Below are 56,456 nucleotides of genomic sequence, written 5' to 3' on the forward strand. Positions count from 1 at the left end.
GCGGATGGAGAAGCTTGTTGCCGAGGGCCGAGCCATGCGGTCATTGCAGGTATCGTTCGTGGGGCCGGTGGAGCCGGAAGTGCCTGCAGGTTTCGAAGCCGAGATTCTGCGTGAGGGCAAGGCGGTCAGTCAGGTGCAGGGGCGCATTGTCCAGAAAGGAGAAACCCGGCTGGTCTGCCTGGCCAGCTTTGGCGGAGATCGGGAGTCGGAGGTACAGGTGGACGCCCTTCCGGCGCCCGAGGCACCACCGGTCGATCAATGCCCCGGGCTGGATTATATCGAAGGTGTGACCCCGGAATTCATCCAGCAGATTGAGATGCGCTGGGCTTTTGGAAACCTGCCATTCAGTGGCAAGGGCGGTCGGGAACTGGGTGGCTGGATGCAGTTGCGGAAAACCCCGGAGTCGTTCTCTGATGCCCATATTGTTGCCCTGGTAGATGCCTGGCCTCCCGCCGTCCTGCCCTATGTAAAACAACGTGTGCGAACCAGTTCCCTGAGCTGGGCGCTGGATATCGTGCATCCGAGACCGGTCATGGAGCCGGGTGACTGGCTCCTGTACAAGGTTGCCATTGATCAGGCGGGCGCCGGTTACGGCCACACCCAGGCCGGGATATGGACCGCCAAAGGCGAGCTGGTGGCTTTGAGTCGCCAAACGGTGACGGTCTTCGGTTAACGATAATGGCGGCTCAGGCCGCCATTTCCGATTTCAGGGCATCGATGATGATGCGGGCAAAATCTTCCGGTGAATCTTCCTGCAGGAAATGTCCGCCCCGAAGCGTGATGTGGGGTTGGCCGTGGGCACCGGGAATCCGGCGCTGCATGTGCCTGTCGCCGCCTCGGGTAATCGGGTCGCCACTGCTGAAACAGGTAATAAACGGTTTTTTCCACTTTTCCAGAACCTGCCAGGCCGCTTTGTTGGCGTCGCTGTCCGGCGTGCCCGGTTCCGTGGGTACCAGCTTTGGAAACGCCCTGGCTCCCGCCTTGAACTCTGCCGAAGGAAACGGAGCCTCATAGGCGGCAAGCTCAGCTTTGCTCAGCGTGCGATCAGTGCCCAGTTGCACGATGCGCCCAACCGGGAACCAGGGGCTGTGCGTGGCAAAGGCCTTCCAGATGGAAAACACCGCAGGAACCGGTGCCTCGCCAGTTGGCAGCATGCCATTGCCCACGATGATGCGACTGAAGCGCTGCCGGTTTTCCGCTGCCAGGCGCAGACCCAGCAGTGACCCCCAATTCTGGCACACCAGGGTGATGTTGGTGAGGTCCAGCTGTTCCAGCCAGCTGGCCAGCCATGCCAAGTGGCGGCCATAACTGTAGTCGGCAACCGAGGCCGGCTTGTCGGACTTGCCGAAGCCGATCAGATCCGGAGCCAACACCCGATGCCCGGCATTTGCCACCAGGGGAATCATGTGCCGGTAAAGGTAGGACCAGGATGGTTCGCCATGGAGCATGAGTACCGGCGAAGCGCCTCGCGGGCCCTCGTCAACGTAGTGCATCCGGAGCCCGGGCTCTACGTCGAGATGGTTTGGAGCAAAGGGGTAATCCGGAAGACCTGCGAAGCGGGCTTCATCGGTTCTCAGAATACGCATGCCATCGACTGTCCTGACTGATTGGGTGCGTGATTGCCGGGCGGCATCCGGTGAACAGAATGCCCTAATACAATCGTCGAAGATCAGGATAAAGCAGATGGAAAATTTGTGTGTTTGAGTTGCGTAACAGAGCGTTGCCGCTTTGAATCAGGACGCAATGCCGAACAGGCGTTCGGGGTTGTCAACGCGGGCCAGAGCCTCGTCACAGCAATTGACTGCGCCGCAATCGTCGGCTGAGCAAAGGCCAATGGTCCGGCATTCCATATCCTGGTGCTGGTCACCCTGGTTCCGGAAAATGCGGGCCCTGGAGAGAATCGAGTGGCAGTGGCCGCACAGCAGGGTGGGAACCGCGCTGCCCTCAGCCAGAAGTGCCGTGTAATGCTGTGGTTGTGTCATAAATATCCTCCTGATACTGCCCAACATATGGGCCGAGTATGACATTTCAAAGTCGGGATGCCGTATTTATACGGCTTAACTGTCTGGATCGACCAGTGGCCGACGGTTGGAGCGCTTGTCATCCCAGTCAAGCTCTTTCGGGTCATACCAGCCAATTGCCTCCAGTACTCTCTCCCGTGTCTGTGGCGACAGCGTAGGCCAGAGCTCCTGGAAATCCTCAAGGCCAAGGTCCCGCTGCCTCTGTTGCTTGCTCTGAAGTCGGTTGATGATTCGTGGCAACTGCAGGGCTTCGCCGAGTTGGCCGGGCACCAGCACTTCCTGGCCCATCACCTTGCGCCGGTGAGTTCTGGCGGCCAGTACCTTGCGCAGCTGCGTGGCTGCGTCCAGGGCTGTTTCGACGGTGAAGGTTTCCAGTTCCAACAACATGACCTGTCTGTTAGTTGAACAACAACCGTCCACTATAACCTGAAGAGAGCTACAGTGGCCACGCCAGCGTGGTAGGGTAGAATGGCTCGTTAAAACGCAGAACCAAAATCGGGGAACCGCAAAAACTATGTACGCAAAACTTGAAACACGGACTTTTCTGGCGTTGCTGATCGGCGTTTCCCTGGCCTTTGTATTCCTCATGAAACCCTTCTTCGGGCCCATCTTCTGGGCAGTCGCCATCGCTCTGATTTTCCACCCGGTGCAGCAACTGCTGGTACGGAAACTGGGGGAGCGGCCCAATGTGAATGCCCTGATAACCCTGTGCATCTGCATGTTTATCGTGGTTATCCCGGTTCTGGTTCTGGTGACTTCACTCGTAGCTGAAGGCGTTGCGCTTTACCAACAGATTCAGAGTGGCGACATAAGGCCCGGAGAGTACATCGACCGCGTCAATCAGTCCTTTCCGGCTATTCAGGCGTTCCTGGCCCAGTTCGATATCAACTTTGCTGACCTGAGAGATCGGGCAGTGAGCCTTTTCGTGGGGGGGAGTCAGTTCCTAGGCAAGCAGGCCCTGGGCGTTGGCCAGAATACCTTTCAGTTTTTCCTGGGGCTTGCGTTGATGGTGTATCTGGCGTTCTTCCTGCTGAGGGACGGCAGTGCGCTGGTAGAATTAATGGTCAAGGCGCTGCCGCTCGGTGATGAACGGGAGCGGTTGCTGTTTGCCAAGTTCGCGGAAGTTACCCGAGCCACCGTCAAGGGCAACCTGCTGATTGCCATTATCCAGGGGGCGATGGGGGGGCTGATTTTCTGGATTCTCGGGATCAGTGGCGCGCTGCTCTGGGGTGTGGTGATGGCAATCGTATCGCTTTTGCCGGCGGTGGGGGCGGCCCTGGTCTGGGTGCCTGCCGCTATCTACCTCGCGGCCGTGGGCGATGTGATTGAGGCCGTGATACTGACGGCATTCGGCGTGGTGGTCATCGGGCTGGCGGACAACCTGCTGCGCCCGGTACTGGTTGGTCGCGACACCAAATTGCCGGATTACATTGTCCTGCTGTCGACGCTCGGCGGTATCGTCATGTTCGGCATCAACGGTTTTGTGATGGGGCCATTGGTGGCGGCTCTGTTCATGGCCTTCTGGGGGATTTTCATCCGCGAATTCAGTGAAGAGGCCCACCGCCCGCCGGCCAGTGTGGATGATGGGGAGCAGGAACCAGGCGGGGAAGCGGGGAATGATGTCCGGTAAGGCGACATACGACAAAAGTATGGTAGGCTTTTAGCCGTTTGCCCCAGCCTGTGGAGATAGGCACCACATAACAAGAAAGAAACGGATATCGGCGAGATATCAGGAGTTAAGCAGGTGAGTACCATGAGAAAAGCAACTACCCGACTGGGACGCCTGGCCGCTGCGGCCGGATTGGCGGTCACACTGGGCTTTGCCCCTGCGGCCTTCGCGGATGAGATCGTTGCACTCAAGAATGCGCTCTACGGAGCAGGGTACGACATTTCCAATGTCAGCCCGCAAATGGATGACTCAACCCGGTCCGCGCTGACCCGGTTCCAACAGGATAACGGTCTTCAGGCTACCGGTATTCTGGACGATCCGACCAAGGAAGCCCTGGGCATGATTTCGATTCAGGTGGCCGCGTCGGCACCGTCACAGTCCACCGGATCCAGCAGCGCTCCGACTCAGGAGTCAGCTTCTTCCACGGCAGAAACGTCGGCCCCGGAGCCAGAGCAGGACGACGCCATTGAAGAAGAGGAAGACGGAGGCTGGTCGCTCTGGTAATCGGAGTCTCCTGAACAGAAAAAGCCCGCCGGGACTTTCCCGCCGGGCTTTTTTGCTGGCTGGCGCTCAGGATTTTCAGCCGAGCTTTTCGAGATCCCGAACGGCGCCCTTATCAGCGCTTGTGGCGAGCAGCGCGTAGGCTTTCAGGGCAGCAGATACCTTGCGGTCCCGCGGCAGTTCCGGTTTCCAGCCCTTGGCATCCCGTGCTTCCCGGCGACGATCCAGCTCGCGCTGGTCCAGTTCAACATTGATACTCCGGTTCGGAATGTCGATGCGGATTGTATCGCCATTCTCGATCAGGCCAATGGCTCCACCGGCGGCAGCTTCCGGCGACGCGTGACCGATGGACAGGCCCGAGGTGCCGCCGGAGAAACGTCCGTCGGTCAGCAGTGCGCAGTCCTTTCCGAGGCCCTTGGATTTCAGGTAGCTGGTCGGGTACAGCATTTCCTGCATACCCGGGCCGCCGCGGGGGCCCTCATAACGGATGATCACAACCTCGCCCGGCTTGACTTCGTCGGCGAGAATGCCGGCAACGGCGGAATCCTGACTTTCGAACACCCGGGCCTTGCCCTCAAATACATAGATGCTCTCGTCGACCCCCGCGGTCTTGACCACGCAGCCGTCCAGGGCAATATTGCCGTACAGCACGGCCAAGCCACCCTCGGAGCTATAGGCATTTTCAACAGAGCGAATGCAGCCGGTTTCCCGGTCACCGTCCAGGGTTGGCCAGCGGGTGCTCTGGGAGAAGGCGGTCTGGGTGGGGATGCCGGCGGGCCCTGCTTTGTAGAATTCGACCACTTCGGTGGTCGGCGACCTCATGATATCCCAGGTCTCGAGCGCTTCTCTCATGGTTTTGCTGTGCACGGTGGGTAGATCGGTGTTGATCAGTCCGCCCCGTTCCAGCTCGCCGAGAATGCCCATGATACCGCCGGCCCGGTGCACGTCTTCCATGTGATACTTGGGCGAGTTGGGCGCCACCTTGCACAGCTGCGGGACCCGTCGTGAAAGCTGGTCGATTTCGTTCAGGGTAAACGGAACACCGCCTTCCTGGGCGGCCGCCAGCAAGTGAAGGATGGTGTTCGTTGAGCCGCCCATGGCGATGTCCATGACCATGGCGTTTTCAAAGGCTGCCATTGAGGCGATGCTCAAGGGCAGCACGCTGGCGTCGTCCTGCTCGTAATAGCGCCGCGCATTCTCCACAATCTGTCGACCGGCCTTCAGGAAAAGCTGTTCCCGGTCGGCGTGGGTGGCCAGCAGAGAACCATTGCCCGGCAGCGCAAGGCCAATGGCTTCGGTCAGACAGTTCATGGAGTTGGCGGTGAACATGCCGGAACAGGAGCCGCAGGTGGGACAGGCGCTGCGTTCGTATTCTTCCACCTGTTCATCGGAGGCGTTGGGGTCTGCGGCAATGACCATGGCATCCACCAGGTCCAGCTTGTGCTCGGACAGCTTGGTTTTGCCTGCTTCCATGGGCCCGCCGGAGACGAAAATGGTGGGGATGTTCAGGCGCATGGCGGCCATCAGCATGCCCGGGGTGATCTTGTCGCAGTTGGAAATACACACAAGGGCGTCGGCGCAATGGGCGTTCACCATGTACTCTACAGAGTCTGCGATGATTTCCCGGGAGGGCAGGGAGTACAGCATGCCGTCATGGCCCATGGCGATGCCATCGTCGACTGCGATGGTGTTGAATTCCTTGGCCACACCGCCGGAGGCCTCGATTTCGCGGCACACCAGCTGGCCCAGGTCTTTGAGGTGCACGTGGCCCGGCACAAACTGGGTGAAGGAGTTGGCAACCGCGATAATGGGCTTGCCGAAATCCCCGTCTTTCATACCGGTTGCGCGCCAGAGGGCGCGGGCGCCGGCCATGTTGCGACCTGCGGTGGATGTCCGCGAACGATACTGAGGCATGGTGTTCGGTTCTCTCTGTTGTTACCTGATGATGTCGATCAAAAAAACAGAGGATACCAGATTAGACTCGAGGCGCATGGTTGTTTTCAGAGCCGCTGTTTACAATAGTTAACATAGTTGCCAACTTAGTTTCCGGTTTGAACCGACAAGGAGTATGCCTATGGCCGGCCAGGAAAGCCTGCCGCTTCGTCGCCTTAAAGAGTTTCAGCCGTTGAACCGGCTGACGGATGATCAACTGGTCCTGCTTGCCAGTCGCGCCGAACGACGAACCCACGGGCCCGGCCAGCGGGTTCTTGAGCGCGGTGTCCGGGACGGTCTCGACTTCTTTCTGATTGCCGGCAAGGTGGAGCTGGAATCCCTGGACGGCCGTAAATCGATCATCGAAGCCGAGACGGAGAAAGCGCACAATCCCATTGCCCGGCTCCAGCCCCGAATGTACGACGTAACCGCCGTAAAACCCTGCGAGTTCCTGGTTGTGGAGCAGGAGATCCTTAACCAGCTGCTGCGCTCGGCGCCGGTGGAACAGGTTGAGATGGATTCCGGTGAGGGCGCGGGCGGTATCGAGAGCGAGGAACATCACCTGTTGATGGAATTCCTGTCGGAGTTGAGGTCGAATCAGGTAAAGCTCCCCAGTGTGCCGGATGTGGCCTGGAAGGTCCGGCGTGCGGTCGATCGTGAGGAATCGACGGCAGACCAGGTGGCATTGGCGGTGTCTGCGGATCCGGCCATGGCCGCGAAACTTGTCCGTGCCTGCAACAGCCCTCTGTATCGAGGGTTCAGTGACGTCCGGAATGTCCGGGAAGCGGTTGTCCGTCTCGGTATGCGTACCACTAGGCAATTGGTGACGGTGTTTTCGATGCGGGAGGTTTTCAAGACCCGTCAGGCGTCGTTGCAAAAAGAAATGGAAAAGCTCTGGCGGCACTCCCGGGAAGTGGCAGCCCTTTGCTGGGTGCTGGCGGATCATGCTACCCGGCTAAACCCGGAAGAGGCACTGCTGGCGGGGCTGCTCCATGATATCGGTGTGGTGCCGATTCTGGTTCAGGCCGAACACCATGTGAATCTCTTTGCCGATGAGGCCAATCTGAGTCATGCGATCCGGGAACTCAGGGCTGACGTGGGCACGGCGGTTCTCGAAAACTGGTCCTTCCCGCCGGCGTTCGTGGAGGCGGTCCGTCATGCCGAGGACTGGGGCTATGAATGCCGCGAGGCGTCGCCCCAACTGGTGGATGTGGTTATCGTGGCTCAATTGCATTCGATGATCGGTTCCAGCCAGAATGCCGAGCTACCTCCGTTCGACCAGGTGCCCGCATATCGGCGTCTGGGCGAACTTGAACTCAATGCCTCCCGCAGTTTGCAGCTTCTGACGGAGGCCAGGGCCCGGGTCGACGAAGTTCAGCAACTGTTGGCCATCCGGTAATTGTCCGGGCTGTGTAAACTGTGGAGTCTGCTTTCCGGTGACTGTTGCTCTTATGAATGTACCTTTGTTCCCCCTGAATTCCATCGTCCTGCCCAGGGGGAGGATTCCCTTGCAGTTGTTCGAGCCGCGCTACATCGACATGCTCACCCGCTGTCTCAAGGAGGATCGCGGGTTCGTTGTGGTGCTGTTGAAGGAAGGCGGAGAGGCCGGGCGCACCGCAGCTTTTTACGACATTGGCACCTACGTGCGGATTATTGATTTCCAGCAGCTTGATAACGGCCTTCTGGGAATTACCGTTGAGGGCGAATCGAAGGTGTCGGTGGTGCGAAGCTGGCAGCAGGAAGACGGGTTGAATGTTGGCGACGTGGAATGTCTGATTGAAGAGGCAGAGAGGGAAGTGCCTGAACGTTTCAGCGAATTGCCTTCGGTCCTCAAGGCCCTGTTCCGGCACCCGGTCATAAGGGACCTGAACATGGACATCGACTATGGCGATGCCCGGGATGTTGGCTGGCGGCTCACGGAGCTGTTGCCTTTGGACAAACAGGAAAAGCAGAAGCTGGTGGAGTTGCAGGATCCACTGGAACGCCTCAGTCGACTTCAGGGACTTCTGGAAGCGCTGGAGGAGGGCTAGCCTTTAAGTCACGGGCCGGAAATTCATAACTGCCTCACCCCATGACAGCACAATATATCCGCCTGCAAAGACCGCCCAGACAACCGCTGCCGCCACAATGGTTATATCAGGGGGCAGAGGTACCTTGTCGTAGCGGCTGTAGCTGGCCCGCACCGCCCCGGTTACAGCCAGGGCAAGCAGCAATCCCCCAATCACGTCCGTAAACCAGTGAACTCCGAGGTAAAGCCGACTCAGAGCCACGGGAACCAGTGGAAGAGAAAGCAGTACATAGTATTGCCAGCGCTTGCGGTGCCGGCTTTCGCCGGCAACAAAGCTGGCCAGCAGGGTGACCAGCAAGGTAACGCCTGCCGTGTGACCGCTGGGGAAGGCGCCGGAATCGGGCGGCCCCATGACCTCGTCGGGGCGTGGGACGCCGAGCAGGAACTTGAGGCCCCAGACCAGAAATATGGTCACAAAGACGGCCACCAGAATATGAATGGCAGCGGCATAATAGCCCCGGAATAGCAATGCTGCGAATGCCAGAGCACCGGCGGCGATCAGAACCGGGGCGTCACCAAGCAACGTAATGGCAATGAAGGGGCCATCCAGCAGAGGTTGTCGGAGTTGCTCAAACCATTGCAGGGCGGCCTGGTCGAAGCCATCAAGCAGGCTCGTTGCTGTAGCCAGTTGCTTCCAGATCAGCAGCAGTGCGGAAGCGCCAAGCGCGAGCATGAACGAAGCCAGCGGAAATTCACCCTCCCGGGCAGGGCGTTGATTGGTGTACAGGCGCCAGAATCGGTGAGTCGCTTCGTATTGAGCCATCCACTGCTTAAGCCATTGGTAAAAGCGGCTGCTTTCACCAAGCCCCAGCTGAAATCGCAACAGCACGAAGTAGACCACGGTCAGGGCGGCGAGGCTGATGCCGATCACCGCATAGAAGTGCGCAGGAGGCCTGATTTCGCTCGCCAGGGCGCTGCCCACCAGAAACCCCGGGAAAATATAGACTGGTGCCCAGGCGATGGCCGAGCCGATGTTGAAGGCCAGAAAGCGACGCCAGGACATCATCAGGGCTCCGGCCACCAGGGGAATAACCGGTCGCACGGGCCCGACAAAGCGACCGATGATCACGCTTTTGCCGCCGTGACGGGTAAAAAATCGCTCTCCGGTGCTGATGACTTTCGGATAACGGCTCAGCGGCCAGGCCGTTGTCAGGCGGCCCTGCAGCCGCCGCCCAAGGCCAAAGCTGGCGGTGTCCCCCGCAATGGCACCCAGACCGGCCCAGAGCAGTGCTTCTGGTAACGGCATACCTGTCTCGCCGGCCAGTACAGCGACGGCAAACAGGATGGCGACACCCGGGACAATAATGCCGGCTATGGCGAGGGATTCGATGAAGGCGGTCGTAAACAGAGCCGTTGCCAGCCAGCCGGGATGCAGGCTCAACCATGCCGACAGGTCATTCAGCCAGGCACTGCTCATGTTTCGATGGTTTCTCCCGGGCTGAACCAGACCGAATCAGTCCCGCGCCTTCGAGCTTCCTCCATGGCCTGGTGGGCCCGCTTCCGGAGAGTGTCGGTACGGGTGTCGCCGCTGCCACGGGTGGTGCAGCCCAGACTGACGGTGGCCTTGCCAACCACGGGCCAGTGGTGTTCGGCGATGGTCCGGCGGATCCGCTCGGCGATGACTCTCACGCCTTCTTCCGGCGTAAACGGCAGGATCAGGAAAAACTCGGAGTCTTTCAGGGTATACAGGGTGTCGCCGGCACGAATGACGCCAAAGAGGTGTTCCGTCATATCCCGGAACAGGCCCTGAACCTGATCCCTGCCGTGGAGGTCGGCCACTTCATCCGCGTAATCAATACTCAGGTCGATCACGGACAGGCAGTGTCCGGTGGCGATGGCCCGGCTGATCTCTTTCTGCAGGGTTTCATCCAGGAAACGGGCATTATGAGCACCGGTTACCGGGTCGGTAATAGCAAGATCCTCGGCTGACTGGGCCATGTGGTCATAATGCCAGATATACAGTGCCGCAACCGCCAGAAGAATGAACAGGCCTGCCGTGATGGCAATGGCCTCGGCCGGTGCCTGTTCAAGGAAAAGGATGATCGACATGGGCATTAGCAGCAAAAGGGAGAGCCCGACGCCCTGGCGCAATGGCAGGATAAGCAGGTTCAGGACAAGCAGGGGCATTGCCCAGTGGCTGATACCGGGTGCATCCATGGTCAGCAGTGCTGCCAGCATGCCGCTGTTCAGGCCGGAGAGAATGACCAGATGCCCCGGCGCTGACAGCTGATGCCGACGACAGATAATGGTGTAAATGGCGCCGGCCAGGGTCAGAACCGCCATCCCTGAGGCCAGGTAGAACAATTCGTAGAAGCCATAGCGCAGGTTCTGCATGGCCAGGGTGAAGATGAACAGGCAGGCAATGCCGTAGCCAAAGGCATGGGTCCAGGTTCTCAGACGGGTCTCTGTCATGATACCGGCCCCTGGGCTTGCGGTTGGCTTGGTTGCGCCGGCTGTGACCAGGAACTGTAGGCCTGGCTTCGGTTGCCTCCCTGCTGCTGCGCCCGGCGCAAGGCATTCGCCGCGCTCTGCTGAAGACTGTTGGCGTCGTCACCGATATTCAGGCCGGCAATTCCGGTACTGACAGTGAGGTTCATGCCGTGTGATTCCAGAAGTGTTGCCAGGCCTTTGCGGATAGTCTCGGCACGGGCGATGGCGTCGCTGGTGGAGATACCTGGCAGAATCACCAGAAACTGCAGATCGGCGACCCGGTAATAGGTGTCGAAATCACGGATCTGGGAATGCAGGTAACGACCAATGCGCGGGAGTATTGAACGTATGTCCTCATCCGGATCATTGTCGCTCAGGTGGGTGTCCAGTCCGATCATGATAATGGACATGTCTGTGCCTTCCCGTTCGCTGCGCTGGATTTCCTTGTGCAGGTCGGCAGAAAGATACTCCCGGCTGGCGGCCTGGGTCAGTTCATCGGTCCGGCGCAATGGGGCCAGTTGCCGGGCCTTGTAGTCACGCAGGAATACCAGCAGAGCCGAGAGCAGCATGGTGAGCAGAAAAGCGCTGATCATCTGGTGGCGGTCAGCAAGGCCGACAGCCCACTGTGTTGCGATCATCGCCAGAACTGTAATGAGCAGGGTGATCAGTGCTGCTGCCGCAGGCGGGACCAGTGCGAAAGCGACGAGGGGAAGGGCGTAGAGCCAGTGGCTCAGGACCCAGGGGCCAGTCCAGAAGCTGGCCAACAGAATCAGCAGAAGAATCACGAAAAAAGCCTGCTGGACCCGAGGCCAGGGCTGATTCACCCGGCTGGGATGAAAGGTCTTGCCGGCAATCACAATGCCTGAGGCTGCAGCCGCAGCCGCCGCAACCATTGGTTCTCCCATTACGGCACAGAGGGTGGCAATGGCGATCAGTGCCACGAAGCCTGCCCGCGACAACTTGCCTAACAGGAATTTTTCGGCCATCTGGGCCATTGTGTCCTTCCTTTTCCCGAACTCCCTGAATAAAACCGTCCCCGGGGAGTTGTTCAAAAGCTCCTTCAGTTTCCGAGTATGGCATATAGCAGCGGTATAATATCTGTTTGGGATGCGTACTTGAAACGGGAAAGGTAAAGTTAGGCACTTATTCCTGATTCCGCTTGAAAACAGAAAGGTATTTGAATGGATATTGCAGCGTACATGGCTGAGGTTGGACAGCAGGCCCGAGCAGCGGCAACGGGAGTGGCGCGTTCGACCACCGCCGTGCGTAATCAGGCGCTACTCGCTACGGCAGATGCTCTTGATGCAGCCCGGGAAGAGCTGGCTCTGGCCAATGGCAAGGATTTGCAGCGGGGCCGTGAAAATGGCCTCGATGCGGCGATGCTGGACCGGCTGGAGCTTACTCCCCAGCGAATCGATACCATGATTGAAGGCCTTCGCCAGGTGGCGTCGTTGCCGGACCCTATCGGTGCCATTACCGACATGGCCTACCGCCCCTCTGGCATTCAGGTGGGCAAGATGCGTGTGCCGCTGGGAGTCATCGGTATCATCTACGAGTCCCGTCCTAACGTGACCGTAGAGGCCGCCAGTCTGTGCCTCAAATCGGGCAATGCGACTATTCTCCGGGGCGGCTCGGAGTCGATCCATTCCAATCAGGCCATTGCTCGCTGTCTTTCCGAGGGACTTGCAAAAGCAGGGCTGCCCGAGAATGCGGTGCAGGTGATCAAAACAACCGATCGTGCGGCCGTGGGTGAGCTGATCACCATGCCAGAGTATGTTGATGTCATTGTGCCCAGAGGTGGCAAAGGCTTGATCGAACGCATCAGCCGCGATGCCCGGGTGCCGGTCATCAAACATCTTGATGGTGTCTGCCATGTCTACATCGACAGCCATGCCGACCCGGAAAAGGCACTCAACGTGGCGATCAATGCCAAAACCCACCGGTATGGCACCTGTAACACCATGGAAACCCTGCTGGTCGACGCCGAGATCGCCGAGGATATTCTTCCGATGTTGGCTCAGGCTTTTGTTGAGAAAGGCGTGGAATTGCGTGGCTGCGAGCAGACCCGGGCTATTGTCGAGGGTGTGAGCGAAGCCACCGAGGCGGACTGGGAGGCTGAATACCTGGCTCCAGTGCTGGCAGTGCGTGTGGTTAACGGACTGGATGGCGCCATTGATCATATCAACCGCTACAGTTCCCAGCATACCGACAGCATCATCACCGAGAACTATACCCGGGCACGTCGGTTCATTACCGAAGTGGACTCCAGTTCCGTCATGGTCAACGCTTCAACGCGCTTTGCCGACGGGTTCGAGTATGGTCTGGGGGCCGAAATCGGGATCTCCACCGACAAGATTCACGCCCGTGGGCCTGTGGGGCTTGAGGGTCTCACGTCCCAGAAATACGTGGTCTTCGGTGACGGGCACATCCGGACCTGATGCCCATGCATGTGATCTATGGCGGAACCTTTGATCCGGTGCATCATGGCCACCTCAGGCTGGCCCTTGAAATCAGTGACCGTCTCGGGGTGGAGTACGTCAGTCTGGTGCCCTGTCATATTCCGCCGCATCGGGGGCGGACCGGGGCTTCCTCAGGTCAGCGCCTGGAGCTGCTGAGGCTGGCGGTGGCCAACGAGCCCCAGTTACGGATTGACGACCGGGAACTGGCACGGGAAGGCGCCTCCTACACGGCCGACACCCTGCGTCAACTTCGCGCGGAGCTTGGGCCGGATGAGCCCCTGGCGATGGTGGTTGGCACCGACGCCTTTGCCGGGTTCGACCGCTGGCGGGAGTGGCAGCAGATTCCGGAGCTGGCCCATGTGGTGGTGGTCCGTCGACCAGGCCCGGCTCTGGACCCTACAGGCGAACCGGCCCGGCTGCTGGCGGAGCGAGGTGTGGGAGGCCCCGAGGCCTTGCACGGCCGTTCCTGCGGCCATTTTCTGGAGCTCGATCCGCCGCTTCTGGACATTTCCGCCACCGGAATCAGGAAGCGTATTGGTGATGGCCGCTCACCCCGCTACCTGATGCCCGACCAGGTCTGGGCAGAAATTCGTCGTCAGGGGCTCTATGGTGCATGCCCCGACGGGAACTTTTAGTGCTACAATCGCGTCTGAATATGACATTTCGGGCGGCCATATCGGCAAACGCCCGTCCAACAGGGTGATTATGCAGGCAGAGCAACTGAAAGATCTGGTAATTAATGCGCTTGAAGATGTGAAAGCACAGGACATCAGCGTGATTGATGTCCGTGACCGCACCAGTGTCACCGACTTCATGGTTCTGGCATCCGGAACGTCCAATCGACATGTGAAATCCCTCGCCGACTCCGTTGTAATCGAAGCCAAGGAGCAGGGCGTGCGCGCGAGCAACGTTGAGGGTGCTGGCGTCAGCGACTGGATCCTTGTGGACCTGGGCGATGTGGTTGTTCACGTGATGATGCCTGCCACACGGGAGTTTTACGATCTGGAGCGCTTCTGGCGCGATGCTCCGGATCTTGGTGTTGCGGGCAGCGAATAATCATGCGGTTACGCCTGATCTGTGTGGGGCAGAAAATGCCCGACTGGGTCAGTACCGGATTCGGAGATTACGCCCGCCGCATGCCGCCGGAGCTACCCGTGGAACTGGTTGAAATTCCTGTCGCCCACCGGGGCAAGAATCCCGACATTCCCAGACTGATGCAGCGAGAAAGTGACGCTATCCTTGCGGCCACCGGTCCGAAAGACCGCGTGATTGCGCTGGAGGTTGGCGGTCGCCCGTGGTCGACCGAAAAGCTCGCGGCTCAACTGGAGAACTGGCAACAGGATGGCCGCGATGTGAGCTTTCTGGTGGGCGGCCCCGATGGCCTGGCCGACGATTGCCGGAAGCGGGCCGACCAGCAATGGTCGCTGTCGCCGCTCACTTTGCCGCACCCCCTGGTGCGTATCGTTCTCGCTGAACAGCTGTACCGGGCCTGGTCGATCACCCGCAATCACCCGTACCACCGGGCCTAGGGGGTCATCATGCCATGGGGTGAGTTCAAGGATACGGCAGCGGAACGCCGGCTCTTCCAGCGCCGTACCCTGGTGATGCTGGTGTTTGTGATGCTGGCGATTGGTGGCCTGATTGCGCGGATGTACCAGCTTCAGGTCGTGGAACATGAGGTTTATACCACCCTCTCGGACAAGAACCGCGTTCAGGTCCAGTCGGTACCGCCCCCCCGAGGGCTGGTTTACGACCGCAATGACACTCTGCTGGCGGAGAACCGGCCCGTTTTCAGTGTGACGCTTGTGCCCGAGCGGGTGCAGGGCATGGACGATACCCTGGCTCAGCTTGGCAATATCCTGGAGATTTCTGACGAAGACCGTGAACGTTTCCAGCGTCGTCTTCAGGAACCCCGCCGTCCATTCCAGGAAATTCCCCTCCGCTACGACCTCAATGAACAGGAGATGGCCCGGCTTGCTGTGCATCGCCATGAGCTGCCGGGTGTGGAGGTCAAGGCCGAGCTGGTTCGTTTCTACCCGCACAGTGAACTGACGGCCCATGCTCTGGGCTTTGTTGGTCGTATCAATCGTGACGAGTTGCAGCGGATCGATCCGGTCAACTATGCCGGGACCAACTACATCGGAAAATCGGGCATCGAACGCTTCTACGAGGAGATCCTCCACGGTGAGGTCGGCTACCAGCACGTTGAAACCAACGCCCGGGGCCGGACGCTGCGCGTCCTGGAACGAGAAAACCCGGTGCCCGGAGAAGATCTGCAGCTGCATCTGGATCTCAGGCTGCAGCAGCGGGCCCACGAGCTTCTGGATGGTCGCCGCGGCGCCATCATTGCTATCGAACCGGATACCGGTGGCATTCTTGCGCTGGCAAGCGTTCCGGGTTTTGACGCCAACAAATTCGTTACCGGTATCAGCGTCAATGACTACCGGGAACTGAGTGAAAGCAAGGACAAGCCACTGTTCAATCGGGCCTTGCGGGGGCAGTACCCTCCGGGTTCGACTGTGAAACCGATGCTTGCAGTAGCGGCGCTTGATAGCGGGGCCACCACCCGGGATTACACCATCTGGGATCCAGGACACTTTCGCCTTAACGAAGGCGGCCGGTTGTGGCGCGACTGGAAGCGAACCGGACATGGCTGGGTTGATCTGAAGGACGCTGTGGCGGAATCCTGCGATGTCTATTTCTACGAGGTGGCGGTGGAGATGGGCGTGGACACCATGCACAGCTATCTGGCTCATTTCGGCTTCGGGGAAGACGCCACCCTTGATGTCTCAGGTGCTCTAAGCGGTTTGCTACCTTCCAGGGACTGGAAGCGTGCCGTTCGGAATGAGCCGTGGTACCCGGGGGATTCCGTCAATATGGGCATCGGGCAGGGGTTCATGCTTGCTACGCCGTTGCAGCTGGCCACTGCAACCGCCTTGATTGCCAACCGTGGCCGTTGGGTAGAGCCGAGGCTTCTGAAGGACATTAAGGGGGATCGGCCGGTCGAGGAATTCCTGCCTGCGGAGACCCACGAGCCGCTTAATCTCAAGAACCCTGACGACTGGGAATACGTCGTCGATACAATGGTAGAGGTCATGCACGGGCCAAAAGGAACGGCGCGCTCTGTAGGCCGCGGTGCGCCCTACAAGATGGCGGGCAAGACCGGTACCGCGCAGGTATTCAGCCTTGCCGAGGATGAAGAATACGATGAAGAGGAAATCCGCGAGAGGCTCCGGGACCACGCGCTTTTTGTTGGTTTTGCGCCGGCGGATAATCCGGAGATCGCGGTTGCCGTGATCGTCGAAAACGGTGGTAGCGGCAGCGGTACGGCCGCGCCGGTGGCCCGAGCCCTGTTTGACTCCTGGTTGCTCGACTATGGACAGGCCGATGGCACACTGGTCAGCGACGTAGACGAGGTGGCCGACTGATGGCGTTCAAGGCGTTACTGGATTCAACGGCGAGCAACCCGCTTGGCAGGCAGCGGAGCATCTGGACCGCGCTGCATCTGGACCCGATCCTTTTACTGCTGCTGCTCCTGCTGGTTTCCGGCGGGTTGTTTGTGCTTTACAGCGGTGCCGACCGGAACTTCGAGGTCGTCAAGGCCCAGGGCATACGTCTGGGAGTGGCTTTTGTGGTGATGCTGGTATTCGCCCAGCTGGACCCCTCGGTGTTTCGCCGGTGGGCACCGTGGCTTTACGCGGCCGGCATTGTTGCATTGATTGCAGTCATGCTGGTGGGCGTCGGTGCCAAGGGCGCCCAGCGTTGGCTGGCGATACCGGGTCTGCCCCGGTTTCAGCCCTCGGAGCTGATGAAGCTGGTAGTGCCCATGATGGCGGCCTGGTACCTGTCCAGGCACTTCCTGCCGCCCAGGTTCCGCCATGTGGCCGTCGGGTTGGCCATTGTTCTGGTGCCGATGATCATGATCATGCAGCAGCCAGACCTTGGAACCTCCTTGCTGGTGGGCATGGCCGGCATCTTCGTGGTGTTTTTCGCCGGCATCAGCTGGAAATTGATCACCGCCTTCGTGGCCATGGTGTCCGTGTCGGCTCCGCTGATGTGGTTTTTCGTCATGAGGGAGTACCAGAAACAGCGGGTACTGACACTCCTGGACCCACAAAGTGATCCTCTGGGGGCCGGCTGGAACATCATCCAGTCCAAGACAGCCATTGGTTCTGGTGGAGTGGATGGCAAAGGCTGGCTGCAGGGGACCCAGTCACACCTTGAGTTTCTTCCGGAGAGCCATACCGATTTCATCGTTGCGGTGCTGGCGGAGGAATTCGGTTTTGTCGGTATGCTGATTCTGATGACGGTGTATTTCCTTATTATCCTGCGATGTCTTTACATTGCCGCCACGGCCCAGGATTCGTTCAGTCGGCTGCTGGCCGGCGCACTCACCATGACGTTCTTTATCTACATCTTCGTGAATGTCGGGATGGTAAGTGGACTTTTGCCCGTGGTTGGTGTGCCATTGCCTCTGATCAGCTATGGTGGAACCTCGGGGGTGACCCTGATGGCTGCGTTCGGCGTTCTGATGTCGATCCACACGCACCGACGGATGATTGGCGCCTGACCGGGTCAATCGAACCATGGCGGTCGGGTAATGGTGATTCCGGGGCAGAACCCGTTACAATGAACGGCAGGCCGCCGGATACCTGATGGCGGTGGCCAATGTAGTCAAGAGGAACTCCGGACAGTGAACTGCAAGCCCTCATTCTCTCTCCTGCTGACGGTAGTGGCGTCGATGATACTCGGCGGCTGTGCATCAGCCCCGGAAACGGACCATTCGTCACGCTACACTCTGGCTACCGACAGGGCACCCTCGGGCAACTTTGATGTCTCCGGGCTTGACGATGCGGTGCCGGTTTACGAGGCTCCTCGCAGGGCAGGCAATAAATCGCCCTACAAGGTCTGGGGCAAGCAGTACCATGTGCTCGACAGCAACGACGGCTATGTTGCCCGGGGTACGGCGAGCTGGTACGGCGAAAAGTTCCATGGTCACAAGACCTCCAACGGCGAAACCTTTGACATGTATGCCATGTCCGCCGCGCACAAATCCCTGCGGATCCCTGGCTATGCCCGGGTAACGAATCTTGATAATGGCCGCTCGGTGATCGTCCGGGTCAACGACCGTGGTCCTTTCCACAGCGACAGAATCATCGACCTGTCCTACGCCGCGGCCAAAAAGCTGGGTTACCAGGCCCGGGGCACGGCACGGGTGGAAGTCGCCGCCATTACGGTCAGACCGGACGGAGCCATGTTCGTTGCCGGTGAGCCCTTTTCTCACGGAGACTCACCTGGATACGCCGAAGGTCGGGTGAAGGCTAGCGGTGACATGGCGGCGACCAACCGGTCATTGTTTGTACAGCTGGGCTCCTTCAGCAGCCGGGATCCGGCCGAAAAGTTGCTCAGCCAGGTAAGAGCGGTGCTGGAAAATCCAATGCGGGTGCGGGCTGTTGATACGTCTTCAGGGCGATTTCATCGGGTTCAGGTGGGCCCGTTCAGCGATGAAGACAGCGCAAGGCGCACCCAGAGCCTGTTGGAAGCCCGTGGTTTCGATCAGTCCATCCTGCTGACCGATACGCACTGAGCGCGGCTAACAAAACAGCTATATAAGAAACACACTTAACGACGAATGAATGGACCCATGGCCTTAAACTCTGCTTTTCGAACCCTATCTATTGTCTTTGTGCTGATGCTTGCTCTGACAGGCAAGGCGATGTCCCAGTCGGTACTGATTCCGTCGCCGCCGCAGATTGCTGGCAGCTCTTATGTTTTGATGGATCCCAAGAGCGGACGGATCATCATGGAGGAGAACAGCCACGAGCGTTTGCCTCCAGCCAGTCTGACCAAAATGATGACCGCGTATATCGTCGAGCGGGAGCTTGATGAGGGCCGGATTGCCATGTCCGACATGGTGCCGATCAGCGTGAATGCCTGGAAAACCGAGGGGTCCCGAACCTTCGTCCGGGAAGGCACTCAGGTGTCGGTTGAGGATCTGCTCAGGGGGGTGATCATTCAGTCGGGCAACGATGCCTCAGTCGCCCTTGCGGAATTTGTTGCCGGTAGCGAAGACGCCTTCGTTGATATCATGAACCAGCAGGCCCAGTTGCTGGGCATGAAAGACACCAACTTCGAAAACGCTACCGGTCTGCCTTCGCCGGATCATTTTTCAACGGCCTATGACCTGGCCATGCTGGCGCAGGCAATCATCAATGATTATCCGGAAAACTATCCGCTGTACGCTGAAAAGCACTTCACCTATAACAATATCCGCCAACCGAACCGGAACAGCCTGCTCTGGCGTGATGACAGCGTCGATGGTCTGAAGACCGGTCACACAGAGGAAGCCGGCTACTGTCTGGTTGCTTCGGCCAAGCGCAACGACACCCGCTTTATAGCCGTCGTCATGGGTACCAGCAGCTCAGAAGCGCGGGCTCAGGAAATCCAGAAGATGCTGAATTACGGCTTCCGCTACTACGAGAGCGAACGCCTGTTCCAGTCCGGCCAGGAGTTGATTGAAGCCCGTGTCTGGGGTGGCCAGGCTGACCAGCTGTCAGTCGGCATGACCGAAGACGTTTATGTCACCATTCCCCGGGGTTCCCGAAACGATCTGGAGTCCACGGTAGACCTTGATTCTGTCATCAAAGCACCCATCAAGGTCGGGGATGAGCTGGGACGGGTCAAGGTGTCCTACAACGGTGAGGTACTGGTTGATCAGCCGGTGCTGGCCCTGACCGAGGTCCCCGAGGGCGGATTTTTCAAACGAATCTGGGATGCCATCAAGCTCTTTTTCGTTCAGTTATTTCAGTAGGGTGATGTTGATCCCGGGGAGTAAAACGGCATGAGTCAGCCGAAAGCACCAAAAATTGAGTTTCCTTGCGATTACGTGATCAAGGTGATCGGCAATGCCGCGCCGGATTTCACCGAGTTCGTGGTTGAGGTTGTGGAACAGCACGCACCCGGGATCTGCGAAACTGACATCACGGTTAACGACAGCAGCAAAGGCAGGTTCTCCTCCGTCCAGCTCAAGATTGTGGCTACCGGGGAAGCGCAGCTCAAAGCTCTGTTCGAAGACCTCAAGGCCAGTGGCCGTGTGCATATGGTGCTCTGAGTCCGATGCCTGACCTGATTGTTCGATCCCTGGGGGAGCAGCCCTACCTGGAAACCTGGGAGGCCATGAAATCGTTCACCGCCGACCGCGATGACAGTGTGGCGGACGAACTCTGGTGCCTTGAGCATCCCCGGGTTTACACCCAGGGCCAGGCGGGTAAAGCAGAACACATCCTTGCCCCGGGCGATATTCCGGTGATTCCGGTTGATCGGGGCGGGCAGGTGACGTATCACGGCCCCGGTCAGTTGGTGGTTTACCTGATGATCAACCTGGCCCGCAAAAAAATGGGTGTCCGCTCCCTGGTGGATGAGATTGAACAGTCGATCGTTCGGACCCTCGCTGGTCTGGGCGTTGAGGCTGCACCCAGGCCGGATGCGCCCGGCGTGTACGTGGGTGATGCCAAGATAGCCTCCCTCGGCCTCCGGGTTCGCCGGGGCTGTTCCTTTCACGGGCTGGCACTGAATGTCGATATGGACATGGAGCCCTTCCAGCGGATCAACCCCTGCGGCTATGCCGGCATGGCCATGTGTCAGGTGCGGGACTTTGTTCCGGGTGTAACCCTGGCCGACGTGCAGCAACGATTGTCAGAGCAACTTGTCAGCGGCCTGGCGCACCAGAATGTCGAGTTTCGCGAGGGGTGGTAGTTCAGGCGGCGGCTTCGTTCTCGTAACCGCATACCCGGTTTCGCCCCTCGGATTTGGCCCGATACAGGGCTTCATCTGCCCGCTGCAGCAGGCGGTCGATGGATTCGGATCCCCGGATTGATGCCACGCCAACACTGATTGTGGCCTGAACCTGGCCCTGTTCCGTGTTGACGGATTTGGCGGCAAAGGCTTCCCGGATCCGGTTTGCAGAAGACATGGCCTCTTCGGTAGTGGTTTCCGGCAGCAGCACCAGATATTCCTCACCGCCCCATCGGGCCAGGGTGTCAACCTTTCGGCATTGTTCCCTCAGGGTTTTGGCAACCAGCATGATGAGCTCGTCCCCAACATGATGTCCGTAGTTATCGTTGACGCTCTTGAACAGGTCGATATCCATCAGCAGCACAGAGAAGGGGCGGGCGTTGCGAAGGTAGCGCTGGTACTCGATGTCGAGCTGCTCGAGGGCTTCCCGGCGGTTGGCAAGGCCAGTCAGGGCGTCATGCTTGGCCGCATACTCGAATTCCGCAGCCAGCTTCAGCAGGCCCAGCTTGCTGCGTCGTCGGCTCTGGTCAAGGATATAGCAGGTGACCATTTCAAAGCCCAGCACTGCCACCATGGTGATTCGGAAACTGGTGCTGTGAGGTGGTTCAAACAGCAGGTCGCCCAACGGGCTAAACAGGAAAATGACCGCAGCGAATCCGCCACTGCAGGCGAGCACGCCAATCCGGGATTCACTGATATAGAAAATGATGGGGGGATAGGCAAACAGCCAAATAATGGCGGAGCCGTCTTCAACGGCGTGGATCGCCAGATAGGTGAACAGCACCGTGATCAGGGTAATGAACCCCCGGCGTTGCAATGTTTTGTTGCCGAAAAGCAAATAGGTTACAGAGTTGACCGTCAGCAGCACGGCAAAGCCGATCAGCAGTGGCGGCGTAATCGGATCGTTCTGCAGGCTTGAGCGCCAGGCAAAGAAGAACAGCAGGGGAACGGCAACGGCCGTCAGCCAGTTGATCAGGATCGGGACAGGAATTTCGCCTTTGACCCGGAACTGGGACAGCTCCGTATCCGGCGTTTTTCTTGCGGACTGCGGCATGTTCGGATCTTGTTCTTGTGATAGTCGTTGTTGGACCTTACGTATGTAGAAATACTAGACCGGTTTCCTGCCAGAAACTGTGTCGAAACGTAAACGATCCGGTTGGTCAGGTGTAAACCGGCGACGCCGCCGACACATTGGCCCCGTGGCCGCGGAAAGCTGGTCGACTCGGTTAGGTCAGCTACCCTGACTATCCGTATAATGGTACTAACCGCCAAACGTGGTGAAATTCTCTGATCCGAACAGGTCACTATGTCTTCCAGACGTTCAGGAAATTCGGTTTCCCGCATCAAGACTGGCAGTTTTGAGCGCAGGTTGAGCTTGACCCGAGCCGGCTTGTTTGCTGGTACCCGTATGGCTTCACATATGGCAACCAACTGGTTCAGCAGTCGGGAAAACCGGGAGAAGCGGCACCGGGCCATGCTGTCGAGCCAGGCTCGGTTCCTGGTGGATGAGCTGGGTCAGCTGAAGGGCAGCGTGGTCAAGATCGGCCAGGTTATGGCCCTGTATGGCGAGCATTTCCTGCCCGAAGAAGTCACCGAAGCGTTGCATACCCTGGAAGACCAGACCACCTCACTGGAATGGCCGGCCATTGAGCGTGTACTGAAAGATGAGCTGGGGGCAGACCGCCTGGCTCAACTGGATGTGGAGCCCGAACCCATTGGCGCGGCATCGCTTGGGCAGGTGCACCGGGCCTGGCGCAAAAGCGACGGCCTGGAACTGGTGCTGAAGGTACAATACCCCGGCGTTGCCGATGCGGTAGACAGCGATCTGAATGCAGTTGCCCAGCTGTTACGGGTAGCGAGGCTGGTCAGTTTCGGCCCGGAGTTCAATGACTGGCTGGAAGAAGTCCGGCAGATGATGCATCGGGAAGTGGATTATCGCCTGGAGGCGAAAACCACCGAGAAATTCCGCAATATGCTGGCGTCGGATCCGAGGTTCATTGTGCCCAGGGTCCTGCCCGAGTTTTCAACCGCACACGTTATTTGCTCGACCTACGAACACGGCCATTCCGTCAGCTCCCAGGCGGTCAGGGACCTTCCATTGAAGCGTCGAAGCGCACTTGGCAAGGCCGCTCTCGAGCTGTTTTTCCGGGAGCTGTTTGTCTGGGGGGAAATACAGACGGATCCGAACTTCGGCAACTATCGAATCCGTATCGCCGGCGAAGAGGGCGACGATCCGGGGTACGACCGCATTGTTCTGCTTGATTTCGGAGCGGTGCAGGCTTACTCGGATGAATTTCTCCAGCCGGTTATCCAGATGATCAGGGCGTCCTACGAGGACGATCTCCAGGCTGTGATCGACGGCGGCGTAAAGCTGCGGTTCATGAGTACCGACTGGCCGGATGAGGTTCTGCAGAAGTTCGGCCAGGTATGCATGTCGGTGCTCGAGCCCCTGTCCAGCAACAAGGAATCCTGGCCGGATTATGCGGTCAACAGTCACGGAGAGTACCGCTGGAAGCAGAGTGAATTGCCGTCGCGGGTAGCGCGCCAGGCGGCCCGGTCTGCCATTAGCCGCTATTTCCGGGTTCCTCCGAAGGAGTTTGTTTTCCTGAACCGCAAACTGATCGGGGTCTACACCTTTGTCGCGGTACTCAATTCCGAGTTCAACGGCGAACCGCTGCTCAGGAAGTACCTCTACGGTGAAGGTGACGATGCGCCGGATGCTTCGGCCACAAGCCAGAGCACGAAGGCGTAGCGGGCGCCCTTGCCGATACCCACCAGGATGACAAAGTTGAGCCATGGCACGCGCATGATCCCGCCAACCAGGGTCAACGCGTCGCCTCCGAGGGGCAGCCAGCCCATCAACAGTGACCACTGGCCGTAACGGTTAAAACGGTTCCGCGCCTTGTGCAGCTGCATTTCGCTGACCGGAAACCAGCGTTTATGCTTAAAGCGATCCACCTGCCGGCCGATAACCCCATTAACGACCGAGCCCAACGTGTTGCCTAGTGTTGCCCAGAACCAGAGCCACCACCAGGAGTAGCCCTGTGTTATCAGGGTGCCGAGCAGGACTTCCGAGTAGGCAGGCAGCAGCGTGGCAGCAGCGAACGCGGTCAGAAATAGCGTCAGGTAGGCCACCGGGCCCTCCGTGCTTTAATATGAAATGAACCTCCAACACTCCGCAGGTCCGGCCTTACCATGAAACAGTTATCGCTCCGCTTCAAGCTCTATGCCCTCGTTGTGTCCCTGCTCCTGATTATGGGTATCAGCATCGTGGTTACGGCCCAGTTGTCACTCGGAGACATGGAAGAGAGATTGACGGCCGAAACCCGGGATACGGTGCAGGGTATTGTGATGGATCAGCTCGGCGCAACCGCCGGCAAATATGGCGAACTGGTCAGTGGCCAGTTCGCGACCGCCTTTCGAACCCCGGAAGTCGTTCGCAATGTCATTATCCGAAACATTCAGGCTGACAGCTCCGGGCGTATCAGCCGGACAGCCCTGCAGGAGACCGTTGGCGCAGTTCTGGAGGAGCAGAAAAGCCTGAGTTCAATCTACGCCCAGTTCGAGCCTGATGGCTACGATGGCCAGGATCGCTACTTCACCGGTGGTGTTGAAGAACACAGCAGCGATGAGGGCACCCTGGAGATCTATTACTACCGGGATCCGGACGGCCAGGTCCAGTTCAGCCGCACGGAAGACCCGGCTACCAAATATCTGGACAGCCTGAACGAATTCGGGATCCGGGAAGCAGAGTGGTACCTGTGTTCGCGGGACACCAAGTCACCCTGCATCATGGAACCCTACGAATACGAAATCAGCGAAGGCTACTCGGAGTTGATGACCAGCCTGGTGGTTCCGATTCTGGATGACGGAACATTCGCCGGCGTGGTGGGTGTCGACATCAATCTCTCGACACTGCAACGAACCATTGCCGGTGTCAGTCAGGAACTGTTCGGCGGCCAGTCCCGTGTCACGCTGATCAGTGAGCAGGGGCTTATCGCGGCCTCCAGTCATTATGAGGAACAGCTTGGCCGGCCTCTTCAGGAAGCCGTGCCCGAGCATGGCGACACTTTCGCAGGGCTGCACCGGGGTGAGGGCACCTTTGATGACGGGCAGACCCTGGCCGTGGCGTATCCTGTTAAAATCCGGTTGCCGGATGTCGAGTGGTCGCTGCTGATCGAGTTGCCGCGGGATGCCGCGCTCGCCAGCGTTTCGGAAATTACCGGTCTGTTGTCAGACGAAGTCGCCGCGACAGCCACACGCCAGACCCTGGTGGGGATCGCGGTGGTGGTTTTCGCCATCGTCGCTCTGGTGCTCCTGGTGCGCTCGGTTACCCGGCCACTGGATGAAATCCGGGATCGTATGAAGAACCTGGCCAGCGCCGAAGGGGACCTGACCCGTGAGCTGGAAATCGACACTCATGCCGAACTGATCGAGCTGGCCGGCGGGTTCAATGCCTTCCTGGCCCGGTTGAGGGAAATGATCAATGACCTGAAGGGCGTAAACGCCAAGGTTCGGGAGCAGGCCAGGGATGTGGGCAGTATTGCGGTTGAGACCGATGAGCAGACCGGCCGGCAGCATCAGGACATCGATAGCGTGGTGACCGCCATGAACGAAATGTCTGCCGCTGCAGGGGAAGTGGCAGGATTTGCCGGCGAAGCAGCGGATAATGCGCGTATGGCCCAGGATGGCATCCGGTTTACCCAGGATACCCTTTCATCGGCGGTGAAGGGCGTGAGCGCGGTTGCCAACGATATGGGCGAGGCCAGTACGGCAATCGGGCAGGTGGCCAATCGTAGTGAGGACATCAATCGGATTCTGGATGTCATCCGTGGCATCGCCGAACAGACCAACCTTCTCGCCCTCAACGCTGCCATCGAGGCCGCCAGGGCCGGCGAACAGGGGCGCGGATTTGCCGTGGTTGCCGATGAGGTCCGTACGCTGGCCTCGCGGACGCGGGAATCCACCGATGAAATCAGCACCATGATCGACGGCCTCAAGCAGGATGTGAATGGCGCCGTTTCGGTGATCCAGAGTGGCGTTGATCGCGCCACCTCGGCAGTCGATGGTACCCAGGAAGCGGCCCATTCACTGGCCACCGTCGTCGACCGGATCGGAACCATTGTGGAGCATGTAACCCAGGTGGCTACCGCCGCGGAAGAACAGAGCTCGGTGAGCGAGGAAATCAATCGCAACCTCACTCACATCGGCGATGCCGCCAACGATCTCCGGGAGCTTGCCGGCCGGGTCAAGGGCAGCGGCCAGGCCCTGGACAACGAGGTGCAGGTTCTGGAGCGTGAGCTGAGCCGCCTCAGAACATGATGGCCCGCTACTATGGCGGCGATTCAAAGCATCAATTTTCAATTACCGGGTGCCGTGTCATGATTCTTTCATGCGATTTTAATCCCGGAATTCACCGGCAGAGATTTTAGGGAGGTGTTTATGGAGCAGGTCACGATTTACGGCCGCTCAAGTTGTGGATTCTGTGTACAGGCCAGGCACCTGTGTGAGGCCAGAAACATTCCCTATGTCTGGGTCGATATGATCGAGAAGGGTATGAGCAAGCAGGACATCGCCGACAGGATTGGCCGGCCCGTCTATACCGTGCCCCAGATTCTTGTCGGTAGCCAGTACGTGGGCGGTTTTGATCAGTTCTATGCCTACGTGCGCGACCACCAGGCGGAACTGGCCCGCTAACCAGGGCCGATGGTTCCCCGAACAAAGAAAAAAGCCTGACAGAGTCAATCTGTCAGGCTTTTTTGATTCCCGATGGGGCCGAAAAGGACTACAGCTGGAAATCGGTTTTAAGCTTCTTCTCGGTCAAGGTGTTCTGGAGCTTGGCGACCCGTGGCAGGCCATTATCGAACGGTGGGAAGCTCTCACCGGCAATCAGCGGCTCCAGGTAGTCCCGGCAATCCTGGGTGATACCAAAGCCGTCGTCGGTGATGAAGTGAATCGGCATCTTTTTTTCCTGGTTTGCCACTTCACTGAGGGGCGCTTCGCCAATCTTCCAGCGGTAAGGCTTTCCTTGCTCCCGGACGATAGTGGGCATCAGTGCCTGCTTGCCTTCCAGGGCCATTTCCACCGCGGCCTTACCAACGGCATAGGCCTGTTCCACGTCAGTGGCGGAGGCGATGTGGCGGGCGCTGCGCTGAAGGTAATCCGCTACGGCCCAGTGGTACTTGTGGCCCAGTGCCTGCTTGACCATATTGGCGAGGGCCGGGGCAACACCACCAAGCTGGGTGTGGCCGAATGCGTCCTTGGCACCGGCATCCGCCAGGAAGCGACCGTCTTCGTACTGGGCGCCTTCGGAGGCCACCACAACACAGTAGCCGTATTCCTTCACGCAATGATCCACGCGCGCCAGGAAGCTTTCACGGTCAAAAGGAATTTCCGGGAACAGGATAATGTGGGGTGGTTCGCCCTCGCCCTGTCCGGCCAGGCCGCCGGATGCGGCAATCCAGCCGGCGTGGCGGCCCATGACTTCCAGGATGAACACCTTGGTGGAGGTTTCGCACATGGACTTGATGTCCAGGCTGGCTTCCAGGGTGGATGTGGCAATGTACTTGGCAACGGAACCGAAGCCGGGGCAGCAGTCAGTGAACGGCAGGTCGTTATCCACGGTCTTGGGCACGCCAATGCAGGTAATGGGGTAGCCCATCTTGTCAGCGATCTGGGAGACCTTGTAGGCAGTATCCTGGGAATCTCCGCCGCCGTTATAGAAGAAGTAGCCAATGTCGTGGGCCCGGAACACCTCAATCAGCCGCTCGTATTCGCGACGGTTCTCGGAAATGTTCTTGAGCTTGTGGCGACAGGAGCCAAAAGCGCCGCCGGGGGTATGAATCAGCGCCTGGATGGCGTCATCGCTCTCGAGGCTGGTATCAATCAGTTCCTCCTTCAGCGCCCCGATAATGCCGTTGCGTCCGGCAAACACCTTGCCGATTTTGTCCGGATGCTTGCGGGCGGTCTGGATGACGCCACAGGCACTGGCATTGATGACGGCGGTGACACCGCCGGACTGAGCGTAGAATGCGTTCTTGATGGCCATCTCGGGCTGGAGCCTCCTGCTGGTTCGACAATGGCGCAGATGATACGCCAATCGCCGGCAATTTTCATGAGCAGGATTGCGGATAGCGTGGCTCTTGACGGGGTGGGGCGGATACGGGAGGCTTGTCGGGTTTCAACACAGGGGGCAGTCGCCGAATGCACATTCACATCCTCGGAATCTGTGGCACCTTCATGGGCAGCCTGGCCGTTCTGGCCCGTGAGCTGGGCCATACCGTGACCGGGTCCGATCAGGGCGTTTATCCGCCCATGAGCACTCAGTTGGAGGCCCAGGGCATCGGCCTGATGGAAGGCTACAGTCCGGATCACCTGGAGCCGAAGCCGGATCTTGTGCTGATCGGTAACGCCATGTCCCGTGGCAATCCGGAAGTCGAGGCCGTGCTCAACCGCAATATCGATTACATGTCCGGACCCGAGTGGCTGAGTCGGGAAGTGCTCCGGCACCGCTGGGTGATGGCGGTGGCCGGCACCCACGGCAAGACCACTACAACGTCCATGCTGCTCTGGATACTCGATCAGGCCGGGTTGGAGCCCGGGTATCTTGTCGGTGGTGTTCCTCTGGACTTTCCGGTATCGGCGCGTCTGGGCAACAGCGACTTTTTTGTGATCGAGGCGGATGAATACGACAGCGCCTTTTTTGACAAACGCTCCAAGTTTGTCCATTACCGTCCCCACACCCTGATCATGAACAACCTGGAGTTCGACCACGCGGATATCTTCGAGAATGTCGAAGCCATAGAGCGGCAGTTTCACCATCTGGTTCGAACCGTGCCCTCCCAGGGCCTGATCATCCGCCCCGCGGTGGACGGCCATCTGGATAAAGCTCTGGAATTGGGCTGCTGGAGCCCGGTGCAGGACACTGCGATTGGCAGCGAGACCCCGCGCATGTCGGACTGGCGTGCCGAGCTGCTCTCGGAGGACGGCAGCCGGTTTCTGGTGATTCACCACGAACAGCCGGTGGCAACGCTGAAGTGGGATCAGACCGGTCTTCATAATGTCCGCAATGCCCTGTCTGCGATTGCTGCTGCCCGCCATGTGGGCGTTACCCCGGATCATGCGGTGGCGGCCCTGTGCCGGTTCTCCGGCGTCAAACGGCGGATGGAGTTGCTGGCGGACATAGACGGCGTGCGTGTATACGACGACTTTGCCCACCATCCGACCGCCATTGCCACCACCCTTGAGGGCTTGCGTAACCAGGTGGGTGACGAGCCCATCCTGGCGCTGATTGAACCGCGCTCAAACACCATGAAGCAGGGCGTCCACCAGCAGACGCTGCTGCCCAGCGCGGAAACCGCGGACCGGGTTCTGTGGGCCAACCTGAATGATATGGACTGGCTGCCGGAACTGATTGCCGGTTGGCAGGCGCTGAATACCGGTTCCGATCGGCACCGGGTGGAGGCTACGGTGGAGGATTTGCTGGCACGCACCCTGGAAGATCTTCCCAGCCTCTGCCACATTGTGATCATGAGCAACGGGGGCTTTGGCGGTATTCACGGTAAACTTATTGCCGAGCTTGAGCGTATCCGTGGCTGATCCGGCGCAACCGGCGACTTCCTCTGACTGACAAGTGGCGACATCCATGAGCAATGACCAGAACCGGCCCTCAACCGTTAACCTGGCCTTCACCGGCGCGTCTGGTGCCCAGTATGGCCTGCGCCTGCTGCAGTGCCTGGTGTCGGCCGGCTGCCGTGTGAATGTGATGGTCAGCCGGGCCGCACAGGTGGTGATCGCCACCGAGACCGACCTCAAACTGCCGGGAACCCCGCCGGCGATGCAGGAGACCCTCTCGGCCCATGCCGGCGCGGAGCCGGGCCAAGTTCTGGTGTTTGGGCGGGAAGACTGGTTTGCACCGCCGGCTTCCGGCTCCGGGGAGAAAGCGCCGCTGGTGGTTTGCCCCTGCAGCACCGGAACGCTCTCGGCCCTGGCGACCGGGGCCAGCAACAACCTGATTGAGCGGGCCGGTGATGTGGCCCTGAAGGAGCGGCGCCCGCTGATTCTGGTGCCCCGGGAGGCGCCTTTCTCCGAGGTGCATCTGGAGAACATGCTGAAACTGACCCGCATGGGTGCCGTCATCATGCCGGCGAGCCCCGGCTTCTACCACAAACCGCAGTCCCTTGAGGATCTGGTCGATTTTATTGTCGCCCGAATCCTCGACCATCTGAACCTGCCCCAGGACCTGATGCCCCGTTGGGGCGAGGCCCGCGCCGAGGACAAGCGCAAGGGCTGAGGCTGCTCGCAGCGATGGTTTTGGTCAGCCCGATTGATGCTTTTCATCATTGAGCAAATGGGCCTCCGGGCAGAGACTTGGTGAACGACAATCACAACACAGGTTATTCACCGAGGTTCACCATGATTCCACGCACTCTCTTCGACGCCGACCTTGAAGGCTTCCGCGACTCTGTCCGCAAGTTCCTGGAGCAGGAAGCGGCGCCTTACCATGATCAGTGGGAGAAAGACGGCCAGGTTAGCCGCGAACTCTGGCAGAAGGCCGGTGAGCTGGGTTTTCTTTGCCCTTGTCTGCCAGAAGAGTTTGGCGGCGTAGGCGCGGATTTCCGGTACAGCGCGGTGTTGATTGAAGAGGTCGCCAGAGCGGGCTTGACCGGGATAGGCTGGGGCCTCCACTCTGACATTGTTGCGCCTTACGTGCTCAATTACGGTTCCGAAGAGCTCAAAAACCATTATTTACCGAAGCTGGCCAGCGGTGAGATGATCGGGGCCATCGCCATGACCGAGCCGGGCGCCGGCTCGGACCTGCAGGGCGTGAAAACCACGGCGGTCAAGAACGGCGACCATTACGTTCTGAACGGTTCGAAAACCTTTATTACCAACGGCCAGCTTGCCGATGTGGTCATTGTGGTTGCCAAAACTGATCCCAAGGAAGGCGCCAAGGGCATCAGTCTGTTCATGGTGGAAACCGCGTGGGAAGGGTTCGAGAAAGGTCAGAACCTGAACAAGGTGGGGATGAAGGCCCAGGATACCTCCGAGCTGTTCTTCCAGGACGTGAAAGTGCCTGCAGGAAACCTGATCGGCCCGGGTGAGGGCCAGGGCTTTTTCCAGCTGATGCAGGAACTGGCGGCCGAGCGTCTGCAAGTCGCTCTGGGGGCGGTAGCCGCTGCCGAGGCGGCCTGGGACTGGACTCTCGATTACGTCAAGGAGCGCAACGCCTTCGGCAAGCCGGTGATCGCGTTCCAGAATACCCGCTTCAAGATGGCGGAGATGAAAGCGGAAATCACCGCCGCCCGGGTGTTCACCGATCGGTGCCTGGAGCTGCATCTGGACAAGAAGCTCGACATCCCCACGGCTGCGATGCTCAAGCAGCTCACCACAGACCTGCAATGCACGGTGATGGATGAGTGCGTGCAGCTTCACGGTGGCTATGGTTACATGTGGGAGTACCCGATTGCCCGGGCATGGGCAGACTCACGGGTGCAGCGCATCTATGCTGGCACCAATGAAATCATGAAGGAAATCGTTGCCCGTTCATTCTGAACCCCCGCCCCGGGGGCTGATCATAAGGGCAACTGAGGGCAGTGCCGGCACTGCCCGTTTCCTTTGATCAGGAGAGGCACAGATGACACAGCCGTTGTCGCGAGAACCCCGTTTCGAAGTGACCAACCTCGAAGAGCTAGCCCCGATGGCAGACTATTCGCTGATGAATAGTCTGGCCTGCGATCCTGATGCCACTGCCGATGGCGTTGACTACAAGCCGAGGCAGGTCTTTTCAGGGCACTACGTTCCGGTCAGGCCAACCCCCATCGAGACCCCCGAGTACGTCGCCCACAGTGAAGGTTTGTTCCGCGAACTGGGCTTTGCAGACAGCCTGGCCCGGTCTGATGACTTTATCCGGATGTTCTCCGGAGATCTCTCACGCGTGCCGGAGCCCATGAGCAAAGTCGGTTGGGCGTGTGGCTATGCGCTCTCCATCTACGGCACCGAGTACATCCAGCAGTGTCCGTTTCAGACCGGCAACGGCTATGGTGACGGCCGTGCCATTTCGGTACTGGAAGCGGTTATCAACGGTCGACGCTGGGAAATGCAGCTCAAGGGCGGGGGACGGACGCCCTACTGTCGCGGCGCCGACGGCCGGGCCGTTCTGCGTTCCAGCGTTCGTGAATTCCTCGCCCAGGAGCACATGCACGCGCTGGGGGTGCCGACCTCCCGGTCGCTGAGTCTGTATGTATCGAAAACGGAAAGGGTGCGGCGACCCTGGTATTCCCAGGGCTCCCATTCCCTGGATCCGGACCAGCTCATTTCGGAGCCGGTTGCCATCTCCACGCGTGTGGCCCCGTCCTTTATTCGAGTGGGCCAGCTAGAACTTTTCGGGCGCAGGGCCCGAAAGCAGGAGCACCCCCGTGCGCATGAAGAACTCGAGCAGCTGGTACTGCACCTGATTGATCGGGAGTATAACGGCGTTATTGATCAGTCACTCGATACTCCCACAAAACTCGTGATGCTCGCTCGGGAGTTCCGCAGCCGCCTCGCCTCCCTGGTTGCGAACTGGATCCGCGTTGGTTATTGCCAGGGCAATTTCAACAGTGACAATTGCGCCGCCGGCGGCTTTACACTGGATTACGGTCCCTTCGGCTTCTGTGAAGTATTTGAACCCTTCTACCAGCCATGGACCGGTGGCGGACAGCACTTCGCCTTCCTGAACCAACCCGCGGCAGCAGAACGGAACTTCAAGAGTTTCTGTTCGGCCCTGAGGCCTCTGTTGACCGCTCATGAGGACGAACTGGCTCAACTCGAGGAGATTCATAGCGGTTTCCCGGAGGTGATGCAGGCGGAAATGGAAAAGATGTGGTCGGCCAAGCTGGGCCTTGAGGCGTTTGACGTCGAACTCTTCAGAGAGTTGATGATGCTGATGACGCAGACACCTGTGGATTACAGCGTGTTTTTTCGCGAGCTCTCCTCAATACCCGACGATATCGCGCCAATCAAAAAGAGCTTTTACAGGTCACTGAATCAAGCCGGAGGTGCTGATTCGGACGCGCTACTCAAGCGCTGGTCCGACTGGCTGGCCCAGTGGAAATCAAAAACTGGACTCGATGGGGCTGGCGATGGCTCCCGGCTCCGCGAGGAACGCTCCCGGAGCATGAAGCGGGTGAATCCAAAATACACCATGCGCGAGTGGTTCGTGGTTCCCGCCTATCAGCGAGCAGCCGATGGAGATTACCAGCCACTGAGAGCGCTGCAGGATGTATTGACTCACCCCTATGCCGAGCAATCGAATGCCGTTGAGGCGCAATACTACCGGCTGAAGCCGTCAGATTTGTTCGATCTTGGTGGGATTTCCCACTACAGCTGCTCGTCGTGACTCGTGTCCCGTCTGGTTAATTCGCTGACCAGATGGGGCGCCAGTTACCAAACTTTACAAATTGCCAAACCTATCAAGGTCTGCGGGCACCACATCCCCTAAAGTAGCGGCACAACCTCTAACAAGGATAAACGGTTGCCGCGATGAAATGCCTCATTGGTCTCTCTGTGCCTGTTCTCTCCCTTTTCCTCGCCGGTTGCGGCGAGGAATCCGACGAGCTGCCCGTGGACGGGCGGGATTTCGATGGCGTGGAGTACAGTGAGCCTGCGCCTTATACGGGGAAGGTCATCGACGGCTACCTGAAGAACGCCCGGGTCTGGCTGGATATGGATGGTGACAGTCAGTACACCCCGGGGCCCCTTGTTATCGAACTGGATAACGGCAGCGCAGTCACCCTTGCCTCGGGCGAGCCCACGGCCATCAGTTCTGCCGGCGGTCGGTTCGCAATGGATATCTCGGAGCTGGTTCTGGACCCTTCAGTGGGCCCGGACCTTGATCCAAGGGGCTATTCGCTGCATGCCGTGGCTCTGCCGGGTAAAACCCTTGAGGAAACTCGCAACGGAGACGTCCCGGTGGCCAGCGCCTATCTGATGTCGGCGCCTCCCGGTGTTCGCAATATCACGCCTTTGACAACACTGGCCCGCTATCGGGGCATCGTCGGGCTGGGTTCGTTTCTGGAAACGCCCTCCGGCGCCGCTGCCAGCCTGGCCGATTTGAATCTGGTACGCGATTATATCCTCGCCCGGGACGAGCGCTCACACGCCTATGCCAGGGCATTGGCACATTTCATGGCCAGCCAGATTCCAGCTGCCTATAACGACCTGCTAGCAGCGGGAGACAGTGACGGCACGGAACGATTCCTGAGCAGGGAAGGGGCGTTTCTGCTGGGCGTGTCTCTGGTACAGAATGCCAGCGATGTTATCGCAGTGGTTGATGCCGCCGCCCAGGGTGATTTTGCCAATGTCGACGTTGATGCCCTGACCCTGCCCGAAGTTGATGTGGAATTGAGCGACCCGGTGCTGCTGACCAGCCAGAAGGTATACGCAGAGCCCTCCAATCAGGACACTCTGCCTGCCAGTCGCTCCGGCCTGCAGATCTCCGCCGAGCTGGCCTTCGATTACAGTGAGAGCGGGCGTTTGCTATCCGTCTCGGCAAACGGCTGTCTGGCACCCTCCATGCCGGAGCTGGCAAGACTGATCGGTGTGAATGGCTATATTGCGGCCCTGCAAACCCAGTGGCTGCCGTCCGCCGCGCTTTCGGATCAGAGCCGCTTGAATTTCGAAGACGAGAGCATGGATGAACGACTGATTTTCGATTGGAACCACCGGCGAATTTACTTCGAGACCAGTACCACCTGCCATGAGCACAGGGGGATTGCTGCAGATTCAACGGAGTTGGGCGGCCCTCCAGAGGTCACCTACAGCTGGACGAGGGACAGTGGTGATCTGGTGGAGTTGGTTGCAGAGACGACCGGTGGCGCAACGCGAACGCTGGTTCCGGAAACAGCAAATTCATCGTCCGTATTTCCGGGTTATCGGATTTCAGAGCAGGGCAGTGAGGTTGAAGCTGTAACCTTTGCCGCGGGTATCAACAGCTGTGCCCCTCAGGAGGATGCCGCCGACGCAAACCAGGTTGTAACAGGCTTTCAGGCGTACCAGTTTTCAGGCTATGAACCGCAGCCAGACGTTTTCACCGATCCGGTTCTTGAGTTTGATCGACGGGAGTTTTCAGGACCGGAGCAACCGAATCTTCGACTGCTGCGCTACGGATTCCTCGATCCGGATCGCCTCCAATTGGCCCGGGTAACCGGCGATGGCGGTTTCGAGTGGGCGATGAATTACCCAGCGGCAGACGGGCCAGGCTTTGTCGCAGAACAACCGAACCTTATCCGCGATGCCTATCTGAAAAGCTACAACCCGGCTGGTGACTGTGGCCGCGAGTTTGAGGGTGTGCCCAATTCCGCTTATGCGCGGGTGGAATACAGTTATCAGAGGTTGTCTGAATACCTGGTGGGGTTGTTGAAATAGCCGGCATATGGCGTAATTCTGTTGCTGATAAAAGGCAAAGAAACTGACGTAACTGGCTGTTTTTCAAAGGGAGATAAGACTTCGCCGGTTGGCTGTCTGGCCACTTCCTGAGGAAGGAAGTGGTGCCGAGGAGAGGACTTGAACCTCCACGGGGTTGCCCCCACTAGCACCTGAAGCTAGCGTGTCTACCAATTTCACCACCTCGGCAGGTGATTTGCAGTTCTGCGTTTAGTTCGTTGAAAACTTGGCAGTTCTGCCGCAGTTGAGGTGTTGCCCCTCAACCGATGGCGCGTACTTTAATAATTCCGGAAAACGGTGTCAAACGTTTTTTATCAAAAACCTTGAGTGGTATTTGTGCCTATATTCTTTGTGTGGTTAGGCACTTCCTTTATACCGGCGTTATACTCGGGATCAAATTCAATTCAGGCACACCGCATTACGGTACCAGGACAAGGACACGAATGGCTTCGAGAAAAAAGACAGACAAAGATCCGCACGCAGGTCGTGAAGCAGAAAAATACGACAATCCGATCCAGAGCAGGGAGTTCATCCTCGAGCACCTCAAGGAGCGTGGCGCCCCGGCGACACACGAGACGCTTTGTGAAGAGCTCGGACAGAATTCCCCGGAGGGTATCGAGGCTCTGCGTCGGCGTCTCATTGCCATGTGTCGCGACGGACAGCTGATCTGCAATCGCCGGGGGGCCTACCTTCCGATTGAAGAGGCAGAACTGGTTGTCGGCAGGGTGGTTGGCCACAAGGATGGTTTCGGTTTTCTGATCCCTGACGACGGTGGTAGTGACCTGTTCCTCACCGCTCGGCAGATGCGCCAGGTGTTTCATGGTGATCGGGTAGCTGCGCGGGTTGACCGTGTCGATGATCGCGGCCGGCGCGAAGGCGTGATCGTAGAAGTTCTGGAATACCGGACCAGCCAGACAGTGGGACGATTTTTCCAGGAAAGCGGCATCAGCTTCGTTGTTCCGGAAAACGCGCGGATCAACCACGAAGTGCTGATTCCCCAGGAAAATTGCGGCAATGCCCGCCACGGCCAGTATGTTGTGGTGGATATCGTTCGCCAGCCCACTGTGCGCACGCAGCCATTGGGCAAGGTTGTTGAGGTCCTTGGCGAACACATGGCGCCCGGGATGGAAATTGACGTTGCCATCCGTTCCTACGACATTCCCCATAGCTGGCCGCCCGCTGTCGGTGAGCAGACGGCGGAAATTCCGGAAGAGGTCACTGAGAAAGACAAGGCCAACCGGAAGGATATCCGCAATCTCAGGCTGGTAACCATCGACGACGAAACGGCCCGTGATTTCGATGATGCGGTGTACTGCGAGCCAAGGCCCCGTGGCGGCTATCGCCTGCTGGTTGCGATTGCCGACGTTTCCCACTATGTCCGGCCGGGTACACCACTGGATGACGAGGCGGTAAACCGCAGTACGTCGGTTTATTTCCCGGATCACGTCGTGCCAATGCTGCCGGAAAAGCTGTCTAATGGCCTTTGCTCGCTGAACCCCGGGGTGGATCGCCTCTGCATGGTGGCTGATATGACCATCAGCGCCGCGGGTAACATCAGCAGCTACAGCTTCTATCAGGCGGTCATGTTCAGTCATGCGCGGCTTACCTACAACAAGGTAAGCACCATGTTGGAGCACCCGGACACCGAGCAGGGCTACAAGCTGTGTGAGCAATACGCCAATGTGCTCCCGCAGTTACACAATCTCTACGGCCTTTACCAGTTGCTGCGCAAGGCCCGTACCGAGCGTGGCGCAATCGATTTCGAAACCACCGAAACCAAGATCGTGTTTGACGCCGACCGGAAAATCGAAGAGATCGTTCCGGTGCAGCGCAACGATGCCCACAAGATCATCGAGGAATGCATGCTGTGCGCGAACGTTGCGACAGCGCGATTCCTGAAAAAACACAAACTCCCGGCACTTTACCGGGTGCACGATGGCCCTTCAGAAGAGCGGCTCAATGCGGTTCGGCTGTTCCTGGGTGAGCTGGGTCTGCAATTGGGTGGTGGTGATAACCCCACGTCTGCGGACTACCAGGAGCTGCTGAACAGTATCAAGGATCGCTCGGATGCCAATGTGATCCAGACGGTTATGCTGCGTTCACTCAGCCAGGCCGTCTACAGCCCGGAAGAGGGCGGCCATTTTGGCCTTGGTTATGCGGGTTATGCCCACTTCACGTCGCCGATCCGCCGTTACCCGGATCTGATTAATCACCGGGCCATCAAATCGGTTATTCACGGGGGGCAACCTTCCAAGGATGTGGTTCCGCCTCCGAAACCGGATCCGGAGCTTGCCGAATATCCCTACGACATGGCCCGCATGGAGCAGCTGGGTGAGCATACATCCATGGCGGAGCGGCGTGCCGACGATGCCACCCGGGATGTTATGGCCTGGCTGAAGTGCGAGTACCTGAGTGATCATGTCGGTGAGGATTATGATGGCGTGATCGCTTCCGTGGTGCCCTTCGGCTTCTTTGTTGAGCTCTCGGGCGTCTACATCGAGGGATTGGTGCACGTGTCGACGCTGAGCGGCGACTTCTTCCACCATGATTCCGCCAAGCATCGTCTTATTGGCGAGCGCACGGCAATGAGTTTCCGGCTTGGTGATGAGGTCCGGGTGAAGGTCGTTCGGGTCGGCATGGAAGACCGGAAGATAGACCTGGAGCTGATCAGTGAGCCGGTTCACCGGCAGGCAGATCGCGACGCCCTCAAGGTCCCTGATAAGGGGGAGCGAGGAAAAGGGGAGCGAGGAAAGGGAAAGCGTGGTCCCGGCAAAGGTGGTAAGCCCTCCGGCAGAGCCAAGCCTGGCCAGAAAGGTGCATCAGACGGCGAGTCTGGCCCGAAGCGCCCGAGGAAACGCCCGGCTTCGCAGAAGAAAACGGCGGCCCCCGAGGCTTTTGATGACGATGAAACGCCTTCTGCCAGGGACGAACTGGTGGCCCGGGCTGCGAAGCTTGCGCTGAAGAAAGGCAAGAAGGGCAGTGGCACCGGCAAAGACGATAAAAAAGCCAAGCCGCGGAAATCCGGCAAATAACGGGAAGTGTAAACAGTGTCCGGAGAATTTGTGTTTGGCTGGCACGCGGTTGAGGCTGTCCTCAAGCGCGAGCCTGAAAGGTTACAACAGGTCTGGATCCAGACCGGCAGGCAGGATAAACGGGTCAAGGGTATTACCGATGCCCTCGATAGCCTGGGTGTGCGTTGGAAAGTTGTGCACCGCAAGGAGCTCGACGAGCGGGTTGCGGGGGTGCATCAGGGGATTGTCGCGGCCGTCAGTGAGAGCCGGGAGTGGACGGAAGACGATCTGCTGGCGCAGCTGGCGGGCAGTGACAAGCCGCCGTTTCTGCTTGTACTGGATGGCGTGACCGATCCCCATAATCTTGGCGCCTGCATGCGCACCGCCGATGCCGTGGGAATTCAGGCGGTCATTGTCCCCAAGGACAAGTCCGCTTCGCTGACCCCGGTTGCCCGCAAGGTTGCCTGTGGTGCTGCCGAGACAGTGCCCTTTGTGCGGGTTACCAATCTCGCCCGCTTTCTGCGTAGTTTGCAGGATCAGGGGGTCTGGCTGATCGGCACCGCCGGTGAGGCGGATGCAACGCTCTACCAGGCCGATTTCAAGGGCCCGGTGGCCCTGGTGATGGGTGCTGAGGGCAAGGGCATGCGTCGACTGACCCGGGAGCACTGTGACCAGCTGATCAATATCCCCATGCTCGGCCACGTGGATAGCCTCAACGTATCCGTGGCTACGGGTGTTTGCCTATACGAAGCCCTGCGTCAACGGCTTGGTTAACGCTTGCACACAGGGCATTCCCCGCCTAGAATACGTGACCCCTTTTCCAAGGGGTGGTTTTGTATTGCCTGAATGCAGGCAATACGGGGCCAAGCTTTTGATCAAGCCTTTCTTGTAAAGCCTTATTGATAAAGCAAAAAGAAACCGGCAGCAGAATGCTGTCAACTCCTTGCTTTCATGTTTGTCGGTCGCGGGTTCAAAGCCGTGCCGGTAAAAAGGAAGCTGTTTAAACCGTAGGGAGAACTCATGCGTCACTACGAAATCGTTTTTATGGTACATCCGGATCAGAGCGAGCAGGTGCCCGCGATGATCGAGCGTTATACCGGCGTCATCACTGAAGATGGCGGCAAGGTACATCGCCTGGAAGATTGGGGCCGTCGTCACCTGGCATACCCGATCAACAAGATTCACAAGGCTCACTACGTACTGATGAACGTTGAATGTTCACAGGCCGCGATGGACGAGCTGACTCACAACTTCCGTTTCAACGATGCAATCATCCGCGACATGATCCTGCGCCGTGATGGTGCGGATACAGACCTGTCCCCGATGAAAGCTTCCGAGTCCCGTGAAGACCGTCGTGGCGGCGATGATCGCCCGCGTCGTTCAGCCGAATCTGACGAGCCACGTCAGCGTGCTGAAACCCAGGACGAAGAAGAGTAATTAACCGGAGTTGAGGAGTTAAGTTATGGCTCGTTTTTTCAGACGTCGTAAGTTCTGCCGCTTCACGGCAGAGGGTGTTAAGGAGATCGATTACAAAGATCTGGACACCCTGAAAGGCTACATCACTGAAACCGGCAAAATCGTGCCCAGCCGCATCACCGGCACCAAAGCACGTTATCAGCGTCAGCTGGCTACCGCTATCAAGCGTGCCCGCTACCTGGCACTGCTGCCGTACTCGGACAGCCACGATAACTAAGTAACAGAAACACAGGACTTGGGACCATGCGTGCACTTGCACAGTATGTAATGCGCGGTCCCCTCCAGGCCGGCGGGGTAGCAGCAGTCACAACTGCCGTACCCTTGTTGTTCTGGATTGGCGCAGCCGTTGTCGGCCTGGTAATCCTAAGGCTCGGCATCAGTCAGGGGCTCAATATCGGGCTCTGGGCATTACTTCCGGCGCTTGGCTGGAGCATTTTCGGGCAGGACCCGACTGCTCTGGCTGTGTTGCTCCAGGTTATGCTCATGGCGTCACTGATCAGAACCACGCTGTCCTGGGAAAAAGCTCTGCTTGCGGGAAGTTTTCTCGCAATCGTCACAGGCCTGATGTTGCCTGTAGTCTACCCGGGGTTACTGGATGATCTGGTCCAGGCCGGGGTGAGTTTTTACCAACAGTACAATGCCGAAATTGCGAAGAGTCTCGGCGATGACCTCGATAGGGTTATCCGGGACACGATGAACGCGAGCATGGCAGGCACCTACCTGGCAACGGGTGTGGGCATGACCATGCTGGCGCGGGCCTGGCAGGCGGGGCTTTATAACCCCGGTGGATTCCGCAAGGAATTTCATGGTCTGCGCCTTTCACCGCCAATTGCGGTGTTGTGTGCGGTGACCATGGTGGTTGGTCCGTTCCTCGGACTGAACTCCATGCTGCTTGCCTGGGCTGCGGGAACGCCGCTGTTCCTCGCCAGCCTGGCACTGGTGCACGGTGTTGTTGGTTTGAAAAAGCTCAGTGGGAACTGGCTGGCGATGTTCTATGTCGCACTGGTCCTTTTGGGCCCAAGTCTGATGATTCTGTTAGTGGTTCTGGCTTTTGTGGATAGCTGGCTGGATATCCGGAGGCGTATAAGCCCTGCCGGGCCGGCTGAATAAAGCACGAAGAGGTTAACGAGATGGAAGTTATTCTGCTCGAGAAAGTTGCAAACCTTGGCTCCCTGGGTGACAAGGTAAAGGTTAAGGCCGGTTACGGTCGTAATTTCCTGCTTCCTTATGGCAAGGCTGTGCCTGCCACAGAAGCAAATCTGAAGGCGTTCGAAGAGCGTCGTGCAGAGCTTGAGAAAGCAGCTGCTGAGAAGCTGTCTGCCGCCCAGGCTCGCGCCGAGGCTCTCGAGGGTGCTGCTTTCACTATCAGCTCCAAAGCTGGTGAAGAAGGCAAGCTGTTCGGCTCTATCGGTGTGCGCGACATTGCTGACGCGATCACTGCCGGTGGTACCGAAGTCGAGAAGAGCGAAGTTCGTCTGCCGGAAGGCCCGATCCGGGTGACTGGCGAGTACGAGATCGAGCTTCAGCTGCACTCCGACGTTGAAGTAACGGTCAAGCTGGCGGTTGTTGCCGAGTAAGCCGTTTTCTCTGAAAACGGCGTCGGGGTTTTCCCGGCTCTGGTAATGCGCTGGTGGCCGTCGCTGCCTCTTCCGAGGCCGAGCGATGGCCAACCTGACAGGCCCGAACCGCATCTCGCGGCTTTCGGGCCTGTTGCTTTCTGGTATGCTGTTAAGTCCCTGTAACCCTCTCCCATTGCTGCGGCAGGTCGCTTAAACTGTCGTGGTTACGATGTCCAACTGAAGATGTGTTCATGGCCAAGCCCAATCTGAAGCCCGCGAGTACTGATCTCGAAACCAGTCGTATCAAGGTGCCTCCCCATTCTGTGGAAGCAGAGCAGGCGGTATTGGGCGGCCTGATGCTCGACAACCGCCGGTTCGACGAGATCTCGGAAGTGATTTCGGCCGCCGATTTCTATCGACAGGATCACCGCCTGATCTTTGGCGCAGTGGAGCGCCTCGCCAGTGAGAGCGAGCCGCTGGATGTTGTCACCCTGGCCGAATTCCTGGAGCGCGCCGGCGATATTGAAGATGCCGGTGGCTTGTCTTATCTGGCGGAATTGGCCGAGAAAACCCCCGGTGCCGCAAACATCCGCGCCTATGCCGATATCGTCCGCGAGCGCTCCATTTTGCGACAGCTGGTGGAGGTGTCCGGCAAGATTTCCGATTCGGCCTTCAACCCGCTCGGCCGGAACAGTAATGAAATTCTCGACGAAGCCGAGCGCAGTGTATTCCAGATTGCCGAGGCGCGGGTCAAGGAAGGTTCTGGCCCCCAGGCCATTAACCCCATTCTGGCCAAGACCCTGAGCCGGATCGAGGAACTGTTTGAATCTGGCGAGCAGACCACCGGCCTGACGACGGGCTTCAAGGATCTCGACGAGCAGACCTCGGGCATGCAGCCTTCGGACCTGATCATCGTGGCGGGTCGCCCCTCCATGGGTAAGACGACCTTCGCCATGAACATCGTTGAAAATGCCCTGATCAGTACCGGCACGCCGGTTCTGGTGTTCAGTATGGAAATGCCAGCGGATGCCCTCGCCATGCGTATGCTGTCGTCGCTCGGGCGCATCGACCAGACCAAGGTCCGCGGCGGCAAGCTGGAAGAGGATGACTGGCCCCGGCTGACTTCAGCGGTCAGTCTGCTCAAGGACAAACCGCTTTATATCGACGATACGCCGGGCCTGAGCCCCACAGAAATGCGTTCCCGTGCCCGGCGTATTGCCCGGGAGAACGATGGCAAGATCGGCCTGATCATGGTCGACTACCTGCAGCTCATGCGGGTGCCCGGAAACACCGAAGGCCGTACGGCCGAAATTTCGGAAATCTCCCGGTCCCTCAAGGGGATTGCCAAAGAACTCAGCTGCCCGGTGGTGGCGCTGTCCCAGCTCAACCGGAGTCTTGAGCAGCGGCCCAACAAGCGCCCGGTTAATTCGGATCTGCGGGAATCGGGCGCCATCGAGCAGGACGCCGACGTGATCATGTTCGTGTATCGGGATGAGGTCTATAACGAGGATACCCCCGATAAGGGCATCGCCGAGATCATTATTGGTAAGCAGCGGAACGGCCCCATTGGCACTATCCGCCTGGCATTTATCGGCAAGTACACGAAATTCGAGGATCTGGCCCACGGTGACTACAGCGATTATGGCGGGGAGTATTGATGCCCCGCAGCACCGTTGCCCGGATTGATCTCGACGCCCTTCGCCGGAACTACCAGACTGCCCTGAATCGGGCCGGCGGGGCGCAGGTGATGGCGGTGGTCAAGGCCGATGGCTATGGCCACGGTATCGGGCCGGTGGCCTCGGCCCTTGACGGCCTGGCACCAAAATTCGCGGTGGCATGCCTGGAAGAGGCTCGGGCCATTCGGGAAACCGGCCTGGTGCAGCCGGTGGTTCTGCTGCAGGGGGTGCACGCCGACGCGGATATCGAGGAGTGCGCCCAACAGGGGTTTGAGCCGGTTTTTCACAGTTTCCAGCAGCTGTCGTGGCTGGAGCGCCTTGAAGCACGACCGGCGTTCTGGCTGAAAGTGAACAGCGGCATGAACCGCCTGGGCTTTCACCCGGACGAGCTGGCCGGAGTCATGGGCAAGCTCGAGGCCATCAGTGCTGACAAGGGGCTGCTGGGCTTTGTGACCCACTTCGCCTGTGCCGACGATCCTGAGAGCGCCATGACGGCGCAGCAGACATCGGTGTTTGAGCAGGCCACCTCTGCTTTCCCGGGGCTGATGAAGAGCGTTGCCAACTCGGCCGCCCACTTTCATCCGGACCAGCCGATGTTTGACTGGAGCCGCCCGGGAATCATGCTGTATGGCGGTTCGCCAATGGTAGGCAAGACCGGCCCGGAGCTTGGTCTGGAGCCGGTGATGTCGCTGGAAGCGCCATTGATCAGCACCCGTATGGTGCCAGCGGGAGAGTCTGTTGGTTACGGCGCCAGCTGGGTTGCCGACCGGGACACCCGAATGGGCATGGTGGCGATTGGTTATGGCGATGGTTACCCCCGGCATGCCGGCACCAACACCCCCGCGGCCATCAATGGCCAGCGAATCCGGCTTATCGGCCGGGTATCCATGGATATGCTGGCCGTTGACCTCACCGGTGCGCCGGACGCGAAGGAGGGCGACAGTGTCGAGCTCTGGGGGCGCACCGTGGGGGTTGACGAGGTGGCCGCCTGCGCCGGCACCATTTCCTACGAGCTTATGACCGGCATTACCGGGCGGGTGCCACGGCAATACCGGTAACATAGCGGGGTGCTTTGTCAGCCCTGTTCAGGTTCGTGAATGATTTCCTCGATAAAGTCGAGAATGGCAGCCAGGCTGCGGTCGTCCAGCTTTTTGAGCACTTTGTGCACGACCATCTTGCTGCCCTTGAGCATGCTGCTGATGCCCATTTTGGCCATGCCCATCATCATGTTGCTGGCATGCAGACGGCGAAGCGGCTCCAGGAAAAAGAAGTCCAGACCTTCTTCGGTCATGTCCACGATCAGGTTGAAGAGCTTGTCGATGGCTTCCTTGTCGGCCTTGCCCCGTTCGCGCAGTTCGCCGACGGTATACAGGGCCCGGGTTCGCAACTCATCGGGAATCGGCGCCACAATGTGGCTCTGTTGTTTCAGCATGAGAGTTCCTGTTGTTGTATGCTCTTGAAAGAAATAGCAAAGCATTAAGTCCAGACTGCATCACAGTGTATGGACCGGAATGGATAAGCCATTGGCCAGACCGGTTCCGAAATACCGTCACATCAGTGATATCCGGAGGCATTGAATCCTCGTGCATGTACTTGTTGTTCACGATTACGGCCCCTTGGGGAAGGTTTTGCTGGAGCGGCTGCGGGAAACTCACCTGCACGTCAGCCCATTGCTTGTCAGCGACCCCTCCAATGCGGATCTCGATGCGCTGGAAAACTGGATTCCCGAAGATACCGACCTGATTGTAAACGCACTCTGGATGGCCGATCCGGAGACTGCCGAGAAAGACCCTGAGGGCGCTCATATGGCAGCGTTCTCTTTGCCGGTGGCCATGGCCGAGTTCGCACGTGATCGTGGCATGGCGCTGCTCCAGCTCTCCTCCTGCTACGTGTTTGATGGCCGAAAGCAGAGTGGGTATATCACATCGAACCCGGGGCAGCCGGTAAACGAGTTGGGTAACTGGCAATGGGAATGCGAGCAAGCCCTGCGCACCCTGCTGCCCAGACACATCATCCTGCGGACCGGCTGGAGCCTGGCACGGTTCATACGAAAGGTTCAGGCCAGTACCGCTGCCGGTGAGGTACTGTCATTGCCAGGGCGCTGCCGCGGCCAGCCTGTGGCAGTTCGGGACCTGGCCCGGGTGATTGAAGCGGTGGTTCTTCAGCTGGACTGCGGAGCCGAGGTGTGGGGTACCTATCAGTACGCCGGTGCCGAGGAAATCAATTTATACGAGCTGGGCCTGGCGATTGCCGGTCTTCCCGGGATTCCCGAAGGTATCCGGGTGGTGGATGAGGTGCCGCAGTGGGGGCATCTGGAGCCGGTCAATACCACGCTGATCTGCACCAAGATCCGCAATACGTTCGGCATCAAGCAGATGCCATGGCGCTCCGGCCTGGTGGATGAGCTGACCATGCTGAAAAAGAACAACGGCAGGGAAGTGGAGAGTGAGCCCGCCGGTTAACGACAACGGCGGGCACTAAACAGTTTCTCAGTTATTGCACTGGCGGGAGAATTCCCGGCTGACCATCTGCAGGCCTTCGATATCCAGAAGTTCGACTTCCCGGCCGCGGGCCTTGATGATGCCCTGGTTCTGGAAGCGCGTGAATACCCGGCTCACCGTTTCAACGGCGAGACCCAGGAAGTTGGCGATGTCGTTACGGGCCATGGGCAGGCTGAAGTTGGTCGGCGACATCCTGCGACGCTGGAACCGGCTGGAAAGCGACAGCAACAATGCGGCAATGCGCTCTTCAGCGGTGTTCTTGCTCAGCAACATGGCCAGTTGATGGCTGTTTTGGATCTCCTGGCTCATCAGGTGGTACATGTGATGCTGAAGCTCCGGCAGTTTGCCAGTCAGTTCCTCCAGTTTGTCGATCGGAAACTCACACACGCTGGTCCGTTCCAGAGCTTTGGCGGTGCACGCATAGTGTTCACTGCCAATGCTATCCAGGCCCACCAGTTCACCGGGCATGAAAAAGCCGGTCACCTGCTCCTCACCGCTTTCAGTGATAATCGACGTCTTGATGGACCCGCTTTTCACCGCAAAGCATGAGCGGTAGGGCGTACTCTGGTCGAAGATATGTTCGCCGCGGTTGAAGATACGCCCCTGCTGGACAATGTCTTCCAGCCGGTCGAGATCGTTTTCTTCAATCGCCAGTGGCAGGCAAAGATTGCTCAGGCTGCACTGGTGGCAGGACGCCTTTAGGGGAGAAGCCTGACGAAACGGAATTGCTTGGGCCATACGTGATAATCCGTCCGATTTGATCCATATCAAGTGTGTACCTTAATACGGATGACTGTCTTTGCCAATAATCAAGCATAACGATATTAGAATATATTTTAAGCAAATAAGGGCCCGTGGGCCCTTATCACTTTTACGCTCAAAGCTTCTCGAAAACCAGCGATGCGTTGGTCCCACCAAACCCGAAGCTGTTGGACATGACGGTGTTTAGCGCCCCGTCGCGACTTTTCGGGCCCACCAGCGGAAGATCGCTGATTTTCTCATCTGGATCATTTAGATTTTTGGTACCGGCAATGAAGCCATTCTGCAGCATCAGCAGCGAATAGATCGCCTCCTGAACACCTGCGGCACCCAGGGAGTGGCCAGTCAGCGATTTGGTAGAGGAAATGGCGGGAATGTCGGAACCAAAGGTTGCGCGCACCGCGCCCATCTCTGCAACGTCGCCAACGGGGGTGCTGGTGCCGTGGGCGTTGATATAGTCAATCTTGCCCCGGATAGTGGCCATGGCCTGCTTCATGCAGCGTTGGGCACCTTCGCCCGAAGGCGCGACCATGTCGTAGCCGTCCGAAGTGGCGCCGTAGCCGGTGAGCTCAGCAATGATGTTGGCGCCGCGTTTTCTGGCGTGCTCCAGCTCTTCCAGAACCATCATGCCGCCACCACCGGCAATCACGAAACCGTCCCGGCCGGCATCGAAGGGGCGGGAGGCCGTTTCAGGGGCATCGTTGTACTTGGTGGACAGCGCTCCCATGGCATCGAACATCATGGTCAGGCTCCAGTCCTCTTCCTCACCGCCGCCGGCGAACACGATGTCCTGCTTGCCAGCCTGGATCTGCTCCATGGCGTGGCCGATGCAGTGGGCACTTGTGGCGCAGGCCGAAGACATGGAGTAGTTCACCCCCCGGATCTTGTAAGCAGTGGCCAGGCAGGCGGAAACGGTGCTGGTCATGATTCGGGGGACCATGTAGGGCCCGATGCGCTTCACGCCTTTCTCGCGCATGATATCGGTGGCTTCCACCTGGCTCGAGCAGGAAGCGCCACCGGAGCCGGCGATCAGGCCGGTGCGGTCGTTGGAGATCATGTCCTCGGTCAGCCCCGCCTGGGCAATGGCCTGCTCCATGGACAGAAAACTGTACATGGCGGATGGCCCCATGAAACGACGGATCTTGCGGTCAATGACGGATGTGTCCACATCCACAGAGCCTGCAATCTGGCTCCGGAAGCCCATTTCCTTGTAGGTTTCGTTGAAACGGATGCCCGATTTTCCGTTCTTCAGGCTCTGGGTGACCTCGTCCAGTGAGTTGCCGAGGCAGGACACAATGCCCATGCCGGTGACGACGACGCGTCTCATAAGTTCCTCCTTACCGATCGGCCGATATGGCCGACCTTGCGATCAATAACGTTATTTAACAGTCTAGGCGCTTTGGCCCGGATACGATATTTGACCTTGGTAAGGGGAGCTCAGGAGGCGCTCAGTTCGCCGCCTCCTCGGCGGCCCGGGCTTCGCGTTCAACCATTTCCGGGGTTTCCAGGGAAATGCGTCCCAGCTTGCCCGACCGGAATTCGTTGAGTAGTACCTCCGAAACCTTGTGCAGGTCCGGAACACCACCACGCCCGAAAAATCGGCGTTTCGCGGCAATGCCGTCCATCAGCGCCAGGGCATCTTTCGGCAGCTCCTCAAAGCCATAGCGGGCCTGCACAAGCTCCGGGTAGGCTTCCAGAAGGTACTCGGCCTCGAACATGGCCACATCCTCAAAGTCCAGAACCGCGCTTCGAATCGCCCCGGTAACCGCCAGACGGTAACCGCAGGCTTCGGGGGACAGCTTAGGCCAGAGAAAGCCGGGGGTGTCGTAGAGCAGAATGTTATTAGGCAGCTTGATGGCCTGCTGGGCCCTGGTCACGGCCGGCTCGTTCCCGGTTTTGGCCGCAGGTCGTCCTGCCAGTGTGTTGATCAGTGTGGATTTGCCGACATTTGGAATGCCGAGAATCATCACCCTCAACGCACTCTTCTGGCGATCATGATCTGGCGTTAATTCTTCGGCCAGCTTGAGGATGGACAGGGCCTCACTGCGCTGGTTGTGGGTAAGAGTGATGGCGCGTACTCCACGCTCTTTCTCAAGCCAGGCTCGCCACTGCTCGGTGATCTCTGGATCCGCCAGGTCGCGCTTGTTCAATACCTTGATCAGTGGCGTTTCGCCACGAAGGGCCGGCACCAGCGGATTTTCGCTACTGAAGGGAATGCGCGCATCAACCACTTCAATGATGAGATCCATCTGTGGCATGACTTTCTTGATCTCCTTGCGGGCCTTGTGCATATGCCCTGGAAACCAGTTGATGGCCATCGTATCTGCTCCGGATTGGGTTAAACGGCGCCATTATGAAGGGGAATGACCAAACTTTCACATTTGTTTGAATCCCCGTGTGTGGCGGCTTTTGGCGGGGGATACTGAGAAGTATGTACAAAAAGAGGGCTGATCGGGGTGAAAAACCGTATCCGTATGTTTTAGGGTGTAGTCCCTGAACGATGAAACCAATGTATGTCGGTGGTATTGAGATTGTGGCCACCCTGTTAACGGAGACATTTATGAAGCTTGTAAAACTGTTTGGTACTGCCCTGGTCGCCCTGAGCCTTTCGGTCCCGGCCGTGGCCCAGCAATCCGGCGGCCAGCCTGATCAGGTTGACCAGCTGGCACAGATGGTAGGGCTGACCGAAGATCAGCAAACTGAAATCCGTGCCATCGTCGACGAGATGCAAGGCGAAATCGGTGAGCTTCGTCAGGAAGCCCGTGCGCTGCAGCAGCAGATGCAGGGTGAGATCAAATCAGACTTTGATGAAGCCGCTATTCGCGAGCAGGCCGAAGAACTGGGCGATGTGACTGGCGAGATCGCGGCTCTGTCCACTCTGATGCAGGCGAAGGTCGACAGCGTGTTTACCCAGGAGCAGCGCGACGAGTTGGACAAGCGTATGCAGCAGATGCAACAGCAAATGCAGCAGCGTCGTCAGATGCAACAGCAGATGCAGCAGGGGCAAGGTCAGGGCATGCAGTGATCCTGCTTTCCCTCTAGCTGGATTTGAGAAGGGCCGCATCTTTTGGTGTGGCCCTTTTTTTGTGCCCCTAGCCTGCTGGTTTGGCGGGAGGAACAGGGGTGTGGAGCCACCCCCGAAACCGAAAGGCTAGGAGCCCAAGCCCGAAGCCCCACCCAAGCCAAAGGGCTTAACCAGAACAATCAGCCGGGGAAGCAAGGTAAGAGCCCCAACCAGAGCCATGAACATGGCAAACCCCGTAAACAACCCGAAGTAGATGGTCGGGATGAAGTTGGACAGCACCAGTATCGAGAACCCGGAGATGATGGTCAGCGAGGTAAAGAACATGGCTTGGCCGATGCTCCGGTGGCAGCGGTGCATGGTGGCGATGTAGTCGCCGTCTTTCTGGAATTCGGTTTTGAAGCGGTGGATGTAGTGGATGGTGTCGTCCACGGCAATGCCCACGGTGATGGCCGCCACGGTGATGGTCATCATATCCAGCGGGATTCCGAGCCAGCCCATCAGACCGAGCACGGAGCCGGCGGCGATCAGGTTGGGGGCGATGCCGATCAGGGCCAGTTTCAGGGAACGGAACAGGATCAGGAACATTACCATGATGGCGGCGAAGACCACGCCGATGGTCTTGATCTGGGAATCGAACAGACTTTGCAGCATGTTGTTGTACATCACGGTCATGCCGGCAAAGAGCACCTGATCCTCCGAGTAGCCCAGTTCCGTGGTCAGGTGATTATGGATGCGGTTCAGCAGCTCCTGTCGACGCAGTTCCGGCATGGTTTCCAGGATCCGGATGCTAAATCTCGCCTGGTCGTGTTCCTCAGATATATAGGGCGTCAGCAGGGTGTCCTGCAGGTCATCGGGCACCGCAGCGGGAACAAACGCCAGCTCCAGGGCATCCAGGGGCTCGCCCTGATTGATCCTGGCGAGGATATCCAGCGTTGTGTTGATCGACAGCACCTTGCCGGTTTCCGGTAATCCGTCCAGGTACTTGTGCACGGCTTCCAGTTCTTCCATTTTCTGGTAGGTGTACCAGGTATCCCGGTATTCCTCGTCGGCACCGCAGTCCTCCACGAACGGGTCGCAGTCACTGGCAAACGGGTCGCCGCCGCTCGCGCCTTCCGGTGGCGGATCGTCGGTGATGACCACGTCCAGGGGCGTGGTGCCGCCCAGGCGGTTGTCGATGGTGATCATGCCCTGATGGATTTCGGTGGACGATTTGAAATAGTCGATGAAGCTGTTTTCCACCGTCAACTTGCTCAGGCCGATAACGCAGAGCACGGCAATCACTCCGGATCCGACCAGAACCGTCTTGCCGAAGTGTTCCGTGAACCTGGCAAAGGCATCGGTGAAGGGAATCCGGTCAGAAGTTACGCGGCTGTCCAGTGGCGGTGGCAGCAGGGTCAGCAGGGCCGGGAATATGACGAAGGTAATAAGGAAAGCCACTGTCAGGCCCAGGGTCATCATCCAGCCGAAATCGATGACAGGGCGAATGCCGCTGAAGGTGAGTGAGCCGAAGGCGACGATGGTGGTGATGGCCATGTAGAAGCAGGGCTTGATCATCGCCATCACGGTGTTGCGCAAGGTATCTCTCGGGCTGGCCTCAGGATCGTCGTGTTGGAATTCCCGGTAGCGCACGATCAAGTGGATGGTGAGCGACAGGGTCATGATCAGCAGCAGGGAGATAAAGTTGGAGGAGATCACCGTCACCGGCCACTGGGCCCAGCCCAGGAAGCCAATCATCAGCCAGACCGTGAAGCCGCAGCACAATAGTGGCACCAGCACCCAGCGCCACTGCCGGAAGATGATGGCCAAAGTCAGTAGCAGAAACGCGAGCACTCCGAGCCCGAAGGTCGACAGGTCGTTTTCGATGAAACGGATCATGTCCGCCACGATCATGGGCACGCCGCCCAGGTGGATTTCGGCATCATCCCGGTAGTTGTCCAGGATGGAGCGAACGGTGCGGATGGTGGCATCGCGCTCTACACCGAGGGTTTCGGTAAAGTCGATGAATTTCTGTTTTACCTGTTCCAGTTCTGCCAGCTCGGCTTCGGAGGCTTCACCGGCGTCGGCCTTGTCTCGCAGATCGTTGCGCTTTCTCAGCAGCTCAAAATAACGATCCGGCGTTGGTAGATTGACCTGTATCGCCGTGGTGCGACCGTCTTCACTGATCAGCAGGTTGGGGTAGAGCGGATTGTTCAGCAGCGCCTGGCGGGCGGTATCTGGAGCCACATCGTGTTCGTCCAGGGTCTTGATCTCGCTGTCCACGGTATCCAGTGTCAGATCCGGGCTGTGGAGCAGGGGTACGTTCAGGATGCTGTTGGTGGTGCCTACGGCTTCCAGGCCTTGCAGTTCATCACGCAACGCGCCCAACCTGGCCAGGCCATCTTCAGAGAACAGCTCGCCTTCGGGTGTATAGGTGACGATCAGGAAATCGTCGGAGGTGGTGAAGCGGCGGTTTACCTGGCGGTACTGTTCAAGGGAGCGGTCGTTTTCCAGCACCAGGGACTCGGCGGAAGCATCCAGCCGGAATTCGCCAAACTTGAAGGCGGCGAGGGCCAGTAACAGGGCAAAGGCCGCGAGGATAATAAAGGGATGCGGAAAAATCAGGCGGTCATACAGGGTGCGAAGACGATTCATGAACAACTACTCTGCCAGTTCAAACGAGTGCAGAGTGTGCCATAAACCTCAGTGAACCGTGACCTTTGACGAGGCTTCTTCCAGGGAATCGATCAGCTTTTTCAGGCGGCGACTCATATCTGCGCTCTCGGCAAGTTGGGTCACCATGTTCTGGGTGGTCTCGCGAATGCCCTGGACGTTGGCCAGCACGTCGTCGGTGCCGGCGGTCTGTTCCGCAGAAACGTTGGCGATTTCCTGGTTGGTATGATCGATCCGGCTGACCACTTCATTGATGGCTTCCAGGGCACGGCGGCCTTCTTCGGATTCCTCGACGCAGCGGGTGGCATCCTCGGAGCTGCCGGTCATCTGGTTCACTGCGGTGTTGATGGCGCTTAGGAGCCGATCAATGGTGCCCTGAATCTGATCGGTGGAGTCCTGAACCCGCTGGGCCAGTTTGCGGACTTCATCGGCAACCACGGCAAACCCTCGGCCCTGTTCGCCGGCCCGTGCCGCCTCGATCGCGGCGTTCAGGGCCAGCAGATTGGTCTGTTCGGCAATACCCCGGATCTCGGTAATGGCGTGGCTGATTTCATGGCTGTTTTCGGCCAGGGCTTCGACGCTGCTGGCGGAATTGCGCACCACATCGGCAAGCTTGCGGATGCTGTCGGCGCTCTGTCCGACACGGGTGCTGCCGTCGCGAGCGGCATCGCTCGCCTCGTGGGAGAGAGTCTTGGCAATTCCGGCCTGTTCGGCGATGCCGGTGAAGCTCTGCAGCATGGTTTCGATGACTTCCGCGGACCGGTCGGCGCCTTGCTGTTGGCGGCCAAGATCATCCCGGCGGGCTTCGGAGGCCGAGGTGAGTTCCTCGACTTCCCGGTGCAGCCGTTCTGTGGCTTCCTTCATGCTTCGGACCACGCCCACGGTGCGGTCCTGCATGGCATTGAAGGCGCTGGCCATTTCGCCGATTTCGTCCGTGGAGTCCACCACCGCCCTCTGGCTCAGATTGCCCGATGCCTGAACGTCGACCATGGTGTCTTTCAGGCGGTTCACGTGGCGTTCGATAAACGAAATCAGCAATTGGGAGCCGGCCATCTCGAGCACCATGAGTACCGCCACCACCAGCGCAAAGCCGGGCGCCGTATCAGCGAAGACCTGATCGAAGGTTTTGCCGGTCTGCCCGGCAATGGTGTGCATGGCGTACAGAACCAGTAAGCAGAGAACTGCGAAAACGACAATGTTCAGTAACCAGAATTTGTACTTCAGCCGGGCATTTCGCAGCAGTGTCAGCATGAATTGTTCTCAGTCGATGGCCTTCACCGGAATCTGCATGGCATTGGAGGTTTGGGGAACCTCGGGCACGGCGAGACCAAGATTGTTTTTATCGAATACCTTATCGGCCCGGTAGCTGGAGCGGACCATAGGGCCGGAGGGTACTTCCATGAAGCCCTTCTCCAGGCCGATTTCCCGGTAACGGTTGAATTCTTCCGGGGTGACGTAGCGTTCCACCGGCAGGTGATTCGGCGTGGGGCGCAGGTACTGGCCCAGGGTCAGGATATCCACACCGATGGCGCGCAGGTCGTCCATGGTTTCCAGGATTTCCTCTTCAGTTTCACCAAGACCCAGCATCAGGCTGGTCTTGGTGAGCACATCCGGACGGTGTTTCTTGGCGTGTTCCAGAACCCGCAGGGTTTTCTCATAACCCGCGCGCGGATCACGGACCCGGCTGGTCAGCCGTTTGACGGTTTCCACGTTCTGGGCGAAGACATCCAGCCCGGAGTCCACAACCTTCTCGACGTCAGACATGACGGCATCAAAATCCGGCGTCAGTGCTTCAACAGCGACTTCGGGAGTGCACTGTTTGATGGCGGACACACAGGCGGCGTAGTGCGCAGCGCCGCCGTCGTCGAGGTCGTCACGGTCTACCGAGGTAAGCACAATGTAGCGAAGGCCCATGAGCTCTACGGACTTGGCAGTGTTCTCCGGCTCTTCATGATCCAGCCAGCCTTTCGGGTTGCCGGTGTCCACCGCGCAGAATTTGCAGGCACGGGTACACACAGAGCCCATTACCATGATGGTGGCAGTGCCGGCGGTCCAGCACTCACCGATGTTGGGGCAATGGGACTCCTGGCAGACGGTGCTCAACCGGTGCTCACTGACATTCTTGCGCACAGCCTCATAGCGCTCGCCTCCGGGCATGCGTGCCCGCAGCCATTTGGGCTTCCGCTCAGGCTTCTCCGCTGATGTGGCTTCCTGCTTTGATGACCGCTTGACGCCGTCCTTGATGGCCGAGAAGCCATGTTCATTGCGGAATTTGGAACCACTGGTAATGCGGGTTTTTGCGCTGTCGCTCATTGCAACCGGACTCTTGATTCGGGTATGGAGAACTCTAAAGAGTAATGGGCTGGCGGGGGAGATACAAGACAGATAGGGGCAATCACGGGGGTGCCGGGCACGACATTGGTCGTACCCGGTTGACCGTTATCAAGCCTGGGCTTTGTCCAGGGCCTGGGTAATGTCGGCAATGATGTCGTCGACATGCTCAATGCCAATGGACAGCCGCACCAGATCCTCGCTCACCCCGGCACTCTTCAGTTCCTCAGGGTTCAGCTGGCGGTGGGTGGTGGTGGCCGGATGACAGGCCAGGGACTTGGCGTCACCGATATTCACCAGGCGCAGGATCAGCTCCAGGGCATCAATGAACTTTGCCCCGGCTTCCCGGCCACCTTTGATGCCGAAGCTCAGAATGCCGGACGCTTTACCACCACAGATCTTGTCACACGTGGCCTTATAGGGGCTGTTGGCCAGGGTCGCGTAATTGACCCACTCTACAGAGGGGTGGTCCTGCAGGAAGTTGGCGACTTTCTCTGCGTTTTCACAATGACGTTCCATTCGCAGCGCCAGGGTTTCCAGACCCTGCATGATCAGGAACGCATTGAACGGCGCCAGGGCGGCACCGGTATTGCGCAGTGGGACCACGCGGCAGCGGCCAATGAAGGCGGCGGGGCCGAGGGCGTCGGTGTAGACCACGCCGTGGTAGGACGGGTCCGGCTCGTTCAGCATCGGGAACTTGTCGGCGCTGGCTTTCCAGTCAAACTTGCCGGAATCCACCACCACGCCGGCGACAGTGGTGCCGTGGCCGCCGATGTATTTGGTGAGCGAGTGGATCACGATATCGGCACCGTGCTCGATGGGGCGGCACAGGAACGGCGTGGCAACGGTGTTGTCCACCATCAGCGGAATGCCGTGCTTGTGGGCAATCTCGGCCCAGCGCTGGATGTCGACCACGTTGCCCGCCGGGTTACCGATGGACTCGCAGAACAGCGCGCGGGTGTTCTCATCAATAGCCTTTTCCACGGCATCGAAATCATCATGGCGAACCATCTTGCACTCAATGCCCTGGTTCGGCAGGGAGTGGGCAAACAGGTTGTAGGTGCCGCCATAGAGCTGGCTGGTACTGACGATGTTATTGCCCACCTTGCAGATGGTCTGCAGGGCATAGGTGATGGCGGCCATGCCGGAGGCTACGGCCAGGGCGCCAACACCGCCTTCCAGTTCTGCCATCCGCTCTTCCAGAACCGCGTTGGTGGGGTTCATGATGCGGGTGTAGATGTTGCCCTGAACCTTCAGGTCAAACAGATCGGCACCGTGCTGGGTGTCGTCAAAGGTGTAGGACGTGGTCTGGTAAATCGGCGTGGTTGCCGCCCGGGTAGTGGGATCGCTTTTGAAGCCTGCGTGCAGCGCGAGGGTTTCCGGTTTCATGTCAACGGTCCTTGCTGGTGTGTTGTTCTTTGTGGGTTTCAGCCCGTGAGTATGCCACAGAGTTTGTTGTGAGAGGATCGTTGCAGCCTGGTTGAAAGAGAAACGGATTGAGGCGAAGCGTATGAGGCGCTAGTCGTCGCGCTGCCTCTTTTCAGCCTTGAGATAGTCGCTGATGGATGGATAGAAAAATATTCCCAGGCAGGCCCAGAAAACGCTGATCGACAGGATGGCTGCCTTCACGCTCGCGCCAGCGAACCCAAGGGCAATGGGAACCAGAACAACGGCCAGGAACACCGTGAGTGCATGGCGGGATTTCATAATGCGATACAGCCTTAAAAACGCATTCGGGAGAAGTCTCTATCCTATCCGACTCCTGGCCCCAGGATTGTCAAAGTTTGTTTAAGTGACGTTGGATTTCTTGGCGTCCGTGTCAGGAAATATGGTGTCGTAGCACCAGGTGAATACGAACGCATACACCAGATAGAACACCACGAACGCCACATCCACAATCAAAGCCTCCAGCAGACCGATACCCATCCACCAGGCAATAATCGGCAGGAGAATCAACATCAGACCAAGCTCGAAGCTCACCGCATGAAGGAACCGGACTCGAATTGATTTACGGGTTGAACCAGTAAAGTGGTTCAGTCCGTGATCGAACCCCAGGTTGAACACATAGTTCCAGACGGTTGCGATGGTGGCGCCCACCACACCGAGAACTCCTGTTTTTCCCATATCGAACCCGAATGTCATGGCTGCGAGGGGAACGGAAAGAAGCAGGC

The 56,456-nt window shown here is 58.7% G+C and carries 53 protein-coding genes and 1 tRNA gene (2 of these 54 running past the window's edge); 33 read left to right on the forward strand and 21 right to left on the reverse strand.

Features of this window, described 5'->3' with window-relative positions; translation table 11 throughout:
* Nucleotides 1-673: the 3' portion of an acyl-CoA thioesterase gene (locus ACO06L_RS18930; RefSeq protein WP_202347047.1), read on the forward strand. Its footprint begins 116 nt before the window's first position; the window shows 673 of its 789 coding nt (coding positions 117-789); its start codon lies beyond the left edge, outside the window; the stop codon is at nt 671-673.
* A gap of 13 nt (nt 674-686) precedes the next feature.
* On the opposite strand, the gene ACO06L_RS18935 is transcribed toward ACO06L_RS18930, so the two are convergent.
* From ACO06L_RS18935 to ACO06L_RS18945, 3 genes are all read right to left on the reverse strand, one after another.
* Nucleotides 687-1,586, reverse strand: a complete 900-nt coding sequence (locus ACO06L_RS18935) for a haloalkane dehalogenase (RefSeq protein ID WP_202347048.1) — start codon at nt 1,584-1,586, stop codon at nt 687-689.
* A 147-nt stretch (nt 1,587-1,733) separates the two neighbouring features.
* The gene (locus tag ACO06L_RS18940) at nt 1,734-1,982 is read right to left on the reverse strand and encodes a hypothetical protein (RefSeq protein ID WP_064227030.1); all 249 of its coding nucleotides are present in this window, start codon (nt 1,980-1,982) and stop codon (nt 1,734-1,736) included.
* 75 nt (nt 1,983-2,057) lie between these two features.
* Complete coding sequence (locus ACO06L_RS18945; RefSeq protein WP_064227031.1) at nt 2,058-2,408, reverse strand: hypothetical protein; 351 nt, start codon at nt 2,406-2,408, stop codon at nt 2,058-2,060.
* 127 nt (nt 2,409-2,535) lie between these two features.
* Between ACO06L_RS18945 and ACO06L_RS18950 the strand changes: the two genes are divergently transcribed.
* Entirely contained in the window at nt 2,536-3,651 is a 1,116-nt protein-coding gene (locus ACO06L_RS18950) for an AI-2E family transporter (RefSeq protein ID WP_064227032.1), read from the forward strand.
* A 123-nt stretch (nt 3,652-3,774) separates the two neighbouring features.
* Nucleotides 3,775-4,194 (forward strand): peptidoglycan-binding domain-containing protein, encoded by a 420-nt coding sequence (locus tag ACO06L_RS18955; RefSeq protein ID WP_202347049.1) that lies wholly within the window; start codon nt 3,775-3,777, stop codon nt 4,192-4,194.
* A 75-nt stretch (nt 4,195-4,269) separates the two neighbouring features.
* Here ACO06L_RS18955 and ilvD read toward each other — a convergent pair whose 3' ends face one another.
* Complete coding sequence (ilvD, locus tag ACO06L_RS18960) at nt 4,270-6,105, reverse strand: dihydroxy-acid dehydratase (RefSeq protein WP_202347050.1); 1,836 nt, start codon at nt 6,103-6,105, stop codon at nt 4,270-4,272.
* 160 nt (nt 6,106-6,265) lie between these two features.
* Between ilvD and ACO06L_RS18965 the strand changes: the two genes are divergently transcribed.
* Entirely contained in the window at nt 6,266-7,522 is a 1,257-nt protein-coding gene (locus ACO06L_RS18965; RefSeq protein WP_064227035.1) for an HDOD domain-containing protein, read from the forward strand.
* Nucleotides 7,523-7,574: 52 nt separating this feature from the next.
* Nucleotides 7,575-8,153: an LON peptidase substrate-binding domain-containing protein gene (locus ACO06L_RS18970; RefSeq protein WP_064227036.1), complete on the forward strand. Its 579-nt coding sequence runs from the start codon at nt 7,575-7,577 to the stop codon at nt 8,151-8,153.
* A gap of 3 nt (nt 8,154-8,156) precedes the next feature.
* Here the strand turns inward: ACO06L_RS18970 and ACO06L_RS18975 are convergent, their stop codons facing one another.
* Genes ACO06L_RS18975 through ACO06L_RS18985 form a run of 3 tightly spaced genes read right to left on the reverse strand, consistent with a single transcriptional unit; the run spans nt 8,157 to nt 11,616 of the window.
* Nucleotides 8,157-9,608 (reverse strand): bifunctional DedA family/phosphatase PAP2 family protein, encoded by a 1,452-nt coding sequence (locus ACO06L_RS18975; RefSeq protein WP_202347051.1) that lies wholly within the window; start codon nt 9,606-9,608, stop codon nt 8,157-8,159.
* A complete protein-coding gene (locus tag ACO06L_RS18980; protein WP_202347052.1) occupies nt 9,605-10,603 on the reverse strand; it encodes a GGDEF domain-containing protein in 999 nt (332 codons plus the stop codon). Before ACO06L_RS18980 ends, ACO06L_RS18975 begins: the two co-directional genes overlap by 4 nt.
* Nucleotides 10,600-11,616, reverse strand: coding sequence for a GGDEF domain-containing protein (locus ACO06L_RS18985; protein WP_202347053.1), 1,017 nt, complete (start codon nt 11,614-11,616; stop codon nt 10,600-10,602). Before ACO06L_RS18985 ends, ACO06L_RS18980 begins: the two co-directional genes overlap by 4 nt.
* Nucleotides 11,617-11,802: 186 nt before the next feature.
* On the opposite strand from ACO06L_RS18985, the gene ACO06L_RS18990 reads away from it, so the two are divergent.
* From ACO06L_RS18990 to lipB, 10 genes are all read left to right on the forward strand, one after another.
* Nucleotides 11,803-13,059 (forward strand): glutamate-5-semialdehyde dehydrogenase, encoded by a 1,257-nt coding sequence (locus ACO06L_RS18990; protein WP_202347054.1) that lies wholly within the window; start codon nt 11,803-11,805, stop codon nt 13,057-13,059.
* A 5-nt stretch (nt 13,060-13,064) separates the two neighbouring features.
* On the forward strand, nt 13,065-13,715 hold the full coding sequence (nadD, locus tag ACO06L_RS18995) for a nicotinate-nucleotide adenylyltransferase (RefSeq protein WP_064227076.1): 651 nt from the start codon (nt 13,065-13,067) through the stop codon (nt 13,713-13,715).
* 70 nt (nt 13,716-13,785) lie between these two features.
* Nucleotides 13,786-14,136, forward strand: a complete 351-nt coding sequence (gene rsfS, locus ACO06L_RS19000; RefSeq protein ID WP_064227041.1) for a ribosome silencing factor — start codon at nt 13,786-13,788, stop codon at nt 14,134-14,136.
* A 2-nt stretch (nt 14,137-14,138) separates the two neighbouring features.
* Nucleotides 14,139-14,609: a 23S rRNA (pseudouridine(1915)-N(3))-methyltransferase RlmH gene (gene rlmH, locus ACO06L_RS19005; RefSeq protein ID WP_202347055.1), complete on the forward strand. Its 471-nt coding sequence runs from the start codon at nt 14,139-14,141 to the stop codon at nt 14,607-14,609.
* A gap of 9 nt (nt 14,610-14,618) precedes the next feature.
* Nucleotides 14,619-16,508, forward strand: a complete 1,890-nt coding sequence (mrdA, locus tag ACO06L_RS19010) for a penicillin-binding protein 2 (protein ID WP_064227043.1) — start codon at nt 14,619-14,621, stop codon at nt 16,506-16,508.
* The gene (gene rodA / locus ACO06L_RS19015) at nt 16,508-17,650 is read left to right on the forward strand and encodes a rod shape-determining protein RodA (protein ID WP_064227044.1); all 1,143 of its coding nucleotides are present in this window, start codon (nt 16,508-16,510) and stop codon (nt 17,648-17,650) included. Before mrdA ends, rodA begins: the two co-directional genes overlap by 1 nt.
* Nucleotides 17,651-17,821: 171 nt before the next feature.
* Nucleotides 17,822-18,667, forward strand: a complete 846-nt coding sequence (locus ACO06L_RS19020; protein WP_227715892.1) for a septal ring lytic transglycosylase RlpA family protein — start codon at nt 17,822-17,824, stop codon at nt 18,665-18,667.
* A 57-nt stretch (nt 18,668-18,724) separates the two neighbouring features.
* Nucleotides 18,725-19,891 (forward strand): D-alanyl-D-alanine carboxypeptidase family protein, encoded by a 1,167-nt coding sequence (locus tag ACO06L_RS19025; RefSeq protein ID WP_064227046.1) that lies wholly within the window; start codon nt 18,725-18,727, stop codon nt 19,889-19,891.
* 30 nt (nt 19,892-19,921) lie between these two features.
* Entirely contained in the window at nt 19,922-20,191 is a 270-nt protein-coding gene (locus ACO06L_RS19030) for a YbeD family protein (RefSeq protein ID WP_064227047.1), read from the forward strand.
* 5 nt (nt 20,192-20,196) lie between these two features.
* Nucleotides 20,197-20,835, forward strand: coding sequence for a lipoyl(octanoyl) transferase LipB (lipB, locus tag ACO06L_RS19035; RefSeq protein ID WP_064227048.1), 639 nt, complete (start codon nt 20,197-20,199; stop codon nt 20,833-20,835).
* A 1-nt stretch (nt 20,836) separates the two neighbouring features.
* Here the strand turns inward: lipB and ACO06L_RS19040 are convergent, their stop codons facing one another.
* On the reverse strand, nt 20,837-21,928 hold the full coding sequence (locus ACO06L_RS19040) for a GGDEF domain-containing protein (protein WP_202347057.1): 1,092 nt from the start codon (nt 21,926-21,928) through the stop codon (nt 20,837-20,839).
* 252 nt (nt 21,929-22,180) lie between these two features.
* Here ACO06L_RS19040 and ACO06L_RS19045 point away from each other — a divergent pair, with 252 nt between their 5' ends.
* Nucleotides 22,181-23,626, forward strand: coding sequence for an ABC1 kinase family protein (locus ACO06L_RS19045; RefSeq protein ID WP_202347058.1), 1,446 nt, complete (start codon nt 22,181-22,183; stop codon nt 23,624-23,626).
* Here the strand turns inward: ACO06L_RS19045 and ACO06L_RS19050 are convergent.
* Complete coding sequence (locus ACO06L_RS19050) at nt 23,566-24,009, reverse strand: YqaA family protein (protein WP_064227051.1); 444 nt, start codon at nt 24,007-24,009, stop codon at nt 23,566-23,568. The two genes, ACO06L_RS19045 and ACO06L_RS19050, sit on opposite strands and share 61 nt — an antisense overlap.
* Nucleotides 24,010-24,069: 60 nt before the next feature.
* Between ACO06L_RS19050 and ACO06L_RS19055 the strand changes: the two genes are divergently transcribed.
* Together ACO06L_RS19055 and ACO06L_RS19060 are read left to right on the forward strand one after the other, a co-directional pair.
* Entirely contained in the window at nt 24,070-26,196 is a 2,127-nt protein-coding gene (locus tag ACO06L_RS19055; protein ID WP_064227052.1) for a methyl-accepting chemotaxis protein, read from the forward strand.
* 120 nt (nt 26,197-26,316) lie between these two features.
* Nucleotides 26,317-26,571: a GrxA family glutaredoxin gene (locus ACO06L_RS19060; protein WP_064227053.1), complete on the forward strand. Its 255-nt coding sequence runs from the start codon at nt 26,317-26,319 to the stop codon at nt 26,569-26,571.
* Between the two features lie 88 nt (nt 26,572-26,659).
* Here ACO06L_RS19060 and ACO06L_RS19065 read toward each other — a convergent pair whose 3' ends face one another.
* Nucleotides 26,660-27,922: a 6-phosphofructokinase gene (locus ACO06L_RS19065; protein ID WP_064227054.1), complete on the reverse strand. Its 1,263-nt coding sequence runs from the start codon at nt 27,920-27,922 to the stop codon at nt 26,660-26,662.
* 155 nt (nt 27,923-28,077) lie between these two features.
* Between ACO06L_RS19065 and mpl the strand changes: the two genes are divergently transcribed.
* From mpl to ACO06L_RS19090, 5 genes are all read left to right on the forward strand, one after another.
* Entirely contained in the window at nt 28,078-29,472 is a 1,395-nt protein-coding gene (mpl, locus tag ACO06L_RS19070) for a UDP-N-acetylmuramate:L-alanyl-gamma-D-glutamyl-meso-diaminopimelate ligase (protein WP_202347059.1), read from the forward strand.
* 46 nt (nt 29,473-29,518) lie between these two features.
* The gene (locus ACO06L_RS19075; protein WP_202347060.1) at nt 29,519-30,166 is read left to right on the forward strand and encodes a flavin prenyltransferase UbiX; all 648 of its coding nucleotides are present in this window, start codon (nt 29,519-29,521) and stop codon (nt 30,164-30,166) included.
* Between the two features lie 122 nt (nt 30,167-30,288).
* On the forward strand, nt 30,289-31,428 hold the full coding sequence (locus ACO06L_RS19080; RefSeq protein ID WP_202347061.1) for an acyl-CoA dehydrogenase family protein: 1,140 nt from the start codon (nt 30,289-30,291) through the stop codon (nt 31,426-31,428).
* An 82-nt stretch (nt 31,429-31,510) separates the two neighbouring features.
* Nucleotides 31,511-33,253: a protein adenylyltransferase SelO gene (locus ACO06L_RS19085; RefSeq protein WP_202347062.1), complete on the forward strand. Its 1,743-nt coding sequence runs from the start codon at nt 31,511-31,513 to the stop codon at nt 33,251-33,253.
* 143 nt (nt 33,254-33,396) lie between these two features.
* A complete protein-coding gene (locus ACO06L_RS19090) occupies nt 33,397-35,280 on the forward strand; it encodes a hypothetical protein (protein WP_202347063.1) in 1,884 nt (627 codons plus the stop codon).
* A 120-nt stretch (nt 35,281-35,400) separates the two neighbouring features.
* Here the strand turns inward: ACO06L_RS19090 and ACO06L_RS19095 are convergent.
* Nucleotides 35,401-35,487, reverse strand: a tRNA-Leu gene (locus tag ACO06L_RS19095).
* Nucleotides 35,488-35,741: 254 nt separating this feature from the next.
* On the opposite strand from ACO06L_RS19095, the gene rnr reads away from it, so the two are divergent.
* From rnr to alr, 8 genes are all read left to right on the forward strand, one after another.
* Nucleotides 35,742-38,330: a ribonuclease R gene (rnr, locus tag ACO06L_RS19100; RefSeq protein WP_202347064.1), complete on the forward strand. Its 2,589-nt coding sequence runs from the start codon at nt 35,742-35,744 to the stop codon at nt 38,328-38,330.
* A gap of 15 nt (nt 38,331-38,345) precedes the next feature.
* Nucleotides 38,346-39,083 (forward strand): 23S rRNA (guanosine(2251)-2'-O)-methyltransferase RlmB, encoded by a 738-nt coding sequence (gene rlmB, locus ACO06L_RS19105; protein ID WP_202347065.1) that lies wholly within the window; start codon nt 38,346-38,348, stop codon nt 39,081-39,083.
* Between the two features lie 246 nt (nt 39,084-39,329).
* Nucleotides 39,330-39,746: a 30S ribosomal protein S6 gene (gene rpsF, locus ACO06L_RS19110; protein ID WP_008176389.1), complete on the forward strand. Its 417-nt coding sequence runs from the start codon at nt 39,330-39,332 to the stop codon at nt 39,744-39,746.
* Between the two features lie 25 nt (nt 39,747-39,771).
* On the forward strand, nt 39,772-40,002 hold the full coding sequence (rpsR, locus tag ACO06L_RS19115; protein WP_007154918.1) for a 30S ribosomal protein S18: 231 nt from the start codon (nt 39,772-39,774) through the stop codon (nt 40,000-40,002).
* A 26-nt stretch (nt 40,003-40,028) separates the two neighbouring features.
* The gene (locus ACO06L_RS19120; protein ID WP_064227061.1) at nt 40,029-40,895 is read left to right on the forward strand and encodes a hypothetical protein; all 867 of its coding nucleotides are present in this window, start codon (nt 40,029-40,031) and stop codon (nt 40,893-40,895) included.
* A 20-nt stretch (nt 40,896-40,915) separates the two neighbouring features.
* Nucleotides 40,916-41,362 carry a 50S ribosomal protein L9 gene (gene rplI / locus ACO06L_RS19125; RefSeq protein WP_064227062.1) on the forward strand — a complete coding sequence of 149 codons (447 nt, stop codon included), beginning with the start codon at nt 40,916-40,918 and terminating at the stop codon, nt 41,360-41,362.
* 233 nt (nt 41,363-41,595) lie between these two features.
* Nucleotides 41,596-43,002: a replicative DNA helicase gene (dnaB, locus tag ACO06L_RS19130; protein WP_041644976.1), complete on the forward strand. Its 1,407-nt coding sequence runs from the start codon at nt 41,596-41,598 to the stop codon at nt 43,000-43,002.
* The gene (gene alr, locus ACO06L_RS19135; RefSeq protein ID WP_202347066.1) at nt 43,002-44,078 is read left to right on the forward strand and encodes an alanine racemase; all 1,077 of its coding nucleotides are present in this window, start codon (nt 43,002-43,004) and stop codon (nt 44,076-44,078) included. Before dnaB ends, alr begins: the two co-directional genes overlap by 1 nt.
* A gap of 17 nt (nt 44,079-44,095) precedes the next feature.
* Here the strand turns inward: alr and ACO06L_RS19140 are convergent, their stop codons facing one another.
* Nucleotides 44,096-44,452 (reverse strand): hypothetical protein, encoded by a 357-nt coding sequence (locus ACO06L_RS19140; RefSeq protein ID WP_008176372.1) that lies wholly within the window; start codon nt 44,450-44,452, stop codon nt 44,096-44,098.
* A 151-nt stretch (nt 44,453-44,603) separates the two neighbouring features.
* Here ACO06L_RS19140 and ACO06L_RS19145 point away from each other — a divergent pair, with 151 nt between their 5' ends.
* Complete coding sequence (locus tag ACO06L_RS19145; protein WP_064227065.1) at nt 44,604-45,482, forward strand: SDR family oxidoreductase; 879 nt, start codon at nt 44,604-44,606, stop codon at nt 45,480-45,482.
* Between the two features lie 27 nt (nt 45,483-45,509).
* Here the strand turns inward: ACO06L_RS19145 and fnr are convergent, their stop codons facing one another.
* The 3 genes from fnr to ylqF all read right to left on the reverse strand — a co-directional run bounded on the left by fnr (nt 45,510) and on the right by ylqF (nt 48,598).
* A complete protein-coding gene (fnr, locus tag ACO06L_RS19150) occupies nt 45,510-46,259 on the reverse strand; it encodes a fumarate/nitrate reduction transcriptional regulator Fnr (protein WP_064227066.1) in 750 nt (249 codons plus the stop codon).
* Between the two features lie 139 nt (nt 46,260-46,398).
* Entirely contained in the window at nt 46,399-47,607 is a 1,209-nt protein-coding gene (gene fabB / locus ACO06L_RS19155) for a beta-ketoacyl-ACP synthase I (RefSeq protein ID WP_064227067.1), read from the reverse strand.
* 121 nt (nt 47,608-47,728) lie between these two features.
* Entirely contained in the window at nt 47,729-48,598 is an 870-nt protein-coding gene (gene ylqF, locus ACO06L_RS19160; protein WP_064227068.1) for a ribosome biogenesis GTPase YlqF, read from the reverse strand.
* Nucleotides 48,599-48,840: 242 nt separating this feature from the next.
* Here ylqF and ACO06L_RS19165 point away from each other — a divergent pair, with 242 nt between their 5' ends.
* A complete protein-coding gene (locus tag ACO06L_RS19165; protein ID WP_227715876.1) occupies nt 48,841-49,305 on the forward strand; it encodes a Spy/CpxP family protein refolding chaperone in 465 nt (154 codons plus the stop codon).
* A 126-nt stretch (nt 49,306-49,431) separates the two neighbouring features.
* Here ACO06L_RS19165 and ACO06L_RS19170 read toward each other — a convergent pair whose 3' ends face one another.
* The 6 genes from ACO06L_RS19170 to ACO06L_RS19195 all read right to left on the reverse strand — a co-directional run.
* Nucleotides 49,432-51,936, reverse strand: coding sequence for an efflux RND transporter permease subunit (locus tag ACO06L_RS19170; protein WP_202347067.1), 2,505 nt, complete (start codon nt 51,934-51,936; stop codon nt 49,432-49,434).
* A gap of 48 nt (nt 51,937-51,984) precedes the next feature.
* Nucleotides 51,985-53,205, reverse strand: coding sequence for a methyl-accepting chemotaxis protein (locus ACO06L_RS19175; protein ID WP_202347068.1), 1,221 nt, complete (start codon nt 53,203-53,205; stop codon nt 51,985-51,987).
* Nucleotides 53,206-53,214: 9 nt separating this feature from the next.
* Nucleotides 53,215-54,267, reverse strand: a complete 1,053-nt coding sequence (lipA, locus tag ACO06L_RS19180; protein WP_202347069.1) for a lipoyl synthase — start codon at nt 54,265-54,267, stop codon at nt 53,215-53,217.
* Between the two features lie 129 nt (nt 54,268-54,396).
* Complete coding sequence (locus ACO06L_RS19185) at nt 54,397-55,674, reverse strand: O-acetylhomoserine aminocarboxypropyltransferase/cysteine synthase family protein (protein ID WP_202347070.1); 1,278 nt, start codon at nt 55,672-55,674, stop codon at nt 54,397-54,399.
* A 129-nt stretch (nt 55,675-55,803) separates the two neighbouring features.
* On the reverse strand, nt 55,804-55,992 hold the full coding sequence (locus ACO06L_RS19190; protein ID WP_227512625.1) for a hypothetical protein: 189 nt from the start codon (nt 55,990-55,992) through the stop codon (nt 55,804-55,806).
* Between the two features lie 81 nt (nt 55,993-56,073).
* Nucleotides 56,074-56,456 carry the 3' portion of a PACE efflux transporter gene (locus ACO06L_RS19195; protein WP_202347071.1) on the reverse strand. 52 nt of this gene lie beyond the right edge of the window, so the window shows 383 of its 435 coding nt (coding positions 53-435); its start codon lies beyond the right edge, outside the window — the gene reads right to left on this strand; the stop codon is at nt 56,074-56,076.

The sequence above is a fragment of the Marinobacter sp. genome (assembly GCF_965229985.1).
Taxonomy (GTDB): Bacteria; Pseudomonadota; Gammaproteobacteria; order Pseudomonadales; family Oleiphilaceae; genus Marinobacter.

Excerpts from the sequence above, each read along its gene's own strand:
- ACO06L_RS18935 (WP_202347048.1), bottom strand. The coding sequence starts at position 1,586 with ATGCGTATTCTGAGAACCGATGAAGCCCGCTTCGCAGGTCTTCCGGAT.
- ACO06L_RS18940 (WP_064227030.1), bottom strand. The coding sequence starts at position 1,982 with ATGACACAACCACAGCATTACACGGCACTTCTGGCTGAGGGCAGCGCG.
- ACO06L_RS18945 (WP_064227031.1), bottom strand. The coding sequence starts at position 2,408 with ATGTTGTTGGAACTGGAAACCTTCACCGTCGAAACAGCCCTGGACGCA.
- ACO06L_RS18950 (WP_064227032.1), top strand. The coding sequence starts at position 2,536 with ATGTACGCAAAACTTGAAACACGGACTTTTCTGGCGTTGCTGATCGGC.
- ACO06L_RS18955 (WP_202347049.1), top strand. The coding sequence starts at position 3,775 with ATGAGAAAAGCAACTACCCGACTGGGACGCCTGGCCGCTGCGGCCGGA.
- ilvD (WP_202347050.1), bottom strand. The coding sequence starts at position 6,105 with ATGCCTCAGTATCGTTCGCGGACATCCACCGCAGGTCGCAACATGGCC.
- ACO06L_RS18965 (WP_064227035.1), top strand. The coding sequence starts at position 6,266 with ATGGCCGGCCAGGAAAGCCTGCCGCTTCGTCGCCTTAAAGAGTTTCAG.
- ACO06L_RS18970 (WP_064227036.1), top strand. The coding sequence starts at position 7,575 with ATGAATGTACCTTTGTTCCCCCTGAATTCCATCGTCCTGCCCAGGGGG.
- ACO06L_RS18975 (WP_202347051.1), bottom strand. The coding sequence starts at position 9,608 with ATGAGCAGTGCCTGGCTGAATGACCTGTCGGCATGGTTGAGCCTGCAT.
- ACO06L_RS18980 (WP_202347052.1), bottom strand. The coding sequence starts at position 10,603 with ATGACAGAGACCCGTCTGAGAACCTGGACCCATGCCTTTGGCTACGGC.
- ACO06L_RS18985 (WP_202347053.1), bottom strand. The coding sequence starts at position 11,616 with ATGGCCCAGATGGCCGAAAAATTCCTGTTAGGCAAGTTGTCGCGGGCA.
- ACO06L_RS18990 (WP_202347054.1), top strand. The coding sequence starts at position 11,803 with ATGGATATTGCAGCGTACATGGCTGAGGTTGGACAGCAGGCCCGAGCA.
- nadD (WP_064227076.1), top strand. The coding sequence starts at position 13,065 with ATGCATGTGATCTATGGCGGAACCTTTGATCCGGTGCATCATGGCCAC.
- rsfS (WP_064227041.1), top strand. The coding sequence starts at position 13,786 with ATGCAGGCAGAGCAACTGAAAGATCTGGTAATTAATGCGCTTGAAGAT.
- rlmH (WP_202347055.1), top strand. The coding sequence starts at position 14,139 with ATGCGGTTACGCCTGATCTGTGTGGGGCAGAAAATGCCCGACTGGGTC.
- mrdA (WP_064227043.1), top strand. The coding sequence starts at position 14,619 with ATGCCATGGGGTGAGTTCAAGGATACGGCAGCGGAACGCCGGCTCTTC.
- rodA (WP_064227044.1), top strand. The coding sequence starts at position 16,508 with ATGGCGTTCAAGGCGTTACTGGATTCAACGGCGAGCAACCCGCTTGGC.
- ACO06L_RS19020 (WP_227715892.1), top strand. The coding sequence starts at position 17,822 with ATGATACTCGGCGGCTGTGCATCAGCCCCGGAAACGGACCATTCGTCA.
- ACO06L_RS19025 (WP_064227046.1), top strand. The coding sequence starts at position 18,725 with ATGGCCTTAAACTCTGCTTTTCGAACCCTATCTATTGTCTTTGTGCTG.
- ACO06L_RS19030 (WP_064227047.1), top strand. The coding sequence starts at position 19,922 with ATGAGTCAGCCGAAAGCACCAAAAATTGAGTTTCCTTGCGATTACGTG.
- lipB (WP_064227048.1), top strand. The coding sequence starts at position 20,197 with ATGCCTGACCTGATTGTTCGATCCCTGGGGGAGCAGCCCTACCTGGAA.
- ACO06L_RS19040 (WP_202347057.1), bottom strand. The coding sequence starts at position 21,928 with ATGCCGCAGTCCGCAAGAAAAACGCCGGATACGGAGCTGTCCCAGTTC.
- ACO06L_RS19045 (WP_202347058.1), top strand. The coding sequence starts at position 22,181 with ATGTCTTCCAGACGTTCAGGAAATTCGGTTTCCCGCATCAAGACTGGC.
- ACO06L_RS19055 (WP_064227052.1), top strand. The coding sequence starts at position 24,070 with ATGAAACAGTTATCGCTCCGCTTCAAGCTCTATGCCCTCGTTGTGTCC.
- ACO06L_RS19060 (WP_064227053.1), top strand. The coding sequence starts at position 26,317 with ATGGAGCAGGTCACGATTTACGGCCGCTCAAGTTGTGGATTCTGTGTA.
- ACO06L_RS19065 (WP_064227054.1), bottom strand. The coding sequence starts at position 27,922 with ATGGCCATCAAGAACGCATTCTACGCTCAGTCCGGCGGTGTCACCGCC.
- mpl (WP_202347059.1), top strand. The coding sequence starts at position 28,078 with ATGCACATTCACATCCTCGGAATCTGTGGCACCTTCATGGGCAGCCTG.
- ACO06L_RS19075 (WP_202347060.1), top strand. The coding sequence starts at position 29,519 with ATGAGCAATGACCAGAACCGGCCCTCAACCGTTAACCTGGCCTTCACC.
- ACO06L_RS19080 (WP_202347061.1), top strand. The coding sequence starts at position 30,289 with ATGATTCCACGCACTCTCTTCGACGCCGACCTTGAAGGCTTCCGCGAC.
- ACO06L_RS19085 (WP_202347062.1), top strand. The coding sequence starts at position 31,511 with ATGACACAGCCGTTGTCGCGAGAACCCCGTTTCGAAGTGACCAACCTC.
- ACO06L_RS19090 (WP_202347063.1), top strand. The coding sequence starts at position 33,397 with ATGAAATGCCTCATTGGTCTCTCTGTGCCTGTTCTCTCCCTTTTCCTC.
- rnr (WP_202347064.1), top strand. The coding sequence starts at position 35,742 with ATGGCTTCGAGAAAAAAGACAGACAAAGATCCGCACGCAGGTCGTGAA.
- rpsF (WP_008176389.1), top strand. The coding sequence starts at position 39,330 with ATGCGTCACTACGAAATCGTTTTTATGGTACATCCGGATCAGAGCGAG.
- rpsR (WP_007154918.1), top strand. The coding sequence starts at position 39,772 with ATGGCTCGTTTTTTCAGACGTCGTAAGTTCTGCCGCTTCACGGCAGAG.
- ACO06L_RS19120 (WP_064227061.1), top strand. The coding sequence starts at position 40,029 with ATGCGTGCACTTGCACAGTATGTAATGCGCGGTCCCCTCCAGGCCGGC.
- rplI (WP_064227062.1), top strand. The coding sequence starts at position 40,916 with ATGGAAGTTATTCTGCTCGAGAAAGTTGCAAACCTTGGCTCCCTGGGT.
- dnaB (WP_041644976.1), top strand. The coding sequence starts at position 41,596 with ATGGCCAAGCCCAATCTGAAGCCCGCGAGTACTGATCTCGAAACCAGT.
- alr (WP_202347066.1), top strand. The coding sequence starts at position 43,002 with ATGCCCCGCAGCACCGTTGCCCGGATTGATCTCGACGCCCTTCGCCGG.
- ACO06L_RS19140 (WP_008176372.1), bottom strand. The coding sequence starts at position 44,452 with ATGCTGAAACAACAGAGCCACATTGTGGCGCCGATTCCCGATGAGTTG.
- fnr (WP_064227066.1), bottom strand. The coding sequence starts at position 46,259 with ATGGCCCAAGCAATTCCGTTTCGTCAGGCTTCTCCCCTAAAGGCGTCC.
- fabB (WP_064227067.1), bottom strand. The coding sequence starts at position 47,607 with ATGAGACGCGTCGTCGTCACCGGCATGGGCATTGTGTCCTGCCTCGGC.
- ylqF (WP_064227068.1), bottom strand. The coding sequence starts at position 48,598 with ATGGCCATCAACTGGTTTCCAGGGCATATGCACAAGGCCCGCAAGGAG.
- ACO06L_RS19165 (WP_227715876.1), top strand. The coding sequence starts at position 48,841 with ATGAAGCTTGTAAAACTGTTTGGTACTGCCCTGGTCGCCCTGAGCCTT.
- ACO06L_RS19170 (WP_202347067.1), bottom strand. The coding sequence starts at position 51,936 with ATGAATCGTCTTCGCACCCTGTATGACCGCCTGATTTTTCCGCATCCC.
- ACO06L_RS19175 (WP_202347068.1), bottom strand. The coding sequence starts at position 53,205 with ATGCTGACACTGCTGCGAAATGCCCGGCTGAAGTACAAATTCTGGTTA.
- lipA (WP_202347069.1), bottom strand. The coding sequence starts at position 54,267 with ATGAGCGACAGCGCAAAAACCCGCATTACCAGTGGTTCCAAATTCCGC.
- ACO06L_RS19185 (WP_202347070.1), bottom strand. The coding sequence starts at position 55,674 with ATGAAACCGGAAACCCTCGCGCTGCACGCAGGCTTCAAAAGCGATCCC.
- ACO06L_RS19190 (WP_227512625.1), bottom strand. The coding sequence starts at position 55,992 with ATGAAATCCCGCCATGCACTCACGGTGTTCCTGGCCGTTGTTCTGGTT.